The following is a 57406-nucleotide window of genomic DNA, read 5'->3' as shown; positions in this document are numbered from 1 at the left end:
GCGGCCTCGCTGCACAGGCTCACGCCGACTTCCTGGCAGACAGCACGGCCAGGCTGGAGATGCGCAACTTCTACTTCAACCGCGACTTCCGCCAGGCTAATGCCACCCAGTCCAAGCAAGAAGAATGGGCCCAGGGATTCCTGTTGCGCTACGAATCCGGTTATACCGATGGCACGGTCGGTTTCGGTATCGATGCCCTTGGCCAGCTCGGCGTCAAGCTCGACTCCAGTCCTGATCGCGCCGGCACCGGCCTGCTCAAGCGCGACAGCCAGCCGCCCAGGCGCGCCAAGGACGAGTATGGCGAACTGGGCCTGACGGCCAAGTTCAAAGCGTCCAACAGCGTGCTCAAGCTCGGCACCCTGGCCCCGAAGCTGCCGGTGCTGCTGGCCAATGACTCGCGCCTGTTGCCGCAAACATTCCGCGGTGGCCAGTTGAATGTTCAGGAGATCAAAGGCCTGAGCGTCGACGCGGGGCGCGTGGATCGGGTCAACCAGCGCGACTCCTCGGACTACGAGAAAATGACCATCACCACCACCGGCGCCAAGGGCATTGTCGGTGGCCAGGCCCGCAGCGACGCCTTCAATTTCGCCGGCCTGGCCTACCAGTGGAACGAGCGGCTGAACACGGGCTACAACTACGGCGGCCTGGACGACTTCTATCACCAGCACCAGTTCAGTCTGGTCCACGTCCTGCCGCTGGGCCCAGGCCAGACGCTCAAGAGCGACCTGCGCTACGCCCGCTCCACCGACGATGGCCACAGCAACATCGACAACAATGCCTTCGGCGCCATGTTCACCTATGCCCTCGGCGGCCATGCCTTCGGTCTCGGTTACCAACGCATGAGCGGCGACACCGGCTTTGCCTACGTCAATGGCACCGACGCCTACCTGGTCAACTTCGTGCAGATCAACGATTTCGCCAACAAGGACGAACGCTCCTGGCAGGCGCGCTACGACTACAACTTCGCGGCCCTCGGCGTTCCCGGCCTGACCTTCATGACCCGCTACTTATCCGGCGACAGCATCGACCTGGGCGTCGGCAAACCCGACGGCCACGAATGGGAGCGCGACACCGACATCGGCTACGTCCTCCAGAGCGGCCCGCTGAAAAACCTCGGTCTCAAGTGGCGCAACGCTACGGTGCGCACCGCCCACTTCGGTAACGACCTCAACGAAAACCGCCTGATCCTCAGCTATACCCTGGCGCTCTGGTAAATCCCCGCACAAGGCGGGCGCTGCCTGCATCGCTTGACGGTGCGGGCAGCGCCCGCCTTGTCGATTCAACGATGCAGCAGACCCATGCTTTTTTGCACAACATACGGGATTTTTTGAGCATTCTTATTTGATTTATGCCTGCCTATACTCGATTCAACCACCTGGCCATGAACCCGGTCAGTCCCAATAAAAATAAATAGGGCACCCACCGTGAAGCTATCTTTGCTTGCCGTCGTCTCCCCACTTTCAAGTACCCGCGCGCGTCTTGGGAGCCTCCAATGAACAACCACTGCCAACCCTTCCTGGCCGCTCGTGATTTCCTGCTCGCCCACCGTACCGACTACGCCACCGCCGTACGTGACTTCCGCTGGCCGCAACTGCACGAATTCAACTGGGCGCTGGATTACTTCGATGCCATGGCCGAAGGCAACCAGGCCAACGCCCTGTGGATCGTCGAAGAGGACGGCAGCGAACAACGCTACAGCTTCCAGCAACTGGCAGCGCGCTCCAACCAGGTGGCCAATCACCTGCGTGCCCTGGGCGTGCGCCGCGGCGAACGCATCCTGCTGATGCTCGGTAACGATGTCGCCCTGTGGGAAACCATGCTGGCCGCCTTCAAACTCGGTGCCGTGGTCATTCCCGCCACCGCCCTGCTGACCCCCGATGACCTCAGCGACCGCATCGAGCGCGGCCATGTTCGCCATCTGGTGGTCGGTAGCGCCCATGTCGACAAGTTCGACGGGCTGGGTGAAGACTGCAGCCGCATCTGCGTCGGCCCGTCCCCCGCCGGCTGGACCCCGCACAGCGCCGCCAGCGAGCATTCCGAGCAGTTCGAATCAGAGGGTCGCACGCTGGCCACCGACCCGATGCTGCTGTACTTCACCTCCGGCACCACCTCCAAGCCGAAGATGGTGTTGCACAGTCACCAGAGTTACCCGGTCGGCCACCTCTCGACCATGTACTGGATTGGCCTGCAGCCGGGCGACCTGCACCTGAACATTTCGTCCCCGGGCTGGGCCAAGCACGCCTGGAGCTGCCTCTTTGCACCGTGGAATGCCGGTGCCTGCATCTTCATCCACAACACTGCACGCTTCAGCGCGCCAGCCCTGCTCGGCGTGCTCGAGCGCTACGGCGTCACCAGCCTGTGCGCGCCGCCTACCGTGTGGCGCATGCTGATCCAGGAAGACCTGGCCAGTTACAAGTCTCGCCTGCGCCTGCGCGAACTGGTGGGCGCCGGTGAGCCGCTCAACCCGGAGATCATCGAGCAGATCCTGCATGCCTGGGGCCTGTTGCTGCGCGACGGCTTCGGCCAGTCGGAAACCACCGCACTGGTCGGCAACACGCCTGGCCAGCGGCTCAAGCCGGGCTCCATGGGCCGTCCGTTGCCGGGCTACCGGGTGACCATGCTCGATCCCGATGGCGTGCCGGGTAACGAAGGCGAAGTGGCCCTGCCGCTGGACGTACGCCCGCTTGGCCTGATGCTGTGCTACGAGGACAGCCCGGAAAAGACCGCCGAAGTGATGCGCGACGGCTACTACCGCACTGGTGACACCGCACAGATCGACGACGAGGGCTACATCACCTTCGTCGGCCGTGCCGATGATGTGTTCAAGGCCTCCGACTACCGCATCAGCCCCTTCGAGCTGGAAAGCGCGCTGATCGAGCACCCGGCGGTGATGGAAGTGGCCGTGGTGCCAAGCCCCGACCCGGTGCGCCTGGCAGTGCCCAAGGCCTATCTGATCCTGGCCCATGACGCACAGGGCAGTCACGAACTGGCCGGCAGCATCCTCGCGTTCGCCCGCGAGCACCTGGCGCCCTACAAGCGGGTACGGCGCATCGAATTTGTCAGCGAGCTGCCCAAGACCATCTCCGGAAAAATCCGCCGGGTGGAACTGCGGCAAATGGAAGTGCAGCGTCGCCAGGGCGACGCACGTGGCCCGCAGGAATACTTCGAAGAAGACTTCCCGCAACTCAAAGGCTGACCCCTGGGGCCGGCATGCCGGCCCCTCTCCCGAATCCAGACCCGACCACTCGGCCAACCACGCCGAGGGGACTCATTCGCCCTAACAAAAGCAGGCAGGACCCGTAAATGACCTCTTCCATCGTTCCCAGCGTCAAGCTTCTCATCAACGGCGAGTTCGTCGAATCGCGCAGCACCCAGTGGCGCGACGTGGTCAACCCGGCCACCCAGGAAATCCTGGCCCGAGTGCCCTTCGCCACCGCCGAGGAAATGAACGCCGCCGTGGCCAGCGCAAAGCAAGCCTTCAAGACCTGGCGCAAGACCCCGATCGGTGCCCGTGCCCGTGTCTTCCTCAAGTACCAGCAGTTGATCCGCGAGAACATCAAGGAACTGGCCGCCCTGCTCACCGCCGAGCAAGGCAAAACCCTGCCGGATGCCGAAGGTGACGTGTTCCGCGGCCTGGAAGTGGTCGAACACGCCGCCAGCATCGGCAATTTGCAGATGGGCGAACTGGCCAACAACGTGGCCAACGGCGTCGACACCTACACCCTGCTGCAGCCGCTGGGCGTGTGCGCCGGCATCACCCCGTTCAACTTCCCGGCGATGATCCCGCTGTGGATGTTCCCGATGGCCATCGCCACCGGCAACACCTTCGTCCTCAAGCCATCCGAGCAGGATCCGCTGGTGACCATGCGCCTGGTGGAACTGGCCCTGGAGGCCGGTGTGCCCAAGGGCGTGCTCAACGTCATCCACGGCGGCGTCGACGCGGTGAACCTGATCTGCGACCACCCGGACATCAAGGCCGTGTCCTTCGTCGGCTCGACCAAAGTCGGCACCCACGTCTACAACCGCGCCACCCAGAACGGCAAGCGCGCGCAGTGCATGATGGGTGCGAAAAACCATGCCATCGTCCTGCCCGATGCCAACAAACAACAGACCCTGAACAACCTGCTGGGTGCTTCCTTTGGCGCTGCCGGCCAGCGCTGCATGGCCCTGCCCGTGGTGATCCTGGTGGGTGAAGCGCAGACCTGGCTGCCGGATCTGATCGAACGAACCAAGACCCTCAAGATCAATGGCGGCACCGAGCCGGGCACCGACATCGGCCCGGTGATTTCCTGCGCCGCCCTGGAGCGTGTCAACGGTCTGATCGCCAGCGGCATCGAAGAAGGCGCCAGGCTCGAACTGGATGGACGCAACCCGAACGTGCCGGGCTACCGGGATGGCAATTTCGTCGGCCCGACCATTTTCTCCGGCGTCACTGCGCAAATGTCGGTGTACCGCGAAGAGATCTTCGGTCCGGTGTTGTGCGTCATGCACGCCGCCAACCTGGACGAGGCGATCGAGATCATCAACGCCAACCCGAACGGCAACGGCACTGCCCTGTTCACCCGTTCCGGCGCTGCCGCGCGGCACTTCCAGGAAGAGATCGACGTTGGCCAGGTCGGCATCAACGTGCCAATCCCGGTACCGGTCCCGCTGTTCTCCTTCTCCGGTTCGCGCGCCTCCAAGCTGGGTGACCTGGGTCCCTACGGCAAGCAAGTGGTGACCTTCTACACCCAGACCAAGACGATCACCCAGCGCTGGTTCGACGAGGACGACACCGGCGGCGCGGTGAACACCACCATCACCCTGAAATGACCTTTGCCGGCCGACGCCTTGCGTCGGCCGACGACAAGCGCGCGCAGGGTTTCCTGCGCCACTGCCCCCACTCGTAAAAGGTAGCCAACATGCATATCGGATTTCTCGGCCTGGGCAACATGGGCGGCCCAATGGCCCGCAACCTGCTCAAGGCCGGCCACAGCCTGACCGTCTTCGATCCCTTCCCCCAGGCGGTCGCCGCCCTGGTGGAGGCCGGCGCCAGCGCCGCCGACTCACCCGCCGCCGTGGCCAAGGCCAGGGTTGAGGTGATCATCACCATGCTGCCGACCGCCGAGCACGTGAAGCAGGTCTATCGCGGCAAAGATGGACTGCTGGCCAATATCGGCCCGGGCGTGCTGTTGATCGACAGTTCGACCATCGACCCGCTGAGCACCCGCGAGGTGGCCAAATACGCCCTTGCCCAAGGCAACCCGATGCTCGACGCGCCGGTATCCGGCGGCACCGGCGGTGCGGCGGCAGGCACCCTGACCTTTATGGTCGGTGGCCCGGACAGCGTGTTCGACCAGGCCTTGCCGATCCTCTCGGCGATGGGCAAGAACATCGTGCACTGCGGCGCAGCAGGCAACGGCCAGGTGGCCAAGATCGCCAACAACATGCTGCTCGGCATCTCCATGGTTGGCGTCGCCGAAGCCATGGCCCTGGGTGTAGCCCTGGGCATGGACGCCAAGGTCCTGGCCGGAGTGATCAATACCTCCACCGGTCGCTGCTGGAGCTCGGAAATCAACAACCCGTTCCCGGGCGTGCTGGAAAACGCTCCAGCCTCGCGTGGTTACAGCGGCGGCTTTGGCAGCGACCTGATGCTCAAGGACCTGGGCCTGGCCACTGAAGCGGCCAGGCACGCGCGCCAACCGGTCGCGCTCGGTGCCGTAGCCCAGCAGCTGTACCAGACCTTCAGCCTGCAAGGTAACGGCGGACTGGACTTCTCCGCCATCATCAACCTGTTCCGCCGGGAAGCCTGAGCATGAGCGAGCAGCAAGCCCCGGTGCTGGCCAGCGTACGCAACCGTGTCGGCCACCTGACACTGAATCGGCCAAGCGCGTTGAACACCCTGGACCTGCCCATGGTGCGTCTGCTCTGCCGGCACCTGTGGGCGTGGGAGCAGGACCCGGAGATCGTCGCCGTGACCCTTCGCGGCGCCGGTGAAAAGGCCTTCTGCGCCGGTGGCGATATCCGCATGCTGTACGACAGCTACAAGGCCGGCGACAACCTGCATGAGCTGTTCCTCGAGGAGGAGTACGCCCTGGACGAGTACCTGCATGGCTACACCAAGCCAGTGCTGGCACTGCTCGATGGTTTTGTCCTCGGTGGCGGCATGGGCCTGGCCCAGGCCGCCTCGTTGCGGGTGATCACCGAGCGCACGCGGATGGGCATGCCGGAAGTCGGCATCGGCTTTTTCCCCGATGTCGGTGGCAGCTATTTCCTGCCGCGCCTGCCAGGTGAACTGGGAACCTATCTGGGCATCACCGGCTGCCAGGTGCGTGCCGCCGATGCCCTCTATGCGAACCTTGCCGACTACTACCTGCCTAGCGAACGGCTGGCCGAGCTGGATGCCTGCCTCGACCACCTGAACTGGACCGCTGCGCCCGTCGAAGACTTGCAGGACCTGCTCGCCGACATGGCCACCGAGCGACTTGCCGGTTCCGAGCTCAAGGCCTGTCGCCAGGCGATCGACGAGTATTTCGCCTTGCCCGATGTCCCGGCCATTCACGCCGCGCTGCAACGCGAACAACGCCCCGAGCTGCAAGACTGGGCCGAGCAGACGGTGAAGCTGCTCGACAGCCGCTCGCCATTGGCGATGGCCACGACGCTCGAGTTGTTGCGCCGTGGTCGTGACCTGAGCCTGGCCGAGTGCTTCGCCCTTGAGTTGCACCTGGACTACCAGTGGTTCGACAAGGGCGACCTGATGGAGGGTGTGCGCGCCCTGATCATCGACAAGGACAAGTGCCCACGCTGGAACCCGCCAACCCTGACAGAACTGGCACCTGCCCGGGTGCAAGCCTTCTTCAACGACTTTGAATGCGCCTCCGGCAAGCCCGTACGCACCGCCTGATCGGCAGGAGACTTTGCAATGCACGATATCGAATTGACCGAAGAACAACGCATGATCCGCGACATGGCGCGCGACTTCGCCCGCAGCGAAGTCGCGCCGCATGCCCAGGCCTGGGAGAAGGCCGGCTGGATCGATGACGCCGTGGTGGCGCAGATGGGCGAGCTGGGCCTGCTGGGCATGGTCGTACCGGACACCTGGGGCGGCAGCTATACCGACTATGTGGCCTACGCCCTGGCCGTGGAAGAGATCTCGGCCGGCGACGGTGCCCTCGGCGCGCTGATGAGCATCCACAATTCGGTGGGCTGCGGCCCGCTGCTGAAATACGGCACCTCCGCGCAACAGGACAGCTGGCTGCCGCTGCTGGTCAGTGGTCAAGCGATCGGCTGCTTCTGCCTGACCGAACCACAGGCCGGCTCCGAAGCGCACAACCTGCGTACCCGTGCAGAACTGCGCGACGGTCAGTGGATTCTCAACGGTGCCAAGCAGTTCGTCAGCAACGGGGAGCGAGCCAGGCTGGCCATTGTCTTCGCCGTCACCGATGCGCAACTGGGCAAGAAAGGGCTGTCGGCCTTCCTGGTCCCCACTGACAACCCCGGATTCGTGGTCGACCGACGCGAACACAAGATGGGCATCAAGGCCTCCGATACCTGCGCGGTGACCTTGAACAACTGCACCATTCCCGAAGCCAACCTGCTGGGTGAGCGCGGCAAGGGCCTGGCCATTGCCCTGTCGAACCTGGAAGGCGGCCGCATCGGCATCGCCGCCCAGGCCCTGGGAATCGCCCGCGCCGCCTTCGAGGCCGCCCTGGGCTATGCCCGCGAACGCGTCCAGTTCGGCAAGCCGATCATCGAACACCAAAGCGTGTCCAACCTGCTCGCCGACATGCACACCCGGCTCAACGCCAGCCGCCTGATGGTCCTGCATGCCGCGCGCCTGAAAAGCGCCGGGCAACCCTGCCTGTCCGAAGCCTCCCAGGCCAAGCTGTTCGCCTCGGAAATGGCCGAACGCGTGTGCTCCAGCGCCATGCAGATCCATGGCGGCTACGGCTACCTGGAGGATTACCCGGTGGAGCGCTACTACCGAGACGCACGCATCACCCAGATCTACGAAGGCTCCAGCGAAGTCCAGCGCCTGCTGATCGCCCGCGAACTGAGCCACTACGCACTCTGACCCCCTCGAGCCGGACGCGACTGCCGCCTCCGGCTTTCACCTGCCTTCCCTCTCGCGGAGTTGCCCATGCCCGGCTTGCGCAATATTTCCATTAGCCGGCGTCTGTGGCTGATTTTGCTGACATCCATCCTGATGCTGCTGATTCTCGCCGGCCTGATGCTCAAGCAGAGCCATGACGACCTTTACACGGCCAAGGCGCTGAAAACCCGCCACGTGGTCGAGACCGCCAGCGGCATCCTGCGCCACTTCCAAAGCCTGGAAGGCCAGGGCCTCAGTCGTGAGCAGGCGCAGCAGCAGGCCATCGCAGTCATGCGCGACTTGCGCTACGACGGCGAGGACTACTTCTGGCTCGAAGACCTCGACACGCAAATGGTCATGCACCCCAATGCCAAGCTTGAGGGCAAGCGCATGGCCGGCACGCTCGATCCGGACGGCAAGGCGCTGTTCGACGAAATGGTCGCCACCGCCAAACGCGATGGCGCCGGCCTGGTGCACTACCGCTGGCCCAAGCCGGGTTCCGACGCACCGGTAGAGAAGGTTTCCTACGTCGAACTGTTCAAGCCCTGGGGCTGGATTGTCGGCTCGGGCATCTACATCGACGACGTGCAGGTCGAATTCCGCCGCCAGCTGCTCCAGGCTTTCGTCATATTGCTGACGATCACCCTGCTGCTCAGTACGCTGATCCTGCTGATTGCCCGCAGCATCGCCTCGCCACTGGCGCGGGTAGTTGATGCAATGGAGAACATCGCCAGCGGCGAAGCCGATCTGACCCGCCATCTGGATAACCGCTGGCGTGATGAACTGACAGACTTGAGCCGCCATTTCAACGTATTCACCAACAAGCTGCGTGGCGTAATTGGCCAGTCCATCCAGTCCGCCGACAGCCTGGACCAGGCTTCGAAGTCACTCGGTGAAATCGCCGCCGATAGCCAGAACCACAGCCAGCAGCAATCGCAGCAGATGGAGCTGGTCGCCGCCGCCATCCATGAGGTTTCCTACGCCGTGCAGGAAGTGGCGAAGAACGCCGAGCACGCGGCCAACGAAGTTCGCCAGGCCGAAGAGCAGGCACGCCGGGGCCAACACAACATCGACAACAGCCTGCTCCAGATCGACCAGTTGTCCGATACCATCGGCCAGGCCGTCGAGGTAATCCAGAGCCTGGCCCGGGAAAGCACCCAGATCGGCAGCGTGCTGGAAGTGATCCGCGCCATCGCCGAGCAGACCAACCTGCTCGCGCTGAACGCCGCCATCGAGGCGGCGCGCGCTGGCGAACAGGGTCGCGGCTTCGCGGTGGTGGCCGACGAAGTGCGCCTGCTGGCACAGCGCACCCAGCAGTCCACCGCGCAAATCCAGGACATGATCGAGCGCCTGCACGGCAACTCGCGAGCCGCGGTGGATGTCATCAATGCCAGCAGCCAGGCCGCCCGACAAACCGTGGAACAGGCCCACCAAACGGCTGAAAGCCTGCACCAGGTACTCGGCGCGCTGCGCAATGTCACTGAACTGAACGCCTCGATCGCCAGCGCCACCCTGGAGCAGTCACACGTGGTCGAAGACATCAACCAGAATGTGACCCGAGCAGCCTCTCTGGCCCACGAAAATGCCCAGGCAGCAGACCGTTCCAACGCGGCGAGCCAGGAACTGGGCCAACTGGCGGGTCAGCTCAATCGGCTGTTGGGGCAGTTTCGCGTATGAGGTGGATGAGCAACATGCAGACTTCCAGATCCCTTTTTGCCATACCTGTCGACGAAGAGCGCAACACGCGCTACCTGGAAACGCGGCACAAGGCGGTCGAGCTGTTCGCCAGGCACGGTTTCAGCCGGGTCAGCATGCGCGACCTGGCCACTTGCCTGGGGATCACGGCCGGCTCCCTCTACAACCACATCGATAACAAAGAGGCACTGCTGTTTGAACTGATTGAGGAGCTCTACGAAGCGTTGCTTGATGGCGCCCGCCTGGTGACCCGACGCAAATCCGCCCCCACTGCACGACTGCACGGCCTGCTTGAGGCGCACCTGCGGCTCCACGAGCGCATGGCCGCGCATTTCCGCCTGGCTGAGTACGACCTCCATTGTTTGAGCTGCGAACAGCAGGCCTCGATCCTGACCCTGCGCGGACGTTACGAGGAGCACCTGGTGGAGGCCATAGAGCAGCTCACCGGTCAACCGGCTGGCGCCACCCTGCGCGCAACCATGAACGGTATCGTTTCCCTGCTCAATCAGCTGCCGGCCTGGGTCGGGAAGCCCCAGGCCGGCATTGGAGCACGCCGCAAGCTGCTGCATGAGATGGTGATGAGTATGCTGCAGGGTGCATTGCGTGCAACTCAGGCCGCAGACCTTGCGCACCAGGAAAAACCGCCGCTCCAGCGCTTATGAAGCATGCAGTGGCCAAGCGAAGCCTTGGCCATCAGCCCTATGACTTTGCAGCGACGGCAGCCCTGTCGATCAGCCTGTGAACCGAACGAGAGCCGCCAAAAAGCGCTCTTTCGTCCCCCGGAAAAATCGTTGTGAAAACCCGCAGAAATGCTCACCAGTGCCTGGACCGAACGGCCACAGGTGCACTTTGTCATACCCGAGACTGATATGTTTATTTTCATATCTATTGCATATGGATTTTTATTGTGTCATTTATAACCTCGCCGATCACAGGACTGATCCACCGCGCCAACCCGGATGGCGGGCACCCGTCCCCCCAATGCCCTCCAGGGAGTCAACAATATGAACAAGACAGAACTTCTAGGTGCTCTGGCGCTATGCGCTTTCAGCTTTCTGGCACATGCCGACGAAGACAGCCTGCGTATCGGTATCGAAGCCGCCTACCCGCCCTTCTCCTTCAAGACACCGGAGGGCAACGTCAGCGGGTTCGATTACGACATCGGCAACGCCTTGTGCGAAGAAATGAAGGTCAAGTGCGAGTGGGTCATTCAGGAGTTCGACGGCATGATCCCGTCGCTCAAAGTGCGCAAGATCGATGCCGTGCTGTCGTCGATGTCCATCACCGAAGACCGCATGAAGTCCGTGGACTTCAGCAAAAAGTACTACCACACGCCGGGCAAGTTCGCGATGAAGGCCGGCAATGTGATCAACGATCCTCTGGTCGACCTCAAGGGCAAGAAACTCGGCGTGCAACGCTCCTCGACCTACGATCGTTTTGCCACCGAGCAACTGGAAAAAGCCGGCGTCGTCGTGGTGCGCTACTCCTCGCAGAATGAAGCCTTCCTCGATCTCGTCTCGGGTCGTCTGGACGCCACCCTAGCCGACATCGTCAACACCTATGAGAGTTTCATCAAGACACCGGCGGGCCAGGGTTTCGCATTGACAGGACCCGATATCAACGACCCGAAATATTTTGGTCGGGGCGCCGGGATCGCCGTGCGCAAAGGCGACAGTGCCAACGTTGCGCGCCTGAGTGCCGCGATTGACGCCATTCGAGCCAATGGCAAGTACCAGCAAGTGATGGCCAGGTACTTCGCGTTCGATATCTACGGCGAGTAAGCCAGCCCCCTGAAACCTGCCCCCGGCGCCGGCCCCTGCAGGCGTCTGCCGGGGCTTGTCCTGCGCGCCTCGCGGCGCTCGCTTGAGGAACTTCATCATGCTCCACGGCTACGGATCGAGCATTCTCGATGGCGCCTGGCTGACCATCAACCTGGCCTTGACCTCCATGTCCCTGGCGATTGCCCTGGGCCTGATCGGTGCAGCCTTTCGCCTCTCGCCGCTCAAATGGCTGGCCCTGCTCGGGGAAAGCTACACCACCCTGATTCGCGGCATTCCAGACCTGGTGCTGATCCTGCTGATCTTCTACGGCGGCCAGGACCTGGTGAACCGCCTCGCCCTGGCGCTCGGTTACACCCGCTATATCGACATCAACCCCTACATCGCCGGCGTCTGCACCATGGGCTTCATTTTTGGCGCCTACCTCTCGGAAACCTTTCGCGGCGCCTTCATGGCGATCCCCAAAGGCCAGGCCGAGGCCGGCGTGGCCTATGGCATGGGCGGTGCGCAGGTGTTCTGGCGAATCCTGGTACCGCAGATGATTCGTTTCGCCATTCCCGGATTCACCAACAACTGGTTGGTACTGACCAAATCCACCGCGCTGATCTCGGTGATCGGCTTGCAGGACATGATGTTCAAAGCCAAGAACGCAGCGGATGCCACACACGAGCCCTTCACGTTTTTCCTCGCGGTGGCGGCGCTGTACCTGATGCTCACCAGCCTGTCCTTGCTGGTGCTGCGCTATCTGGAAAAACAGTATTCGGTCGGCATCAAAGCCGCCGAACTGTGAGGGGAGCCACCCATGATCCTCGACTACAACCTGATCTGGGAAAACCTGCCGCTGTACTTCAATGGCGCTTTGTTGACCCTCAAAGTCCTGCTCATTTCCCTGGCCCTGGGCCTGGTATTGGCGATTCCGCTGGCGCTGATGCGGGTCTCGCGATCGCCGCTGATCAACTTCCCGGCCTGGCTCTATACCTACGTGATTCGCGGCACGCCGATGCTGGTGCAATTGTTCCTGATCTATTACGGCCTGGCGCAGTTCGAAGCGGTGCGCCAAAGCTTGCTCTGGCCGTACCTCTCCAGCGCCACCTTTTGCGCCTGCCTGGCCTTCGCGATCAACACCAGTGCCTATAGCGCAGAGCTGCTGGCCGGCAGTTTGAAATCCACCAACCACGGCGAGATCGAAGCCGCCAGGGCCATGGGCATGTCCCGCCTGACCCTGTACCGGCGCATTCTCATGCCGTCGGCCTTGCGCCGGGCATTGCCGCAGTACAGCAACGAAGTGCTGATGATGCTGCAAACCACCAGCCTGGCCTCCATCGTCACCCTCGTCGACATCACCGGGGCCGCGCGGACTGTCAGCTCACGGTTCTATCTGCCGTTCGAGGCATTTATCACCGCCGGCCTCATCTACCTCGCCCTGACCTTCATTCTGGTGCGTCTGTTCAAGCTGGCCGAGCGCCGCTGGCTGGCGTACCAGGCACCGCGCAAGCACTAAGGAGCTGACATGGAGCACATTCAACACCTGTTGCCGTGGAGTGCCTCGGGCACCGAACGCACGCTGTCGCTGTTCCGCTTTGGCAGTGGAGCACGCAAGGCCTACATCCAGGCGTCATTGCATGCCGACGAGTTGCCGGGGATGCGCGTCGCCGTCGAACTCAAGCGCCGTCTGCTGGAACTGGAAACTCAAGGCCGCCTGACCGGAGTGATCGAGTTGGTGCCCATGGCCAATCCGATCGGTATCGCCCAGATGTTCCAGGCCACCCATCAGGGGCGTTTCGAGTTTTCCAGCGGCAAGAACTTCAATCGCGACTTCCCGGAGTTGGTCGATGCCGTTGCACCGCTGCTGGAAGGCAAATTGACAGACGACGCCGACGCCAACATCGCCCTGATCCGCCGCGCCATGGGCGATGCCCTCGCAGCCCTGCCGGCACCGGCCTCGGAACTCGACGGCCTGCGCCGCCTGTTGCTGCAGCATGCCTGTGACGCCGATGTGGTGCTGGACCTGCACTGCGACTTCGAATCGATCATGTTGCTGTATGCGATGCCGCAACACTGGCCACGCTTGCAGTCACTGGCCGCACGCCTCGGCGCGCAAGTCACGTTGCTGGCCGAAGGTGCCGGCGGCAGCGCCTTCGACGAAGCCTGCGCCATTGCCTGGCTGCGCCTGGCCGAGCGGTTTCCCGAAGCCGATATTCCCCTGGCGTGCGCGGCCACCACCATCGAATTGCGCGGCATGGCAGACACCGGGCGCGAACAATGCGCCGACAGCGCCCAAGCCATTCTTGGCTATCTCGCCGAACAGGGCCTGATCAGCGGTGACTGGCCAGCGGCACCGCCGAGCCGTTGCCAGGCCATGCCATTCGCCGGCGCCCAGTACGCCTGTGCGCCCCATCCCGGTGTAGTGAGCTTTCTGCAACCGCTGGGTGCCCAGGTCAAGGTCGGCGATCCGCTGTTCGAAGTCATCGACCCGCTGACCGACCGCCATAGCGTGGTAAGCGCCAGCACCGACGGCATTCTCTATGCCCGCGAACGCCTGCGTTTTGCCCAGCCTGGATTGTGGCTGGCCAAAGTGGCAGGCATCACCCCCATTCGCCAGGGTCGCTTGCTCAGCGACTGATTCCAGAGAGTTCAAACCATGTACAAACTTGAAGTTCAGGACCTGCATAAAAGCTACGGCGCGCACCAGGTGCTCAAGGGCGTGTCCCTGCAAGCGCAGGCCGGCGACGTGATCAGCATCATCGGCTCCAGCGGCTCCGGCAAAAGTACCTTCCTGCGCTGCATCAACCTGCTGGAGCAACCCAATGCAGGCAACATCGTGCTCAATGGCGAACCGCTCAAGCTGGTGACCAACAAACTTGGCGGGCTGAAAGCGGCCGAACCCAAACAGTTACAGCGCATGCGTTCGCAGCTGTCGATGGTGTTTCAACATTTCAACCTCTGGTCGCACATGAGCGCTCTGGAAAACGTCATGGAAGCCCCGGTGCATGTGCTGGGCCAAAGCAAGAAAGAGGCACGGGAAAAGGCCGAGCACTACCTGAACAAAGTCGGTGTGGCGCACCGCAAGCACGCCTGGCCGGCGCACATGTCCGGTGGCGAGCAGCAGCGCGTGGCGATTGCCCGCGCCCTGGCGATGGAACCGCAAGTGATGCTGTTCGATGAGCCGACGTCGGCCCTCGACCCCGAACTGGTTGGCGAAGTGCTCAAAGTCATGCAGGACCTGGCACAGGAAGGCCGCACCATGGTGGTGGTGACTCACGAAATGGGCTTTGCCCGTGAGGTATCCAACCAACTGGTGTTCCTGCACAAGGGCGTTGTCGAAGAGCGCGGCGACCCGCGTGAGGTGCTGGTCAACCCGCAGTCCGAACGCCTGCGGCAGTTTCTGGCCGGGAGTCTGAAGTAAGACCGCCACCCGTCCACTGCTCGGCGCTGCCCTGACCAGGCAGGCTTGGGATACACTCCGGCCAACCTTGTCAGGGCATCAGGCACAGCCCTTCTCTCACCTTCAGGAAACGTTGAGCCGGATATGCCAACCCCATCGAAAGACACCACCGTCTATGCCGCGCCGGTCATGCGCAAACTGACGGAAATCGTTTCCGAACTGCCACCGTCACTGCGCAAGGTGGCGGACTTCATCCTGCGTCACCCGCTCAAGGCCGCGACGCTGACCATCGAGGAGATGGCTCACGAAACACTGACCTCACCCGCCGCCGTCAACCGCCTGGCCAAAGCGCTGGACCTCGGTGGCTACAGCGGCATGAAGGCCGAGCTGGTCGCAACCTTGCAGCAGATGGTCTCGCCGGTGGACAAACTGCGCAACGAACTGGCCCATCGCCCGGGCGGCGCGTTTGGCCTGCATGAGCAACTGCAGAGCGCCAGCAGCAACCTGGCCACGGCGGTGACCAACAACCACGCCGACACCTTTGAAGCCTTCGTCACTCGCCTGAGCACGGCACGCAAAATCTACATCCTGGGGTTCGGCAACAGTGTTTACTTCGCCGGCCTCGCCGCGTCGACCCTGATGCCCTTCTGTGCCGACGCCACGGCCATCAGCATGGAGGGTGGCAACGAAAATGCCGCCTACCGCCTGGCCGCGATCACCGATCAGGACGTGTTGCTGGCAATCTCCCTGCCCCGCTACTCCCTCGACACCCTGCAACTGGCACGCTTCGCCAATGAACGCGGCGCATCCGTGCTGGCAATCACCGACTCACCCGCCTCGCCGCTCACCGGCATTGCCGAACACACGCTGTTTGCCCCTTGCGACCACCCGGTGCTGACCAGCTCCAACATCGCCGTGCTGGCCCTGATCGAAGGCCTGGTCGCCGGCGTGATGGCGCGCAATAAGGAAGCGGTCAAACTGGCCACCGAACTGACTGAAAGCGTGATGTCGTACCTGCACATTCCCGCCAGTGGTAAACCCGCGAAGAAGTGATTGCGTTGTCGATTTGCCTTGCAGACCCGGGCCGTCACTGACAGCCATGGGTTGAATCCACAGTCGTTTTCTGCCTCTCGCGACGGGCAGAAAACGGCCAAGTGCGGACATACACTCACAACACGGATCCCGTCCATAAACGCGAATTTACGGGCTACTTCGTAACAACCACGTTGCCTAACGACTTTCGTAGATAGGTTGCCGATGCAGGACACAAATGCTTGAACTGGACGGTTTGACTGATAACGACCGGCGCATTACCCCTATCGAAAACTTCATACCCATTGGCTGTAAAAAATCCCGTAGCGCTTTGAGTTAACAAGTGCAACCGAAGCGCACCCTGGGAGGCAGCATATCGTTCCAGTTCAGACAGCACAGCTTTGCCCAGTCCTTTCCCACGATGTAAATCACAAACGACCAGTGAGCGAAGCAGCATGTCCTGATCAGAACCCTCCAGCCCGCCGTACGCGATCCATTTTCCGTCTATCTCAAAACGGAAAAACTGCCGCCCCGGGTCGCTTACATCATCAAAGGGCAATGCTGCTTGACTCAGAGCCTCACGGAGCTGACTCAATCCGTTCGCCTCGATTTTAAACATCTGCATTATCAGCCCTTCTATAGCTCCCAAAGCCCTCAAGGCTAGCAGACTTAGCCGCTGTAGCCTTGTCGCCTGTCCACGACGCGGTATTGACCGCTTGGGATCTGTTGTTGACGTCTGTTCGGCGAATTGACGTGTGCATAGATATGCATATATAGTCATCCGCATGACGAACCGAACCTCTATACGTTCCCGGGCAATTGATGCAGCAATCGACTCTCTCGATGGAGCCTTCTTCAAAGCTCTTTGCGAGCCGTCGCGGGTAGCTGTGCTCAAGCGAGTCATGCAACTGGGGCGTGCGGATATCGCCGAGATTGCCGAAGGGGTACCTCAAGAGCGATCTGTGGTATCTCGTCATCTGCAAGTGCTATCAGAGGCGGGCATCGTCCGTGCTACCAAGGTCAGCCGGCAGATGTTCTATGAGGTGGATGGGGCGGCGGTGGTGACACGGCTCGAAGCTATTCTCCAGCATATGAAGAGTCTGGCCCCGTTTTGCTGCCCTAGTGGCTCAGAGTAGTTTTTTTATTATCATAATATATGCATGAGTGCGCATACATGAATGTAATTAATGAGCCCATGGATGCCATCGTTATTGGTGCGGGCCAAGCCGGGCTCGCGTGCGGTTGGCATCTGCGGCAGCAGAGCCTCAGGTTTCTCATCCTGGATGCCGAGAGCCAGCCAGGTGGAAACTGGCGTAATTACTACGACAGTCTGAGACTTTTTTCCCCTGCTGCTTACTCATCGTTACCTGGGATGCCTTTTCCAGCTGAAGCCAAGCATTATCCGCTACGCGATGAAGTCGTACGTTACTTGGAGCAGTACGCGGACGCTTTCCAGCTACCCATTCGGCAGAACATACGAGTCCAGAAAGTGCGTAGGGAGGATGGACTATTTTTGCTTCAGGCATCTGATGGTCAGTGTTTCTGCTCAAAAGCATTGATCGTTTGCACTGGCGGATTCAATCAGCCGTTCATCCCTGATATTCAGGGGCTGGAGAGCTTTCGCGGGCAACGTTTACACAGTGCTGATTACCGAAATGTCGACGGCTTCAGTGATCAACGAGTAGTGGTCATAGGTGCGGCCAACTCAGCTGTACAAATTGCCCATGAGTTGGCTCAAGTCAGCAGCGTCGTATTGGCGACAAAGGAATCGATTCGATTTTTTCCGCAAAAAATCCTCGGCGTGGATTTTCATGCTTGGCTCAAGTGGACAGGGATGGAGAAGACTCGTTGGCTGAATGATCAAAGTACCCCCGTACTGGATGATGGCACCTATCGTCGAGCCATGAAGCAGGGACTTTTTGAGCGTAAGCTGATGTTCACGGAGGTAACGTCAACGGGTGTGATCTGGGCCGATGGGCAGCACACCGAAGTGGACAGTTTGGTTTTCGCGACCGGATATCGTCCGAACCTTGGTTTTTTGTCAGGCTTACACACGGGGGCCAATGGGAGCCTGGCTCAGCACAATGGGCAGGCGGAGCACGTACCGGGTTTGTATTTTTTGGGATTGCCGAAACAGCGTAACTTTGCTTCGGCCACCCTCAGGGGCGTTGGGCCAGATGCTTCTCACATCATCTCCAGCTTGATGCGCTTCGTTCACAATACATCGCACCCAGTGTTCGCTTAATACCGGGTATCGACGTTTTTCAAATTGACGCTGCGTCTACGGGAACATCGTCATTGTTTGCCTTTTGCGTAATCGGCAGACGCCAAGTGGCGATGAAGCACAGCAACAGAAGCCCACACATCACGCCAAGTAGTACCGATGCTCCGAAACTTTCCAAAACGAAAGCTGCGGGCCTAAACAGCGCCAATGGAAGAGTACCGCAAGCGATGGTGAGGATGCCGTTACCTGCCGGAATTGCCAATCATGAAATGTCCGCTCCTGGCCGTTTTCTGCCTCTCGCGACGGGCAACTACCGGCCAAAAGCAGCCGGTCGATTGCTGTGCTGACGTTAGTACTCGAAATTATCCTTCACGCCTGGAAAGTCGAAATACTCTCTCGGCACTGCTGTCAGAAATCCCCCTTGTGAAGTCTGTCTCCCCTGGGCACCCGCAATTGAACGCCGGTGCCTTTCTTTCGCAGATTAACGGGCAGCTACTTGAGACTCCCGGCCAGGAACTGCTGCAACCGCTCGCTTTGCGGCTGTTCCAGCAGCGTGCCTGGCGCTCCCGACTCCTCCACCCGCCCCTGATGCAGAAACATGACGTGGTTCGACACCTGCCGGGCAAACGCCATTTCGTGGGTGACGACCACCATCGTCCTGCCCTCTTCGGCCAGTTGCTGCATGACCTTGAGCACCTCACCCACCAGTTCAGGGTCAAGGGCCGAGGTCGGTTCGTCGAACAGCATCACCTCGGGTTCCATGGCCAATGCACGGGCAATGGCCACCCGTTGTTGCTGGCCGCCGGACAAATGCACCGGGTACTGGACCTCGACTTTTTGTGGCAGCCCCACCTTGGCAAGGTAATGACGCGCCCGCTCCAGCGCCTGCGTCCGGCTGATACCGAGCACGCTCATCGGGCACTCGATGATGTTTTCCAGCACGGTCATGTGGCTCCACAAATTGAAGTGCTGGAACACCATCGACAACCGGCTGCGCAGGCTCCGCAGCTGCCCGGGATCAACCACACTCAACTCGCCCCTTGAGTTTTTGCGGGTGAGCAACTCTTCGTCGTTGACGACAATGCGCCCGGACGACGGTTGTTCAAGATGGTTGATACAACGCAGGAAGGTACTTTTCCCGGACCCGGAGGAGCCGATGATGCTGATCACATCACCCGCCTTGGCCTTGAGCGAAACCCCTTTCAACACTTCATGGTTGCCGTAGTTTTTATGGATATCTTCAACGATCAATTTATACATTCGAGCAAGTCCGATAGGGGTCAGTGCGTGCGCGGTTTGAGGTAGGCCAGCCAATGCAGTTCGCCGCGTCGAAACAGCCAGATCAGGAAAAAAGCACAGGCGGCGTACAACACGCCGGCAATGCCAAAAGCAGTGAAGGATGCATAGGTTGCCGAGTTGACATCCCGGGCGATCTTCAGCAAATCGGGCACCGTCGCGGTAAAGGCCACCGAAGTGGAATGCAGCATGAGGATCACTTCATTGCTGAAAAACGGCAGCGCGCGGCGCAACGCCGACGGCAGGATAATCCGCCGATAAAGCGTGAACCGACTCATTCCGTAGGCACTGGCGGCCTCGACTTCACCGTGGGCGGTCGCCCTGATAGCGCCAGCAAAAATCTCGGTCATGTAGGCGCAGGTATTGAGCCCGAACGCAAGCACCGTGCAATTGAAGCCGTCACGGAAAAACGCGTTGAGAAAGTCCTGGGACCGCACCACATGCAAGCTGTACACCCCGGTGTAGAAGAACAACAGCTGGATGTACAACGGCGTGCCACGAAACACGTAGGTGTAGCACCAGACCGGCAGGCGCAGCAGCGGGTTGCGGCTGACGCGGGCCATCGACAACGGCACAGCCAGCAAAAAACCCATCGCCACCGCCAGAATCAGCAGCCACAAGGTCACCACCAGCCCGGAAAAGTGTGGCCCGTCACTCCACAGGTAAGCCTGCCAGTAATTTTCGAGAATGGCGGTCATAGCGCAGCCTTCCTGACGCCGACCGAGTAGCGGCGCTCAAGCCACAGCAACACGCCATTGGAGACCGTGGTAATGGCGAGGTAAATCAGGCCGCCGACCAGGGTGAAGTAAAAGAACTGCATCGAGCCCTTGCCCGCATCCTGCGTGGCCTTGACCACGTCGGTCAGGCCGATGATCGACACCAGGGCCGTCGACTTGATCAGCACCTGCCAGTTGTTGCCGATGCCCGGCAAGGCGTGGCGCAGCATTTGTGGAAAGAGGACCTTGCGAAAGGTTTGCCCACGGGTCATGCCGTAAGCCCTCGCCGCTTCGATCTGCCCCACCGGGACTGCCTGGAAGGCACCGCGAAACGTCTCGGTAAAGTAGGCCCCGTAAATGAACGCCAGCGTCACGACACCGGCCAGAAAGGGGTCGATGTCAATCTGAGTGATGCCCAGCCAATCGGTCATCCGGTTGAGCAACATCTGCAGGCTGAAGAACAGCAGCAACATGATCACCAGGTCCGGCATGCTGCGGATCGCCGTCGTATACCCAGCGGCCAGTGCGCGCAACAATCGATTGGACGACAACTTGGAACTGGCGCCAATCAGCCCGGCCAGGACGGCGATCAGCAATGAACATAGCGCCAGTTTGACGGTAGCCAGGGTGCCCAGCAGAATCTGCGGGCCAAAACCTTCCAGAAGCATCTCACTCTCCTTGTTCTTGTTAGGGTGAGGTGAAGGGGGCAATAGAGCGCTCGAGCGAGCGCCCTGCTCAAGGTCACGACGACGGTTTACCTAGCGCCGTAGACGTCGAAATCGAAGTACTTGTCGTTGATCCGCGCGTAAGTACCGTTGGCGAGAATGGTGGCCAGGGCCTTGTTCAGGTCTTCGCGCAACGCGACATCACCCTTGCGCAGACCAAGGCCATCGCCGACGCCGAAGAAGCCCGGGTCCTCCAGAGTGGCACCGGCAAATTCATAGTCCAGACCCGCCGCTGTTTTCAGGAAGCCGTAACTGGCTTGAATGGCCCCCTGCAACGAGGCATCCAGTCGCCCCACTACCAGGTCGGCGTACACCTGGTCCTGATTCTGATAGGACAGAACGTCCACGCCCTTGGAACCCCAAACCGCTTTGGCATAGGACTCCTGGGTCGAGCCCTGCTCCACACCAATGCGCTTGCCCTTGAGTGATTCGAGGGTCGGCTGTAATCCCGATCCACGTTTGGCCACCAGGCGTGCCGGCGCATTGGACACCTTGTCGGTAAACGCAATCTGCTCAAGGCGTTTGGGTGTGATGGTCATCGAGGACGCCACCGCATCGAACTTGCGCGCCAGCAGCGCCGGGATCATCCCGTCCCAACTGCTTTCCACCCAGACGCAGCGGGCTTTCAGTTCGGCGCACAACGCTTCGGCGATGTCGACCCCGAAGCCGGTCAGCGTGCCATCCTGGTTCTTGTACTCCAGCGGTGGGTACGTCGGGTCCACTCCCAGCTTCAACACTTTGCCGGACCAGTCGGCCGCCCCCGCCAGGCTCGAGGCCGTCAGGAACACCAGGGAAACGGCTGCAATCATCTTGTTCATTTTTATTCCTCTCAGACCGTAGGTTTTTTACCGGCACAACGGATGAAAATGCGCCGTCTCAACTCAGAAAACGTTCGACCAACTTGACCCAATAGCTCGCGCCTACCGGCAGGCAGCCGTCATTGAAGTCATAGCCGGGGTTGTGCAGCAGGCACCCGCCTTCGCCCTCGCCGTTGCCGATCACCAGATAGCTGCCGGGGCACTTTTCCAGGACAAAAGCAAAATCCTCGCTGGCCGTGAATGGCCGCAAGTCATCGATCAGGTGTTCATCTCCCAGCCAGTCGCGGGCGACTTCATGGGCAAATGCCGTCTGTTCGGGATCGTTGATCAGCACTGGATGGCAATGCTGGTAATCGATGTGGGCCCGGGCGCCGAAACTCTCGGCCTGGCCCTTGACCAGTTCGGTGATCCTGACCTCCAGCAAACGGCGAACCTCGGGAGTCAGGGCTCGTACGCTCAGGCTCAAGTCGGCGCTGGACGGGATGACATTCGAGGCGCTCCCGGCTTGCAGGGAACCCACGGTGATAATCGCCATCTCCTGCGGGTTGACGTTGCGCGAGACGATGCTTTGCAGGGCCATCACGATCGAGGCACCGACCACCACCGGGTCGACGGCTTTGTGCGGCACCGCGCCATGGCCGCCGTTGCCGATGATCTTGATGTTCACCGTGTCGGCAGACGCCATGAACGGTCCGCTGTAAAAACCCAAATGCCCGACGGGATAACCCGGCACGTTATGCATGGCGAAGATCGCGTCACACGGAAACCGTTCGAGCAGTCCGTCCTCCAGCATTTTCCTGGCACCGCCCAGCCCCTCTTCCGCCGGTTGGAAAATCAGGTGCACGGTGCCGTTGAATGCCCGTGTCCGGGCCAGATACTGACCCGTCGCCAGCAGGATGGCGGTATGACCGTCATGACCGCAGGCATGCATGACACCGTCTATCCGGCTGGCATAAGGCAAACCGGAGGTTTCCTGGATCGGCAACGCATCCATGTCGGCGCGCAAACCAATGGACCGACCCTCGCCATTTTTCAGGGTGGCAACGACCCCGGTCTTGCCCACCCCGGTGCTGACCTCAAAGCCCCACTGAGCCAGACACGCGGCAACCCGCTCACTGGTGGCGAATTCTTCAAAACCCAGTTCAGGGTGCGCGTGAATGCTGCGACGTATCGCGATCATTTCATCTTGCATCGCGGCAATACCAGGCAGGACCAAACCGGCATTCATCAGTGTTCTCCTTCGACAGGGGCTGTGCGGCAGCAAAAGCGCTGTTGGGCTCGATCTTAGGGAACTGGCGCTGGGCTGGGGAGCCGCAGTTTGGTTATGATGACAACCATGAGTTGTCACCAGGGTGAGCAGATGAAACTGCATCAATTACAGGCGCTGATTGCCAGCGCCGAAACCGGCAGCATCCGCGCGGCCGCTCGGTCGCTGGAGATTTCCCAGGCCGCGGTGACCAAAGCGCTGCGCGAACTGGAAACCAGCCAGCAGCTACCGCTGTTTACCCGAACCGCCAGCGGTCTGAAATTCACCGAATACGGCAAAGTGCTGCTGACTCACGCCAGGCTGGTGATCAAGCAACTGGAGCACGCACAGACCGAGCTTGATCACATGCGTGGGAAGGCCCAGGGCCGGCTCTGCGTCGGGATCACCCCATGGGTCGCCCTGACCTTCCTGCCCGAAGTCGTGTCGGTTTTTCGCGAGCGTATGCCACAAATCAGGCTGGAGCTGTACGAAAGCCTGATGGCCGTTGCCCAACCGCTGTTGCGCGACGGCAGCATGGACTTTGCGATTGGCCAACTCAATCCCACCCAATCGACCCAGGAATTCGCCAGCGAAACCTTGCTCGATTACCAGACCTCGGTGCTGGTCCGCGAGGGTCACGCCCGACAGCATGCGCGATCGATCCATGAGCTACTGGAAGAAAACTGGACCCTGAACTACGCGCCGGACGGGCACGATGGGCTGATGCAGGAACTGTTCTGGAAACACGGCGCGCAGATTGACGAGAATCGAATCCTGCGCGCTCATTCACTGGCCATTTTGCAGATGATGGTCGAGCGGGCCGATATGTGCACTTGGGGGCCTTCCATCGTGAGCACCGCCCCGCCATTTCTGGGGCGTGTGGTATCCCTGGGGCTGACCGAGCAGTTCGAGCCCCGGCAGCTGAGCATCGTGACACGCCGCAATGGCGCACTGAGCAACCCGGCAGTCTGCTTCACCGAGTGCCTGTTGCAGGTCATTCGGCGCCATGCCCGCTCGGCCAAAAAAGAAGACCGCGCGCTGTTTGAAACCTTGCGGCTGCGGTGAGGTCACCCTGGCCGCGCTCAAGGCGTCATCGCAGACTATTCTTGATCAGGGTAACCCACCGGTCGCACCGAAGGAGGTCACTCGTTTATGCACTGTGTCCTTTTCAAAATCCGATGATCCAACGGTCTGGGGCGCGGCCCCAGGCACCTGTGTCTGCCCCCTGAAACGGAGACGCCAGCATGAGCACCTTGCAACTTCACCCTGCACTGGACAAGGGTATCCAACCCGCCGCCGCGAATTTCACAGGCGGCACCCTGCAATGCCTGTGTGCGACCGACAAGGTCGAGGTCAGGATCGACGCACAAACCCTGCATAACCACGCATGCGGCTGCAGCAAATGCTGGAAACCACAAAACGCGATATTCGCTGTCATCGCCGTGGTGCCTAGAGATAAGGTCAGCGTGATTGCCCACGGCGAAAAACTGGCGATTGTCGACGCAGCCGCCACCATCCAGCGCCACGCCTGCAAGCAGTGTCACGCCCATCTCTTCGGGCGCATCGAAAACAAGGACCATGCGTTTTATGGCCTGGATTTCGTCCACACCGAACTTTCGCCACAGAGCGGATGGGCAGCGCCGGGATTCGCGGCGTTCGTATCCTCCATCATCGAAACCGGCACACCGCCAGGGCAAATGAAGGCGATCCGCGAGCGCTTGCGCTCGATCGGCCTGGAACCCTATGACTGCCTGTCCCCGGACTTGATGGACGCACTGGCGACCCATGTCGCCAAACAGAAAGGCCTGCTGCCCACCGCCTGATCGATCGGTCGCCGCGGTTTCTTTTCCGGACCGCGGCGCCGATTCACCTTGAGATTGAATCCAGCCCCACACCACCCCCGGTGGGCTCATCTGACCCGCCGCCCGATGTAACGAACCATTTCGCGGATATTTACCTATAGAGTGGATCCTTATACGATGAGGCCCAAAGCCACTGCTCTCCATCAGGCGCGAGTAAGCCATCTAAATTTAGTGCATGACAAAGCGACTTGAAAATTGAGCTTTACAGACGAAAAACATTGCGCGGGCAAATACGCGAAACCGGATACGGACTCAATCGCCCCCACCTATAAATACAATATCATTGAGCACCCGAACAATGAACAGCACTAGCCCTCCGGCTGATTTCCCCAATAACTTCAGCATCGTCATCGTGAATTACAAAACACCGGAAATCACCAAGATATGCTTAGAGTTATTGCACCAGCACGTGGGTGACAAGAACGTCCCGGTCTGGGTGGTTGACAACTACTCGGCCGATGAAAGCACTCAATACTTGCGAACACTTGACTGGATCAATTTAATCGAACGATCTGTTTCCGAACCAGAAGCAGGCCATATCGCGCACGGCAAGGCACTCGACATGGTTTTGGAGCGAGTCGACACCGATTATTTACTTCTGATGCATACCGATACTTTTGTTTTCGATAAAAACATTTTCCCGATGATACTGAACAAGTGCGCCAACAATAAAAAAGTCGTCGCCGTCGGGTGTGTAGAGCAATTAAATCGCGGCACCGCGAGAACGGTTTGGCGCTACAGCTCACGACTATTCAAACACCACTACAGACGCCTTAAAATCTCCATGGGCTTACGTTCAAGAGAACCAAAGCCATACAAAGAAGTTTACTTGAAGAGCTTCTTTACATTGTGGAACTGCAAGCTCGTCAAACAGCACGGCATGCACTTTTCGATGGATGATCGCGTTCCTGGATATACCCTTCAAGACCAGATGACCCAGCTTGGTTACGTCGTTGAGACTTTATCGCCACGTAAAATCTTCAGCTATCTTGATCATATCCAGGCGGGTACTGTTGCAGCGACTGGCGGCTATGGAAAGACTCATAGACGAACCAAAATGTACAATAATATACTTAAGCGCCTGAACAAGGGTGACGGCAAGGCTTAAGCTACGCCGACACGTATGAGCCCGTCACCCACAGGTCGTTATATCAAGTTATCGGAGCAATAATGGCAGTCATCACTCAGGCACTACCCATCACCCTCTCACCGGAGCTTGATTTCGACCAGAACGACGCCAGCGCCTTTGGTGAGTCATTGACCAGCCAATATGTTCAGGCTACGCCATTTCCGCACATCGTCATCGACAACTTCCTGGACGAAGATCTGATTGCAAGTATTTGCTCGAACTTCCCGGTCGAGCCAACCAACAACGAAATGCTCTACGAGCGCGGCTATAAAGGGCAAAGAAAACGTCAAATCAGTCCCAACGAATGCTCGCCGTTTTTAAAGACCGTTTTCAATGCTTTCAATTCGGCACCCATGTTGCAGTTTCTTGAAAAGTTAACAGGCATCGAAGGTTTGATACCTGACCCCTACTTCACCGGTGGCGGCTTGCATGAAACGAAAAGCGGGGGGTTCCTGGGGGTGCACTCGGACTTCAGGCTCAACAAGAAGCTTAACGTCGAGCGCAGACTGAATATCATTATTTATCTGAACGAAGACTGGAAAGACGAGTATGGAGGCAACCTGGAGCTTTGGGATGTCAAGATGAAAACCTGTCTTAAAAAGGTTTTGCCCATTTACAATCGCTGCGTCATTTTCAATACAGACAAAGACAGCAATCATGGGCACCCGGAGCCTTTAACGACCCCAGAGCACATCACTCGCAGGTCTATAGCGCTTTATTACTACACCGCAGGCACCTTGGCGATCGATCCTGCGCAAAGAAACAAAACCCACTACAAACCAAGACCCAAAGATCGTTTCAGTCTCAAGTACTACATGAACAAATTAATCAAGAAGAAAAACTAAGCCATACCGCCAGACGATTGAGCTCGTGCTTTTCAGGCTTTAGCTCGGCGCCCGGTCGCGACCAGATCCGTCGAGCATCAGCACCTTTTGCACGGTCGCGCGCCGGCAAGCCGATAACCTCTGGATCGCTCCTGCTGCAAGGGTAACGGAACGGAAACGCGAACGAGGGTGTCAGCTGTTTAGGCACCCCTGTTTCTTCCCTCAACCCAAATGAAGCGGTGAAGTCATGAACAATATCGTCTACCTCGTTGGCGCCGTCGTGATCATCCTGTTTATCCTGTCGTTTGTCGGCTTGGTCTGAATCAGACTGCCAGATGCCAAAGGTAAAAAAGCCCGCTCAAAAGCGTAACGCTGTTCACTTAAGCGCGGTACTTCAGGCACACCTACTTTTGTGGCGAGGGAGCTTGCTCCCGCTGGGCTGCGTAGCGGCCCCAAAAATGTGACAACAATGCCATTTTTTGTGAGTGCTACGCACTCAAGCGGGAGCAAGCTCCCTCGCCACGGGTTCAGTGTCGGCCGTAAGTGAACAGCATTACGCTCAATAGCGGGCTTCGTAATCGGCTTTTTTATGGCGTGTGGCTCAAACTCTCGCGGAAATCGTCCTCCAGCTTTCGACAAACCTCTGCGATTATGCTTTTTCCGACTGCCGGGCCGGAGTAGCTGTCTACTTCCTCGCGGCACCGTTCGGCGGCATCATGGGCCTGCATGCTTTCCTTGTCTTGCGATGTGTTGCTGACATAAAAGCCGACTGCCAGGTACAAGGTGATTGCGATTGTGATGCCGACGACGATCTTGCCGACCCGGCCAACTTTCTTTTCTGAAGGTATTGGCCACCCGGGCGGGATTCGTATTTTCTGCCTGAGGTCAGATTGGCAGTGTTTACATAAAATGGCTTCAGCCATGATGACTTCCGCGCAATAGGGACAGCTCTTTTTTCCAGCCTCCACAGATGAAACTCCTTTTTCAAAACGAGATTCTATCATTGGGTTCGGGGATGCTCAGCCTCTTCTGCCCCAAGCCAGCTAAAGTCAGCAGTTTGGGTCAAAACCGCAATAGCACCCGTTGGCCACGGAGCAGCACTAATGCAATGGCCGGTAGTTGAGCATCTGGATCAAATACTTCGTAAAAAACGAACATTTCAAAACGAATAAACGATTTTTATTGATGCAACATGCCCGTTAGCATGACCTCTTGCAGGCCATTGCTGCGCCATGCGGAGACAGTCATGCAGATGGCCATTCAACGCCGCGGTTTCGAGCTAACCGAGGTTTTGCACGGTTATCTCAGCAAGCGCCTGGCCTACATCTTAAGTCACGGCGCTGCCCGCATTGGAGCGGGTGACCGTGCGGCGCCACATGGGTATCGACCAACCCTGGATACTTAAATGACCGCCATTAGCGTCGGCCAATCCTGGATGTGGGCCGCCTTCATCGGGTTCGTCCTCGCCATGCTGGCGCTGGATCTTTTCGTCTTCGGCGGTCGCAAGGCGCATCGTGTTTCGGTACGCGAGGCGCTGGCCTGGGTCATCGCCTGGACCAGTTTGGCGTTGGTCTTCTCCGTCCTGCTCTGGTGGTATCTGCGCAGCATGTTCGGCGCCGAAGTGGCCCAGCGTACAACGCTCGAATTCCTGACGGGTTACCTGATCGAGCAGTCGCTGTCGATCGACAACATGTTCGTTTTCGTGATGATCTTCGGCTATTTCGCCGTGCCGCCAGAGTTGCAGCGCCGTGTCCTGCTCTATGGTGTGCTCGGCGCCATCTTCATGCGTGCCGTTATGATTTTCGCCGGTGTCTGGCTGGTGCAGGAGTTTGCCTGGCTGCTCTATGTCTTTGGCGCTTTCCTCGTCATCACCGGCATCAAGATGCTGATCTTCGCCAACCAGCAGCCAGACCTCGAAAAAAACCCTTTGCTGTGCTGGCTGCGTAGCCATCTTCGCATCACCGACGGTTTTCACGGCGAGCACTTCTTCGTGCGCCAGAAAGGCCTGCGCTGGGCGACGCCTATGTTCCTGGTGCTGGTACTGATCGAGGCCAGCGACCTGGTATTCGCAGTCGACAGCATCCCGGCTATCTTCGCCGTCACCACCGACCCCTTCATCGTGTTCACTTCCAACATTTTCGCCATCATGGGCATGCGCGCACTGTATTTTCTACTGGCCGACATGGCTGACCGCTTTCACTTGCTCAAATATGGTCTGGCCATCGTACTGGTGTTCATCGGCGGCAAGATGCTGGTCACGCCGTGGTGGCACATGCCGATCCAATGGTCGCTGAGCACAATCGGCGGCATCATCTTGATTACGGTACTGTTGAGCCTGACTTTGACGAAGAGCAAGGCACGGGTTACGAAAGAACAATAGCCGCCTTGGTCATCAGTCGCCCATCGACCCCAGAAGCCACTGGCGAAATATCTCGGCAGAGGCAGAACGCTTGCGATGCTTGAGCGATACCAGGAACTCGCCATTGCCCGTCACGCATTCAAAAGGCGTCACCCGCTGCAATTCTCCCTTGGCCAGCGCCTCATCCGCCATGAACGACCAGGCCAGGCCGATGCCCATGCCTTGTTGAACGGCCCGATACGCCAACGTCAGCTGGTTGAAGACCGGGGCCTTGTCCCGCGCGACGAAGTCGATACCAAAGTGGCCGAACCATTGATGCCAGTCCAGACACTGCCAGGCGCAGGTGTCGATTTGCACCAGGTTGGCTTGCGCCAATTGTTCCAGTGTCTCAACCCCCGAGACATCCAGTGAAGGATGAGCCACGGCATAGACGATTTCCGGCAGCAGGAAATCGCTGTCCAGCGAGGGCCATTGGCCGCAACCATAGAGTACGCCCACGTCGAAATCATTGAGGCTGGCCTCATCGAATTCATTGATCGCGTGAACGTGCACGGCGATGTCCGGGTACGCCTTGTTGAATTCGATCAGCTTCGGGAACAGCCAGAATTGGGCCAGGGCATGGGTCGCCAGCACCGAGACGGCGTTGGACTGATGAACGTTGCGAATTCGCGTGACGCTTTGGTACATCGTGGTGAGGAGCACGTTGACCGTCATCAGCAGTTCATCCCCTGCGCTGGTCAACTTGACTCCTCGTGGCTTGCGCTCGAAGAGCGGGACGCCCATGCAGTCCTCAAGCTGGCGCATCTGTTTGCTTACGGCGCTCTGGGTCAGAAACAGTTCGCCGGCGGCGCCCGTGAAGCTGGCGTGTCTTCCCACGGCCTCGAACGTGATCAGGGTCTCCAATGGGGGCAAGGTACGCAGATAACGGTTAATGACGGTTCTCCGGGACTGGCGATTGCTGCAAGACATTCCCCTGCGGAATGGGTGACCAACTTTATATCGCAGGTGGCGCTTATCTGCCATGGCTAGAATGCGGCTAAACAGCCTGCCAGAGCCGAGATGATGAACAGTGGAGTTGTATTTGCGATATTGGCGGGTGCCATCTGGGGTGGCGTGATTATCGGCCCTTCGTTGCTGCCGGAATTCAATGCCGTGCTGATCAGCAGTGTACGGTTTGCCCTGTATGGGATGATCTCGCTCCTCGTGGCCTTGCCCTTCGCGTCTCGCCTGCTGTCGCGTTTGACGCGAGGCGATGTCTGGATGCTACTGCGTCTGTCACTGACCGGAAATATCCTGAACTACGCGCTCCTGGGCGCTTCCGTACAGCTGAGCGGGGTGACCGCGGCCGCCCTTATCAACGGCATGATGCCGCTCGCCATCACCTTTCTGGGGCGTAGCGATGCAGGGTCCCTGCCCCTGACCAGGCTCAAGCTCCCCCTGCTGCTGGTATTCCTGGGCATCGTATCGGTCAGCCTGGAACATACGGGCGCGCCGGCGCAGAGCACCTCGCTGCCTTCCCGGTTGCTGGGCCTGGCCTGCGGGTTCAGTGCCGTGGCCTGCTGGTCGTGGTACGCCACCCACAACGCCCGGTATCTCAAGCAAAGCCATTTCAACAGCAGCGAATGGTCGACGCTGACAGGCATCGTGACGGGCATCGTGGCGATCGTGTTCGGCATCGCGGCCTTGATGCTGTTCCCGAACCTGGTGCCCTCTGAGGTTGAAAGCAGCCGCTGGACGACTTTCCTGTGGGTTTGCCTGTTCCTGGCGCTCTGTGGTTCATGGCTGGCCAATGGGCTTTGGAATGCTTGCTCGCGCCGCATGCCCGCGTCGTTGAGTGGCCAGATGATCGTGTTCGAAACGCTGTTTGCCTGCGTATACGGTTTTCTGTTCAGCCAGCGAATGCCTGGCTTGATGGAAGTGGTCTCGATCGTGCTGCTGGTGGGCGGGGTCGTATGGGCGGCGAAACGTCATCGGATAATGCCGGTGAAACAGGTTCAACCCTGCGAATGACAGTCAATACTGTGGCGCAAACGCTTTCGGCGACTTCAAGACGACGGTCAGGGCAGAGGTTGGAGGCTGGTTTTGAAGGCAGTGACCACACGGTTACGGCCTTGGTGTTTAGCGTGATACAGGCGTTGATCGGCTGTACGCAGAATGGCCTCGATGGTGTCGCCATCGCGACCGGATTGCGATACGCCGATGCTCACTGTGACCACGGTTGACCGCTGCAGGCCATGAAAAGAACTATTGGCCACGGTGCTTCGCAGACGCTCGGCGATTTCGTGCGCGCCTTCAAGTGAAGTCTGAGGTAGCAGTATCATGAATTCCTCTCCGCCTACTCGGGCTACGCCGTCATACGGCCGGATCGAATCGAGGCATTTCTCCACGAAACTCTTCAGGATGTCATCGCCAACCTGATGCCCGAAGCGATCGTTGATGGACTTGAAATTATCCAGATCCAGTGCCAACACGGAGAACGGCGCATCGCCGCGTTTGGTCCGGCCAATTTCGCCTTCGACCCGCTCCATGAACCGGCGCCGGTTATCAGCGCCTGTCAGTGGATCGGTCGCCGCAAGGTGCCCGAGTTCCTGATTGGTGCGCTGGAGTTCCTGCAGTGCGTTCTCGGCATACGCCATCGCTTCGGCAAGACGCACCATCAACTCCTCCTGGCTGTAGATCCTGGAAAACGACCGCGTGGTGAGGAACGCTTGCACCACCCCATAGCTCAACATGAAGAATCCACCGGCGAAGATCGCGTGCGCGAGCCACCACATATGGTTCCACGGACGCGCAAGGATGAAGGCAAGGGAGGACAGCGCGAACGCGGTGACCGAGATGATGAAAATGGTCATCAACGGCGAACGGATACGGCGCAGCAGGAGAATTGTCACGGTCAATGTGGAAAGAACGAGGGCGCCCCCCTCCATCGAGAGGCGCACTGCGAGATTGCCGGCGATCGGCGAATTCGCGACGTACGCCACTGCCACGTCAACCAACAGGAACAGTCCTATCCAGATCAACCACGGGCGGGCAGTCATTCGTTGGTCCGCGGCATCTGGTGGGCGGTGGTACGACAGCATTGCGACTAACAGCAGAACCGACATGACCAGTCGAGAGGCCGGTCCATAAAGCAGGAAGAGCCAGATATTGTGGTGCGCAAGCCCGGTGAACGCACCATGCAACGCGTAGATCACTACAAAGCCGAGAAATCCAAGCGTCATCCATCGCAGCAGCGGCTCTCCCGATGACTGATAGCAGCGCCACGTGACGTAAGTAACAAACAGGCCTGCCAGGGTGGCTGCCGTGATCGCAATGATATGGAACAGGTGATTCTCGAATAAAAGCGTGGAGTCCTGAAAAAAGTACAAGTAACCAATCAGACAGGCCGGAACAAGCGCAAACCCTGCGAGCAGCAAGCAAGCGTAAACCTTGACCATGAGGCGAACGGCTTCAGGTGGCTCGTCGGTGGCAATGAAGTTGCTCATGGGTCCCTCCAGTTTCGATCCATTCAGAGTTTTTTCAGGAAGCCCAGTAGCAGCTCATTGACCTCTGTCGCGCGCTCTTGCTGTATCCAGTGGCCGGCACCTTCGAGGATATGACAGCCGCGCAGTTGCGGCAGAGTCTGCGCGAAAGCTTCGATCTGCCGCGGGGAGCTCGGAAACTTCAGCACGGCGTCGCGGCTGCCGGCTATGAACATCGACGGCTGCTGGATTTTGCAACCGCGCCAGGGTGCCAGCAGTGCCCATGAGCGCGTCATGTTGCGGTACCAGTTCAAGCCGCCGTGAAATCCGCTGCGGGTGAATTCGCGGGTGTAATAGGCAATATCCTCCAGGCTTAGCCAGGCTGGCAGGGTTTCAGGCTCGATCATCGCGCCCAGGAAGCCCTGATCCGGCTGCAGCCGGCCGAACACCGGCCAATCGGGTCCGTCCCCCGAACCACTGAAGTAGATGCGCCGGATCGACGATTCGACGTCCCTTTCCAGCTCGGCCTCGGCCACACCCGGCGTCTGGAAATACTGGATGTAGAAGTCGTTGATACCCCGTGAGACAAGCGCGCTGAGGAGTTCCACGCGCGCCGGTGGCGAGAAGGGAACGCTCATGCCGACCACGGCGCGGAACAGATCGGGTCGCATCATTGCTGCGCTCCAGGCCACCTGCGCGCCCCAGTCATGACCGACGATCACGGCTTGCTGTTCGCCGAGTGCATTGACCAACTCGACCATGTCGCCTACCAGGTGGAGCGTGGTATAGGCGTCGGGTTCGGCCGGCGCATCTGTGCCGCCATAGCCGCGCATGTCGGGTGCTACCGCCCTGTAGCCGGCGGCCGCCAGCGCAGCGAGCTGGTTGCGCCACGAGTACCACAGCTCCGGAAAACCATGGCAGAGCAAGACCAGCGGGCCGCTTCCTTGCGTGGCTATCTGCATGCGGATGCCATTGATGTCGAGCAGTTCCAGGTGTGGCTCGTTCATGTGCGCTTCCTGCGATTCAATCGATGGCCCCCAGCAACCGTGGCAAGCTCGCCAGAGCCTGTTGCCTGCTGACAGAGAGCCGATGCAGCTGTGCGAGTTTCTCGGTGTCGGTTTCCGTAAGGCCCCTGACCACCGCTGTCATGAAGAACAAACGCGACTGCCTGATCCAGCGGGCCAAACCTTCATGCTCTCCCCAGCGTAGCTGGTTACCCAGGTAGACCGCCCAGATTCTGATCCAGTCCGTGGGGACGTGAGGCGGCGGGACCATCATGCACAGCCCGTTCATTTGCGCTTGATCGACCAGGTGGCTTTCCACATAGGCGATCAAGGCCGCGCTGAACACGGGTTGGCAGCTGCTGACCATCAACAGGTTGATCTTGCCGCCGTCGAACACCTTCATTTCAGGCAGTCTCGGGATGGCACTGGCGCTGCAATCAATGTGCAGAGCATGTGGGCTTGTGGCGATGCTGCCCTGCTCGAGCACGATGCGCGTTGGCTCGATAACGCGCACCCTCCCCTGGCGCACGACGTTGTCGATGCGTCGAAGCTCACGCAGCTCCGCCTGTGTGACGGTGGCGCAGCGGTAAGCAGTGGGTTCGACGGACTTGTCCAGGCGCAGGAGCTGGCCTGTCGCCTCAAGCCTTAAGAACAGGTCCGGGATCGAGTCCGCGTCGGCGATTGCCTCGAACTGTGCCGTGAGACCGCCGATTGTTCGTTCGAAGCCGTCGAGGCCAGGTTGCAAGTTGGCCCGGTCGATCAACCACGGATCGTTCGGCATGATCCAGCAGATTTTTTCGGGCGCAACACCGTTTTGCAGCAACCACAGGCAAGCGTCGATCCCGGTCTTGCCCGCCCCCACCACTACGTAGCTGGAGTATGGGTGGCGGATTTTCGGCAAGTCGTTCAGTGGCACGCATTGCACGCCGGGTTCCACCCTGTACCTGGGCGGGTGGGTCGAGGGCACAGCTGTCTGGGCATGGGTGGCGTCCACCACCTTTTTGTGCACCCGCACCAGATGGTCTGCGCCGCTGACGAGCGAGGTAAACCGGTGGTCGTCAATGCGGTCGCCGGTGTAGTTGCACATGGGGAAGTAACGGACCCGACCTGATGGCAGGAACTGCTGATTCATCACCTGATCGAAGTAGCTCACCACCTCCGCGCCGGAGGCTAGCTCATACAAGCCCTCGTTCAGTGCCGTCGTATCTTTCGTTCCGCTACCCAGTTCCCGTGAGTTGACGCCATAGAAGGCCGAGGGCTGGTGCAACCGTACAAAGGGGTAGGCATCATTCCAGTGCCCGCCAGCTCGTTCGTGTCGGTCCACCATCACGATGCGTGCATTCGTTTCCTTGAGTAGCGTATCGACGAAGGCCATGGCCGTCGCGCCAGCACCGATGACCAGGTAATCGGTTTCGATCGGATTTTCGTCCATATGGCTGCACCGCCCTGAAGGTTGTCCCCTCAACTTCCGTAGATTAGCCACCAATGCCGCGCTCAATAGAACGAATGCTGCTCACCTCCATAACCAATGGAATTAATGGCTGCAGCCCGCGCGTCAGACGGACGCCCCGTCAACCGCCGGGCTCAATCCACAGCCCATTGCTGCCTGTCACGAAGGACTCGGTCGACTGGCTTGAAGGCACTGATTCACCTTGCGCGATAATCCGTCATGACATGTTATGACCTCCCTGAAAAACGGACTTTAACCAACAAATTCAGGGGTTTTAGGACGAATGGTCGAGAGGCGTCAAGCGCGGGGAATTGCAGGGAGTTTGCAGCCACTACAGGCTTTTCAGACGGGCACGTTCGTCGTGGTGAAGTGAACTTCACTTTCATGACGTGTCACATTAAGTCCTTGTCAAGTGAACTTCAGTGGAGGTACAGCCTTATGAGCATGGCCACGATAGTCAGTGCCGTGATTTCCAGTCTCGCACCCAGTGTCTTTGACCAGAACAACCTGCAAGACCCCGGCGCGCATGTCTCAGCCGTCGAATACCACTACGGTATGGACATCGATGTGAAACGGGTACTGCAGCGCACCGATACATCCGACAAGACCGGCGTAGTACCGGTGACCCTGGTCTACGAAGACAGCGAGGGCGAGATTCACAAGATCCGTTTCCTCGAATGGGGTGGAAGCCCTGCCGACCCCACCAGCATTGCCTGATCCGCACGTCGATCGGGTTCCCCAGAAGCGGAAGTTAAACCTCCTGTGCACTCAGTGCGATTGAGGTTTTGTGTTACCTGAAAATGGACATATTCGAATGAATGAAAGTTCATTCGCGAAACTCACTATTATCTTGGAGGTGTATTGCCCCAGGATTAATTGATAACAATGGCTGAATCTGAATGGCAGTCAGCAACGGTAAATTCCAATCAAACCGTGCCGAGAGCCAAGTTGATTCACTATTTAATAAAAGAGGTCACCATGGAACTTAGTATGTTTTCTTCGTCCACCGTGGAATATGTGCGTTTGGGCGTTGTCTATTTTCATCTCATCGCCTGTTGCGTGGCAATCGGGCTGGTCTTGACCAGTGACATTGCAATGGTCAAGCAACTCCTGAAGGGGGATGCGTCAGGTCACCACGATGACGCGCACATGGAAAGCCTTCAAAAAACCGTATCGCTTGCACTTGTAGCGCTTTGGATTACGGGCATTGGTATCGTCGGGATCGATTATGCCGGTAAGGGGATGGAGTATTTCCTCAATCCAAAACTGCAAGCCAAAATCGGCATCGTTGTGCTGTTGACCTTTAACGGCTTGCTGTTGCATAGCGCTGTATTGCCGGCGCTGAAAAAAGCCGGTTCGTTACTCAAACTCTCCTTCAGCCTGCGCATGCTGGCGCTGTTCTCCGGCGCTCTCTCCGCCGTGTCCTGGTTCTATGCCGCCATGCTCGGTGTCGGTCGTCCGCTGGCCTGGAAGTACTCGCTGGTGGAGTTGCTGGCAGCCTATCCGGTTCTCATCGTCGTCGGTTTCGGGATGATGGTCCTGCTCACTGCCTGGGCAAAAGACAGAGACACCGAAACGCGTAGGGAGCAAGGCTTCAGGATCCCGGGAAACGCCGCCCTCGCTGGATGGTGAAACCAGACTGAACAAGGAAGTTCAGCTTCAGCCAATAAAGCCTGCTGTCAGCCGTTCGAAAACGGTGCTGCTAACGCCTCTATCGCTTCCCCTTCATGCAGACTACGGAAAGATAAGCCCCCCAAAGGACACCACACAGGGCAAGTATCAACTCCGGATTGAAAAAGCTCTGATCGACCGGCGCCACCAGTATTTCGCTATAAAGGCACATGGCGCCCGCGACCAGTGCAATAAAGTAGCCAGTCCGTGTTCTGGTTCGACGCAGTAATAGAACCTTTTTCAGACCCTCTTCTTTCCATTCCTGACGGGGCATGAGTTGGATTTCCTCCAGCAGCACCACACCCCACAGTAATGCGCATAACCCATAACCTATCATCTTGATGCCTCCAGAATTCAACCTGAATGCAGCCTGCACTCAGTGCTCAACTTGTGAATATCCATTCCGGAGTCTTTTCTGACTCATTGACGATTGAGCGGACGATAATTTCCGAGGGGTCAATATGCTTGATTGGGACGCCCCCCGCTATCGACGTTAGCAGGAGTTCTTTGTGGAGATATCAGCCAAAAGCTTGTAGTGATTCCACTACAAGCAGCCACTCTAGGTTAACAAGCCGTTTTCGAGTGCATAGCGGGCCAGTTGCGCGTTGCTGTCCATCCCGGTTTTTTCCAGGATACGTGCCCGGTACGTCGTGACGGTGCTCGGGCTCAAGTGCAGAATCTGGGCGATACGGACAATTCTTTCGCCTGCAGCCAGGAGCTTCAGTACTTCAAGCTCCCGGTCGGAGAGCGCTTCGTGGGGTGCCTCGTCGCCTTTGCCGATCGCGTTTACCAGTTTTTCCGCCAGCTCAGGACTGACGTGCTTGCCGCCTGAGGCCACCTTGCGAACGGCCGCCACCAGGGTAGCTGCGCAAATATCCTTGGTGAGGTATCCCGCTGCGCCGTGCTTGATGGCGCGTAACGCATAGGCCTCGACCGAATGCATACTCAACATCAGAACGGCGAGCTTGGGTTTGTGCGCACGCATGAGCTTGAGGAGTTCGAGGCCGTTCTTGTCGGGAAGCTGAATATCGACCAGCGCCACGTCGAAATCCTGTTCGCGGACCAGGAGCATGGCGTCTTGTGCGGTCTCGGCTTCACCCGTTACGTCGATCTCGCTGGCAGTCTCCAGCATGCGTCGCACGCCGCTACGCACGATGCTGTGATCATCCACCAGCAAGACTCTGATTTTGTGGTCAGTCATCTGTCTTTTCCATTCGCACCCGCAAGGCCCTGGCCGTTTCGTGTCTCGATGTACAGATGATGTTGAACCCGCCGGCCCCGCCGCTACAGAAGTGCGCGCTCATGCATTCCCACACCCATCCTGCGGCCAGTGGCCAGCAAGCCATTGAATCTGCTGCCGGGTTCTACGTTAGCAGGTCGGGATTGCACTGCAAGATGACAATTGCCCCCAGAATCCGGGGCATTGCGTCAACCTTGCTAGTATTTCGTAAGTCAACGCACCGTTTTCAACAGGCTGAATGCTGCAATGCCGGCTCCTGCGGCAAGGGGTAATGCCTTGCCCGCGGCATCAATTTTGACTGGACACAGACATGGCCACAGTGACGACACCGATCGAAGTATTGGACATGAAGACATTGCTGGCAGCGCTGAAGTCGTTGCGCAAAGGTGACTTCACTACGCGTATGCCGGAAGACTGGACCGGCATGCCGGGCAAGATCGCCGACACGCTCAACGAGATCATCGACATGGCCGCCGAGACCACCACCGAATTCGAACGCGTGGCGCAACTGATCGGCAAGCAGGGCAAGGTCGATGAGCGAATCCAATTGCCGATGATGAAAGGCTCGTGGCAAAAGATCGTCAACTCCAGCAATGCGCTCACCAGTGACCTCATCAGCCCGATGAACGAGATCATTCGCGTGGTCGGTTCGGTGGCCGAGGGTAATCTGAGCCAGCAGGTACCGCCGGTACTCGACGGTCTGAAACTGCGGGGCCAGTTCCTCAAGTCCGCCGAGATCGTCAACACCATGGTGACGCGACTGGGCTCCTTCGCTTCCGAGGTCACCCGCGTGGCGCGCGAAGTCGGCACTGAAGGGATTCTCGGTGGGCAGGCCAATGTCAAAGGGGTGTCCGGCACCTGGAAAGACCTGACCGACTCCGTCAACGACATGGCCGCCAACCTGACCACCCAGATGCGCAACATCGCTTACGTGACCACTGCAGTGGCCAAAGGCGATCTGGGCAAGACGATTACCGTCGAAGCCCGTGGTGAGATTCTCGAACTGAAAAACACCATCAACACCATGGTCGGCCAGCTCTCGAGTTTCGCTGCGGAGGTGACCCGCGTGGCGCTGGAAGTCGGTACTGAAGGCAAGTTGGGCGGTCAGGCAAAAGTGCGCGGCGTCTCAGGCACCTGGCGCGACCTGACCGAGTCGGTCAACGGCATGGCGGCCAACCTGACCACCCAGGTGCGCAACCTTGCACAGGTGACGACGGCGGTGGCGCGCGGCGACCTTGGCAAGAAAATTACCGTTGAAGCCAAGGGCGAGATTCTCGAACTGAAAAACACCATCAACACGATGGTCGACCAGCTTTCCAGCTTCGCCTCGGAGGTGACCCGCGTCGCGCTGGAAGTCGGTACCGAAGGCAAACTGGGCGGACAGGCCGAAGTGACCGGCGTGTCCGGTACCTGGAAGGACTTGACCAATTCGGTCAACGGCATGGCGGCCAACCTGACCACCCAGGTGCGCAACATTGCCGACGTGACGACGGCGGTGGCCAACGGCGACCTGTCGCGCAAGATCACAGCCGAAGCCAAAGGTGAAATTCTCCAGCTCAAGGAAACCATCAACACCATGGTGGACCAGCTCTCGACCTTTGCCGACGAAGTGACGCGCATGGCTCGCGAGGTGGGGACGGACGGCAAACTCGGCGGCCAGGCCAAGGTGACGGGCGTCGGTGGGACCTGGAAAGACTTGACCGACTCGGTCAACAGCATGGCGGCCAACCTGACCAATCAGGTGCGCAACATCGCCGACGTGACGACGGCCGTGGCCAAAGGCAACCTGGGGCGCAAGATCACCGTGGAAGCCAAGGGCGAAATCATGGAGCTGAAGAACACCATCAACACCATGGTGGACCAGCTCAACAGCTTCGCCGCCGAAGTGACGCGGGTCGCGCGCGAAGTCGGCACCGAAGGCAAGCTCGGGGGGCAGGCACAGGTGCAAGGCGTGTCCGGCACCTGGAGGGATCTGACCGAAAACGTGAACTTCATGGCAGCCAACCTGACCAGCCAGGTGCGAGGCATCGCGAAAGTGGTGACCGCCGTCGCCAACGGCGACATGAAGAAGAAGCTGACACTGGAAGCCAAGGGCGAGATTGCCGAACTGGCCGACACCATCAACGGTATGACCGATACGCTGGCGCTGTTCTCCGACCAGGTGACCTCGGTGGCGCGTGAAGTGGGCGTCGAGGGCAAGCTGGGGGGCCAGGCCAACGTGCCGGGTGCTGCCGGCACCTGGCGCGACCTGACGGACAACGTGAACGGTCTGGCGGCCAACCTGACCAACCAGGTGCGCGCCATTGCCGATGTGGCGACTGCCGTGACCAAGGGCGATCTGACCCGTTACGTGGAGGTAGAAGCAAAGGGTGAAGTGGCGGAACTGAAGGACAACGTCAACGAGATGATCCGCAACCTGCGCGAAACCACGCGGCAAAACGCGGAACAGGACTGGCTCAAGAGCAATCTGGCGAAGTTCAACCGTCTGCTGCAGGGCCAGCGCGATCTGGCGGCAGTCTCCAAGATGGTGCTGTCTGAACTGGCTCCACTGATCAACGCCCAGCACGGTGTGTTCTACATGATGGACGAGAACCCGCCGGATCCGGCGAAACTCAAGCTGCTGTCCGCTTATGCGTACAAGGGCAACATCAATGTGAACGATGAGTGGCGGCTCGGCGAGGGCCTGGTCGGGCAATGCGCCTACGAGAAACGGCGCATCCTGTTGACCGATGTACCGGCCAATTACGTCGCGATTTCATCCGGTCTGGGTGCTGCCGCCCCGCTGAATATCATCGTGTTGCCGATCCTGTTCGAGAACAAGGTCAAGGCCGTCGTCGAAATGGCTTCGTTCACGCGCTACAGCATCATTCATCAAACCTTCCTCGATCAGCTTGCCGAATCGATCGGTATCGTGCTCAACACGATCGAAGCCAATATGCGTACCGAAGAACTGCTCAAGCAGTCGCAATCGCTGGCGCACGAACTGCAAAGGCAACAGGAGGAATTGAGACAGACCAACGAGGAGCTGGAGGACAAGGCCGGCCTGCTGGCGGAGCAGAAAGCCGAAGTCGAGCGCAAGAACCGCGAAGTCGAAATCACCAAACTGTCGCTGGAGGAGAAGGCGGAGCAGCTGACGCTGACCTCGAAGTACAAGTCCGAATTCCTCTCCAGTATGTCCCATGAACTCAGAACGCCCTTGAACAGCTTGCTGATCCTGGCCCGCCAGCTCAGCGACAACGCGGAACACAATCTCACCCCCAGGCAGGTCGAATATGCCAAGACCATCCGCAGCGCAGGCAAAGACCTGCTGGAGCTGATCGACGAGATTCTCTACCTGTCCAAGATCGAGTCGGGTACGGTCACGCTGGATCTGAATGAAGCGCTGTTCGCCGATCTGCACGACCAGATCGAACGCACCTTCCGGCCGGTCGCCGAAAGCCGCGGCCTGACCTTCACGATCGAACTGGCGCCTAACCTGCCCCCCGCCTTGTGGACCGACGAAAAGCGCCTGCTGCAGGTGGTCAAGAACCTGCTGTCCAACGCCTTCAAGTTCACTGAACAAGGCAGCGTCAAGATCAGCATCGAGCCCGTTGTGTCCGGGTGGAGTATGGATCACAGCGAACTGAATCGCGCCGATGCGGTGGTCGCCTTCGTGGTCACCGACACCGGCATCGGCGTATCGGCCGGCAAGCAGAAGCTGATCTTCGAGGCGTTCCAGCAAGCCGATACCGGAACCTCACGAAAATACGGCGGCACCGGCCTCGGCCTGTCGATCAGCCGCGAGCTCGCACACCGGCTGGGCGGTGAGCTGCGGCTGATCCCCGGTGAGATCGGCAAGGGCAGTACTTTCGCGCTGTACGTGCCCTTGCGTACACAGGATGCCCAGCGTCAGACGCTGGACGAATCAGTGACAGAGACAGTACCTGGCCAGGTCAGGCGCGACCTTGTGTCAGGCCCTTCTGCACAGATACTCGACGACCGCGAGTCGGTCCAACCCGGCGACCAGGTGCTGCTGATGCTCGAGGCCGACGCCCGATTCGCCGGCATCCTGCTCGAGGCCGCGCATCAGAAGGGGTTCCGGGCTGTCGTCACGACCCGTGGCGCGGATGCGCTGGAGCTGGTCGAGCGCTTCAAACCCGCCGCGATCACGCTGGACCCGGGCCTGACGGACATCGATGGCTGGTTGCTGCTCGAGCAGTTGAAGGGAAGTTTCGCCACGCGTCACATCCCGGTCCAGATCATCTCGAACGCTGACGACCGCACACGCGGGCTGCGCTATGGCGCTTTCGACTATCTGCTCAAGCCGGTCACAGCCGACGAGATTCAGCATGCGCTGGTCGGCATCGTGGCTTTCGCAGGGCGCAAGACCAGGAACCTGCTGCTGATCGACGGCGACGAAGCGAACCGCGCCCGCATCCTCGATCTGCTCGGCAACACCGACGTGAAGATCGAAACGACCGCCAGCGGCGCTGAAGCCTTGAAGAAACTGGCAAAGAAACGCTACGACTGCATGGCAATCCATCTCGAACTGCCCGATGCATCCGGCATCGAGCTGCTCGAGGCGTTGCAGGAAGACCAGGCCAGGCGTGAACTGCCGATCGTCGTCTACGGTGCAGAGACACTGACCAAGCCGCAACACGAGCGTTTCCGGACACTGCTGGGCAAGGGCGTGATCAAGGCCGTTCAATCCCCCGAGCGCATCCTCGACGAAACCGCACTGTTTCTACACCGTGTCGTCGACAGGCTGTCGCAGACCCAGCGCAGGATGCTGGAAAAACTCTATGAGGGCTCAGACAGCCTCGAGGGCAAAAAGGCCCTGGTGGTCGACGACGACGTGCGCAATATATTTGCCCTGACCAGCGTGCTCGAGAGCAACAACATGCGGGTGGCCACGGCCGAAAACGGCCGGACCGCCATAGAACTGCTGCAGCAGCAGCCCGATACCGACATCGTGCTGATGGACATCATGATGCCCGAGATGGATGGCTTTGAAACCATGCGCCAGATCCGTACCTTCAAACGATTTGAAGCCCTGCCCATGATTGCGCTGACGGCCAAGGCGATGATGGGTGACCGTGAAAAGTGCATTGAGGCAGGCGCCTCGGACTACGTCAGCAAGCCGGTGGATACCGACCAGCTGCTGTCACTGATGCGCAGATGGCTCTATCGATGAAGCAACCTCCGGTATTCAAAGAGAACGCCCAGGTGCGGCACCCTGCCCCGCCTGATGGCGTGCCAGCCTCCGTGTTGCTGGTGGATGACAATCCCGCCAAGCTCACCGCGCTCGCCGCGGTAATTACCGACATGGGCCTCGATGTCGCCACGGCGACGTCCGGACGCGAGGCGCTGCGCCTGCTATTGCAACGCGATTTCGCCGTCATTCTGCTCGACGTGAAAATGCCGGTGATGGACGGCTTTGAAACCGCTGCACTCATTCACGGCCGCCCGAAGTCGGCCCATACACCCATTATCTTCGTCACCGCGGAGGCCGACACCGATTCCGAGCGTTTCCGCGGTTATACGTCCGGCGCCGTGGATTACATCTTCTCGCCGATTGTGGCCGAAGTGCTTCGCGCCAAGGTCCAGGTGTTTGTCGACCTGTTCTACTTGCAGCGCAAACTGACGATGCAGGCCGAAGAATTGCTGCAATCGAAACGGCAGCTGCGTGAACTGGCCTCCTATCAGGAGCACATCAAGGAAGAAGAGCGAAAGCGCATCGCACGCGACATCCACGACGAGCTGGGACAGAGTCTGCTGGCGTTGCGCATCGATGTCTCCATGCTGCAGGCGCGCACCCGTACCATGCACCCCAGGCTCAACGAAAAGGCCAGCGATGCGCTGAATCACCTCGATACAGCCATCCGCAGTGTGCGCAGTATCATCAATGATCTTCGGCCACCCGTACTCGACCTGGGATTGCAGGCCGCGATCGAGTGGCAACTTGAAGAGTTCCGGCAGCGCAGCGCGATCGATTGCACGATGTTGGCCAAAGACGAAAATTTCCGTTGCGACCTGAATGAAAAATCCGCCACGACGCTGTTCCGCATCGTGCAGGAATCACTGTCGAATATTGCCCGGCACGCGCAAGCGACACAGGTGCACATCGAACTCTCCAGGGAGGGTCACAGGCTTTACCTGCAGATCAAAGACAACGGCGTAGGCATGACGGATCGCAAAAAACTGAACTCGTTCGGGCTGGTGGGCATGAAGGAACGCATCAGCATGCTGGGCGGGGAGTTCACGATCGACAGCGCACCGGACAAAGGCACGAGATTGACCATATCGCTGCCCATTGACTGACGCGATAACAATTTCAAGCAGTACATCCAGCATCGAAGCTCCATGGCATCATCCATTTCAACATGATGACGATCGTAGTTTGGGACCAGCCGCAGAAATTGTCCGGACCGGACTCGCTCATCCTGCAGCCCTGCCATACTGTTCAGCATGACCAGTGCAACCTTTCGCTTCTACGAGGAGCTCAACGATTTCCTGCCGGCCGAACGGCGGCGGCAGTCCTTCACTTGCAAATGCGCGCGAGGGGCGACGGTCAAGCACATGATCGAGGCGCTCGGGGTACCGCACACCGAGGTCGAGCTGGTGCTGCTCAACGGCGAGTCGGTGGGCTTCGAGCGGGTGATCCTCGACAGTGACCGGCTGGCGGTGTATCCGAAGTTCGAAGCGCTGGACATCAGCCCGCTGCTCAAGGTTCGTGCGCAACCTTTACGGGTGCTGCGCTTCGTCGCTGATGCGCACCTTGGCGGGCTGGCCAGCCTGCTGCGCATGAGCGGCTTCGACACCCTCTATGACAATGGCTTCGAGGATGGCCAGATCGCCGAGATCGCTGCGCAGCAAGGACGCATCGTGCTAACCCGCGACCGCGAACTGCTCAAGCGACGGATCATCAGCCATGGCTGTTATGTGCATGCCCTGAAACCGTCGCTGCAGCTGCGCGAACTGTACGAGCGCCTCGACCTGGCGCGTAGCGCACGGCCATTCAGCTTGTGCCTTCATTGCAACCTGCCGCTGCACGAGATCAGCCCGGAACTGGCTCGGCCGCAGGTGCCGCCACGCGTTGGCGCCCTCTATTCGCACTTCCTGCGCTGCGACGCCTGCAAACGGGTTTACTGGGAGGGTTCGCACTGGCGCGGTATGTGTGCATTGCTGGCACCTCTGCTGGACCGATAGCCGCGCGGACCGGCTGCGTTGCCAGGGATAACTGGCTTTTGCATCAAGCAGATAACGGCCAGAAGCCCATCCCGACTGGCACAACGGCTCCGAACACGATCCCGAGGAATCGGTTCGCGTTCGAGTCCGCCTGCTACAGGAAGCGGCGGCGAGCGGCGAGCTGTTCGCCACTTCTACGATATGGCCTAGGCCCCCGCTGCAACCCCATGTAGTCAGGGCCCGGCGTCCGGGCCCTGAGGCTCAGGCCTGCTTCAAGGCGCCATCGAACGCTGGCGTCAACCCCGACAATTGCAGCTTGCGGACAAAATCGCCAAGACGCTGCTGCTTGTAGGCTTCCACGTCCATGTCACGGTAGTCGTAGAAACCCTGGCCATCTCGCAAGCCATTGCGGCCGCTTTGCATGTTGTCGGCGATCACCTGTGGCGATTCGAAGCGCGGTGACAGCGCTCCACTCAGGTAGCGCGAGGCGTAGTACAAAATGTCGCCGCCGCCCCAGTCGATGAATTCAAGCAGGCCCAGCACCGAGAAGCGCAGCCCGAAACCGACGCGCACGGCGGTGTCGATATCTTCTGCGCTGGCCACGCCCTCCTCCACCATCCGTGCGGCTTCGTTCATTACCAATGCCTGAATGCGCGGCACGATGTAGCCAGCCACCGGATTGCACACCACGGGCACCTTGCCGATCCGCTTGAGCAGTTGCAGCAGCCGTTCGACTACTTGCGGGCAGGTCGCTTCGCTGCGGCTGACTTCCACCAGCGGCATCAGGTACGCGGGATTGAGCCAGTGCGCGTTCACGAAGCGCGCAGGGGTGCTGACCATTTCGCTCAACTCGGTGACGAGAAACGTCGACGTCGTCGAGGCGATGATGGTCGACGCCGGAACATGCTCGCTGACCCAGGCGAAGGTCTCCTGCTTGACCGCGATGACCTCCGGCACCGCTTCGAACACCAGGTCGCACAGGCGCAATGCCTCTGCGGCCTGGGACCGGGATTGCAGCGTCAACCGGGCTATCGCAATGTCCGCCTGTTCCCGCTCAAGCACGCCAAGGCGTACCAGCATCTGCAGTTCGCTGTGGATGTTGTTGCGCACACGCTCGAAGTAGCCCTGTCGCTCATCCTCCGCGCGATCCTTTATATCGATGAGGGTGACCGGCAGGCCCGCATGGATGAACGCCAGGGCAATGCCCTCACCCATCCGGCCGGCGCCGACCACGCTGACCTGGGGCAGCGCGGCGTTCATCAGTTGTAGCCCTTGGTCAGCAGTTCGGTCATCTGCGCCCGACTCAGCGTGGCCAGACCGAGGTTTTCCAGGGTGCGGCCTTCGGCGTAGAGATCCCGTGCAGCGACGACCGAGGCAATGCTCAGCAGACCCAGTGCGACCGGAGTCGGCACACCGGCCCAGCGGCCGACGGACACCAGGAACGACAGGCCCAGGCGTGTGTCTTCAAGCATGTAGCGGTGCTTCTGCAGGTCGATGTCTTCGCGCCAGTCGCCGCTGTCGGTCAGCTTGCCGTGGGCACCGCGACCGTACATCCACTCATCGCCTTCGGTGGTGTTGTAGTGGTCGGCCAGGGGGAAGTGCGGAGCGCCGTAGGTCAGTGCTTCGCGCACGGCCATACGCTCGGCATCGAGCTGGTTGGTCACGCGGCGGATCGACGGTTGGGTACCTTCGTTATGAATGTCCCAGGCCTCGAAATGCTCCAGGGGACCTGCGTTCATCATGATCAGCGGCGGATGGATGATGGGGCCTGCGTTCATCAGCGCACCACTCAGGGCGTCTTCAATCGGCTCGACGCTCGGGTAGGCCTCGCGCAGTACCGCGAAAGCATGCTCGGACAGGTTGCTGGGGAATACGCCGGTTGGCAGGCGGGTGGCGTAACCGCTGATCACCAGGTCGCTGGCGCCATGCTTGCGTACCAGGTACGGCAACGTACCGGTTTCAGCGAAGGCGACCTTGCTCCGGTTGCCCGCATCGGCCATGGCCTTGGCGAACACGAAGCTGCCGAAAGTGCCTGGCGGCAAGAACACCACCTGACCGTCGTGCAGGTGCGGCGCAACATGTCTGGCCAGGTCTTCGTGGGAGGTCGACGGCAGCGGGATGATCACCAGTTGCGCATCGCCCAGGGCTTCGGCCAGGTCGTCGGTGAACGACAGCTTGTCGCCCTGCTGGCCGACGGACAACTGGCGAGTGCCCTTGAAGTCCTTGATGGTCAGGTTGCCGATGGTCAGCAGCTCCTTGAGCGCGGTGGAGTCTCGACGCCACAGGCGGGTCGGGTGCCCCTTTTCAGCCATTTCGACAGCAGCGGCGTAACAGCCGTGACCACCACCCAGCACAGTAATATTCATGCAGATACTCCTTTTTGTTAGTGACTCGATCCTATCGAGCCGCACCGTCGCGCACTTATCCGATTGCGCAGCCGACTGACGGATTGCGCAGGAGTCTCAATGCTTCTGCCGCCGCAGGGTGTCCGACGGCAGACAGCCATAGCGTTGCCGATAGGCGCTGGAGAAATGCCCGAAGCTGTTGATGCCGTGACGCAACAGGATATCGGTGACGGTTTCACCGGCCCTGCCCTGCTTGAGCGACTCGTGGATCACCGCCAGGCGCCGGTCGCGGATGTACTCGACCGGCGCCTGCTGGAGGAACTGGTTGAAACCGTTTTGCAGAGTGCGCACCGAGACGCCACACAGTTCGCTCAAGGTCGTCAGGCTGATCGGTTCGTCGAGGTGTTCTTCGATGTAGTCACGGGCCTTTTTCACGTGGTGCGGCAGCGGCGCGCGCGAGTCGATCAACAGATCCGCCGAGTAGTTATGCGGCAGCTGTGTGAGCAGCAGTTGCATCAGGTATTCGGACAAGCCGCTGGCGAGACGCGAACCGTCGACGCCGCTGCCGTACAGCCGGCAGATGTAATCCAGGGTGTGATAGAGGCTGACGACGCCCGCGCCCAGGTGGTCGACGCTGACATCAAAGATCACCGACTGCCGCAGACTGCGGCCGAGCAGGCGTTGCAGTTGCGTCTCCAGGGCATCACGGTCGACCCGCAGGATCAGGTTGCGGCACTCGCCATCGGTGACGATACGGCTTTGCGCGAACGGCGAGGAAACACTCAGGTAGCCCGACTGCATCGCCGCGCTGCGCCGCCCGTGGGCCACTTCGCAGTGCCCCTGCAAGGTAATGCGGAACAGGTACTGATCGGCAATGTCGCCGATGGTGATTTCCACCGGCGCGCCATAGCGCAGGTCGAGCAGCGCCGAATCGCCGAAAAACACCCCGTTGAGCCGAGTGTGGATGGGCTCGTCACGCAGCACGTTGAAGCTGTGCGGGCACAGGTATTGGCTGACCTTGTCCTTGATCTCGCGGTAATCGGCCGAGCTGAGCAGGCTGTGCCGTTCCAGCAGGTGTACATCATTCAACATCACGGGTTCTCCTGTCCTGGAGCACCTCGGCCCCGCGCCCTTCAAAGGGAGCGAGGCCGAGACGCCGATCGTGGACTATGACCAATCAGGCCCGGGTCGGATACTCCCGGGCATAGCTTTCCCGAAAACGACGGCAGCCACGCCAGAGCAGTAGCACCGTCAACGCCGATGCACCGGCGATCACCAGCGACATCGACGAACCCACCGCCGCAGGCGATCCGAAGTAGCGGTCGGTCAACAGCGCCACCAGCGTGGTGCCCAGGCCCAGGCCCAGCAGATTGCTGATCAGCAGGAACACCGCCGAGACCTGTGCGCGCACCTGGTTCGGCGCGAGGATCTGCATCGCCGCCGTGGACGCCGGCATCGGGAACGAAGCGAAGAACATCGCCGGCACCAGCAGCGTCACCGACAGCCACAGTTGATCGACTTGCGGGAACAGCACGGCCGGCACCGCCATGCCGAGGGCACCGATGACGCCGGTGCGCATGGCGGCGTCCTGATGACCTTTCTTGGCCAGGTAGTCGGTGAGCCATCCGCCGAACAGCACGCCTGCGGTATTGGCCACCAACAGCACGGTGCCGAGCATGTAGCCGGCCTCCATTGGCGACAGGCCGAACTTGCGGATGTACAGAGCCGGGCTCCAGCTCATCATGCAGAACAGGGCCATGGCGTAGAACGAAAAGCCCAGGTAATGGCAGGTGAAGGTGGCACGGTGGCGACCGAGGAAACGCAAGCCATCGCTCATCGCAACCTTCTTGGCCTGACCCTGTGCATCGACCTGCAGCCCCTTGCGCGCCGGGTCGCGCACGGTAAGCCAGATCAACAGGCCGACCACGATACCGGGCAGGCCGACAATGAAGAACGCCAGTTGCCAGGCCTTCATCGCACCGAGAACGGCGACTTCGATGGTGTTCATGTCCTTGAGCATCGCGATCACATAGCCACCCACCAGGAAGGCCAGGCCACCCCCGACGAACGAGCCGATCGAGTAGATGCCCACGGCGCGGCCGAGTTTTTCCTTGGGGAACATGTCGCTGAACATCGAGTAGGCCGAGGGCGACAGGGCCGCTTCGCCGACACCGACGCCAATGCGGGCGAGGAACATGTGCAGGAAGTTCTTGCTCATGCCGCAGGCAGCCGTCGCCAGGCTCCAGAACACCACGCCGACGGCGATGATCTTCGGCCGGGAGAAGCGATCCGCCAGGTAGGCGATGGGCATGCCCATGAAGGCGTAGAACAACGAAAAGGCCAGCCCGTGCAGCAAGCTGAACTGAGTGTCGCTGATCTGCAGGTCGGCTTTGATCGGTTCGATCATCAGCGCCAGGATCTGCCGATCCACAAATGAAAAGATGTAGGCGATCATGCACAGGCCGACCACGTACCACTCGTAAATGTAGGTTTTCTTCTTCTGCTGTTGCAGGACCGCGTTATCGACCTGGATATTCACTAGTGTTTGCTCCTCTTGGAATCCGCTCATGGGCGCAGCGCGCCGGGTGACGGTGCACAGGACACCGACTGGGAAGTTGCGGGGCAGATGTAAAGGACAAAGGGTTCGAACATGGTCAGGCCTCTTATTGTTATGGGGTCAAACCCCGGATGGACCGGGCTTACCAGAACTTCCAGGTATAGGTCGTGGCGAAACGGAATTCGTTGTAGTCGTAGCCGTACTTCTGTTTCACGTCGATGTTGCGCAGGTCCAGCCCCAGGCCTTGCAGCGCCCCGCTCTGCACCACGTAGCTGAGCCCCAGGAAGCGTTCGCTTTCCTGGTTGTCGCTCAGGTTGGCGCCACGGTCCCAGTGGGTTCCCTTGATGTAGCGGGTGTAGAGCTTCAGCCCCGGCATGCCCATCCCGGCAAAGTCATAGCTGTAGCGCGCACCCCAGGACTTTTCATCCGGGCGGACAAACCCCAGGGACGACCAGTGCACCAGATAGGGTTGCGGGATAAACCCGTTCATCGTCGGGAACACGCTGTCACCGAGCATGCGCTGGTAACTGAGGCCAAACATGTGGGCGCCTTTGAGCAAGGTGAACAAGCCACCGTAGGAACGGTTGTCGATCTCACCGTTCAAGGCATTGCCATCTTCATTGTTATTGAAGTAGCGCAAGTCGGTCTTGAGTTTGTAGCCATTACCCAAGTCAGCCATATGCATCAGGCCGAAATAGTGCTGCTGATAAATATCGTGCAACACGCCATAGAAATAGCTGGCTTGCAGGTTCTTTGTAATGTCGTAAGTGGCGCCGCCGAAATCCAGGCCGTCACTGTCGAGATTATCGGTGGAGCCAAACTTGTACAGTTTCTCGTGGTTGGAAGATTCCCGTGTCACGGCAGACCAGAACCGGCCACCAGTCATCGTCAATCCATCGACTTCCCTGGACTCGACCACCGCCCCTTGATAGATCGTATCCAGTTGCCGACTGGTGTCATCGTACGCCACAGGCAATTGAGGGCGAAGATCACCGACCTTCAACTCGGTCTTGCTGTAGCGCATCTTGAAGGTTGCACCGGCGCGACTGTAGTCATCCGCCGTCTGCTGGTCACGGACGCTGAAAGGCAGCGAACCGTCGTTGCCCGATGAATCCAGGCGCACGGCGTATTGCGCATCCACATCAAGGCCGATCGCCAGGGCCGTGTCGGTGTAACCGGACGTAAACTGTGCATCGAAACCCTGAGACCAACTATGCACTTCAGAAACCGGCGCATTGTTATTGGTGTAATTACGGTGCAAGTAGAAGTTACGCGTATCCACTTTCAAGTGACTATCATCAACAACATCGGCATAGGCTGCCAATGGCGAACAGATCATTCCCAACACGCCGGCAATACCAAGCCCACGGCAAGATTGTTTTACCTGAAGCATCTAACTTCTCCACATCTGTATGTGCTGGGCACTGTATTTATAGGAGCAGATTCGAACTAAAAGTTAAAAATGCCGGCAGCCGAACACCGAGCCTTCTTGCGCAGGAAGGCGAATTGCATCAGGGATATAAAGAACGATGGGTTCGAGCATGGTCAGGCCTATTGTTGTTATGGGGTAAAACGCCAGGCGGACTCAATGCAACAGCCAGCCAAGACGACACGCCTCTTGTCTACCCAAGGTAAGTCAGTAGGCGCCGCGCCGATATCGAGATGAACAGCATCCGTTGGGGGGAAAACTTCAATCCGGCTAAAGGTTTCCCTTAGTCGACTCAAAAGCGCAGGGCACACAGTGCGAGATGGCAAGCCTGTATTGCATAAGCCTTCCTATAACGAGGTCTTGTTGTTGGATAGGCCCTAAACTAGCGATTGCGCCGCCTGCCAACCTCCCCGATTGCGCAGGCGATTCTCCAATTACGCAGCCTGATGCAGACCCTTGGATGACAGGCAGAAAACGGCCTCACCAGCCAGTCGCAAATGTCCACGAAACCATGGGCGTTTCACTCTGGGGCACACAGGTATTCAGCTTCCCTGCGCTCCCGGTTCCCGACTGGGAGCGCGGCGCCTACAAAGTTGCCATTGTCATTTGTCGTCCATCTTTGTTGACGATGGTGGCCGGCGCTCAGTGCTCTCTTCGGCGTTGGGCGCTTCTGGAAAACTCCCTGGCGTGAACACATGGGTCTGCAGGTCGCTGGCATCGACTTCGGCGACACCATGAACCGAGCGGGCCAGATCAATGGCCTGTTCACACTGTCTATGAGTGTTGACGCGGCCACTTAACCCCACTATGCCCGCATGGGTTTTGACATTGATATGCAGGCTAAGGGTCGGATCGGAAAATGCCAGGGCCGACTTCACCTTGGCAGTAATCCATGCATCGTGAACGGCCATTTCCAGACCATGAGAGTAATGCTGGAAGGAGTGAATTTTCATGGCTGAACCCTCTCTCGCGTAATCAGACGTATTGCCCATCCCTTTTGCTGTGCTGCCCTTTGCCTGTCAGGTGAACGCTATGGATACCTGATTCGTTTTGGCGCGCTCGCCACACAAACATTGACAGACATTAATTATAGTACGGCCGTTGCCTGCGGTCAGAGCGCTGTCCCCGTGAACGTCCGCCCTGGTCGCTTTGTGCCAGGCGCAATACCTGCAGAGCCTCCAGACAGTCCTTATTGCGATCGGCCCTGATCAACCCATGGCTGCCGATGTCGACCGACAGAAAAAGGCCAACAGTTGACGCTGGCTGGAGCGATGGCAAATGTGCACCTATGCTTGGGTCGGCTGGAAGAACTGATCGAGCATTCCGTGCTGCTCCGTCACCTGCGCGCAATATCCGTCAAAGGTCATCCGGGCGAATCAGTTTCAGCACACCTTCGATGATCTGGAACCAGGCTGTGGTTTGCCTGGCTTTCGAAAATCCTTGCGCCATGCCCTTCCTCAGTTTGAGTCATCAATACTTCAAACGTCCCCCCGGGAGACACCCATGGCGCACCTTCTCAAACCAATCGCCGTACTCACGTCCTTTTTTACCCTGATGTTGCCGGTGCTGACCTCGGCGCAGGCGGCCACCGACATTCCACCCGCCGTCAAGACGCCGGACCGGGTCGAGACCCGAATCGGCGTGCTGGAATTCAAGGATGGCGCGCCAAGCGCCGAAACCGCCCGGAATGTCTATGACACACTGGCGTTCACTCGGGGTGTCGATGCCTTCGTGAACAGTTTTTCGGGTGCCTCGGCCTATGCGATTCGCGAGGGCTTCCACAGCATTGGCGCTGAAGACAACTCGGTGGTCATCTTCTCCGAGCTGATGGACTCCAACTCGCTCTTTCTCACGGCCAACGCCGATACGATCTACTCGGTGGCAACGCTCGACCTGACGAAAGGACCGTTAGTGATTGAAGTGCCACCCAAGGCCCTCGGCACGCTCAATGACATGTGGTTTGGCTGGATCATCGACATCGGCGCGCCCGGACCCGATCGGGGTGAAGGGGGTAAATACCTGGTTCTGCCACCCGACTACGAGGGTCCTGTTCCTGATGGCGGCTACTTTGTCGGTCGCTCCAAAACCAACCATGTGCTCTACGCCGTTCGTGCCTTTATGGAGAACAACGACCCGAAACCTGCCGTTGATCTCATCAAGGACAAACTGAAGATCTACCCCTACACACCGGGTGGCCATGGCACCAGCATTGCCACGGCACTCGAAGGCAAAATCCGCTTGGAGCCCATCCCCCCGATACCGCCCACGAAGTTCATCGAGGGCAGTGGCAAATCCTTCAACACCATCCCGCCTAACGATTTTTCCTACTTCGAGATGCTCGACAAGCTTGTACAGCTGGAACCCGCCACCTCGTTCAGCCCGGAACTCATGGGGCAATTGGCGGCCATTGGTATCGTGAAGGGCAAACCCTTTGCTCCGGACGAGCGGATGAAGAAGATCCTCAGCGACGCGGCAGCCGTGGGCAACGCCGCTGGACGAGCGCTGAACTGGCGTGCCGCCGAGTATCCCGGCTGGGCCTATTACCCGAACTCGATGTGGGCCAACATGCTGTGGCAAGGCGGCTTCAATTTTGAAACACCGCCGCCGTTGATCACCAAGGAAGGCCTGTTCAAGCCATTGCCACCGACAGGCGCGCGCACGCTTGATTCGCGCACGGCCTTCTACTATGGCTACACCATGGATTCGCCGGGCATGATCATGCGTGTGCCCAACGTAGGCTCGCAGTACCTCATGGGTTTCACTGACGCCGACAAGAACCCCTTCGATGGCGCAAAGACCTATAAGGTGACCCTGCCACCCAAGATCCCTGCGGCGAAATTCTGGTCCTTCACCGTCTACGACAACCAGACGCGCTCCATGCTCCAGACACCACAGCGCTACCCCCGTGCTGGCAGTCAAACCTACCCGTCACCGGCGGCCGTTGAAAACGCGGATGGTTCCATGACCATCTACTTCGGCCCTTCCAGACCTGCGGACGCCAAAGCCGGCAACTGGATACAAACCATGCCGGACAAGGGCTGGTTCATGCTCCTGCGCCTCTACAGCCCCCTTGAGTCGTTCTTCACGAAAGAGTGGCGCCCGAGCGAGGTCGAACTGGTTCGGTGAGACTGCCCTGTTAATGCCGACGCAATCAACTGTCCGGAATGTGCTTTTTCGAGGAAAAAATGGCAGTGCATTGCCCTGGTTTTTTACCCCGACCAGGGCTTTTTTGATGGCTGATTGGCTTATAACCCCCGATTTTTACCCTGGAATATGCAAAAAAAGACGAAAAAATCGACGGGACTTTTATCCGCCCCCCGACCCGCCGAAAGCCAGTCATGGTGCTGGCTGCGCCCTCCAATGATGGCAATATGCGACCAGTTTCGGCACTGCCGTTGGTCAGCAAAATTGATCAAAAAATGAACGCACACGGCTTTTTTCGTTCAGAATACGCAACAGGTCACACGGGCTCCGATGCTCAGCTGACTCAAGAAGCGGAAGTTAAACCTCATATAGACGCCCAGTGCGAATGAGGTTTTTTGTTACCTGAAAATGGAACTAACCGAATGATCAAAAAGTTCATTCGCTAAACTCGCTTTTTTCTTCGCAGCACAATGCCGCAAGATTAAACAATAGAAATTGCTGGATCCTGACTGCAGTCAGCAACGGATAAATGCAACTAAGCCGTGCTGAAGTCATGTTGATCCACTAAGAGTACAAAGAGGTAATCATGGATCTTGGTATACTGACTTCGCCAGCCGCGGAATATGTTCGCTTGGGCGTTGTATATTTCCATCTTATCGCCTGCTGCGTTGCAATCGGGCTTGTGTTGACCAGTGACATTGCCATGGTCAAGCAACTCCTGAAGGGGGATGTGTCGGGTCACCATGATGACGCGCATCTGGAAAGCCTTCAAAAAACCGTATCACTTGCACTTGTTGCTCTTTGGATTACGGGCATTGGTATTATCGGAATAGATTATGCCGGCAAGGGGATGGAATATTTCCTCAATCCAAAGTTGCAAGCCAAAATCGGCATCGTTGTCTTGTTGACCTTTAACGGCTTCCTGTTGCATAGCGCTGTATTGCCGGCGCTGAAAAAAGCCGGTTCGATACTCAAACTCTCCTTCAACTTGCGCATGCTGGCGCTGTTCTCCGGCGCGCTCTCTGGTGTGTCCTGGTTCTATGCCGCCATGCTCGGTGTCGGTCGTCCGCTGGCCTGGAAATACTCGCTGGTCGAGTTGCTGGCGGCCTATCCGGTTCTCATCGTCGGTGGCTTTGCAATGATGGTGCTGCTCACCGTCTGGGCGAAAAACAAAAACGCTGAAGGCCGTATGGAGCAACGCACCTGGGCAACCGGAAACGCCGCCCTGGCTGGCTGGTGAAGCCAGGTTGAACAAACCCGTTCAGCCTTGGCCAATAAATTGCGCTTTTCACTGTTTACCCATTTCACTTTCTCACTTGAGGATATCCAAATGAAATCCATGAAAGCTCTCTTCGTAATCGCCGCTCTGACCGTTTCTTCTCTGGCGATGGCCACCGGTGGTGGTGACAAGACATTCAATCGCATGGAGTCGGCCCGCAAGGTCTCGATGGAAGCCTTCCAGGTTGCGCAGAAGCAGAAGGCTGAAGCCGCTGTAGCTCAAAGCAAGGCCAAGGCAACCAATCGCAGCAACGGCTGATCCGTGTAGCGCGTGCGCAGGCTGACAAGCCGGGATTGATTGCTCTGGCATTTCGGACTGCGCAACACGATGGTAAAAAAGGACTTCACGGAATCCCGGGGCACACAAATAACGAAATATCTGTAGGAGCGAGCTCGCTCGCGAAAAACCTGAGAGCACCGCGGGGTGTCAGGCTCCCCGCATCATCGTTGGCCTCCATCGCGAGCAAGCTCGCTCCTACAGGTATCGGTGTTCCCCGCAATGACGTGAACAACCAAAAAAAGTCGCAAACCCTGCAGGGTTTGCGACTTTTTTTCGATACGTCCTTCAAATTCACGGGACGTTTTCTACGGGTATGCCTGCCGTTGCGTAGCGTGCAGGCCTAGTTCTGTGCCTCCACCACGTCGACATCCGGCGCGTCTGGGGCATCTGGAGCATCCGGAGCGTCCGGGGCATCCGCCACATCCTCTCTGGCGGCTCTCTTCTCGGCCTTGGCCGCCTCTCTGGCCGCGTTCGCATCAGCTTTGGCGTCGTTCCTGGCAGCATCCGCAGCAGCCCGGGCTGCATCTCTGGCTGCATCTGCGTCTGCCTTGGCAGCGTCCCTGGCGGCATCCGCAGCGGCCCTCGCAGCATCTCTGGTTGCATCTGCACCCGCTACACCTGCAGCTTTTGCAGCGTCACGGGCAGCATCCGCCGCAGCTCTGGCGGCATCTCGGGTTGCATCTGCATCAGCTTTCGCAGCATCCCGGGCTGCGTCTGCATCAGCTTTGGCAGCGTCTCTGGCTGCATCTGCGTCATTTTTGGCAGCGTTCCTGGCTGCATCTGCGGGATTGTTGTCGGCCCTATTGGCCCTATTGGCCTTATCGGCTCTATCAGCTCTATCAGCCTTATCGGCCTTATCGGCTCTATCAGCCTTATCAGCCCTATCAGCCCTATCAGCCTTATCGGCTTTATCGGCTTTATCGGCCTTATCGCCACGGGCATTGCCTGGTCCTGCGTTTCCGGCAACACCACCATGGTCAGCATCGCCGCGCCCCTTGCCGCCATGTCCTGCGGCACCATCACCGCCACCATCGCCATGGCCGCTGCCAGCGTTACCGCCTCCGCCACTACCACCGTGACCACCGCCTCCGGAACCTCCACTGCCGGAGCCACTGCCACCACCGTGACCACCACCGCTACCACCGTGGCCGCCTCCGCCGTCACCACCATGACCGCCGCCTCCGGAGCCAGAGCCTCCACCGCCGCCACCACCGTGACCG

The 57406-nt window shown here is 59.3% G+C and carries 51 protein-coding genes and 2 pseudogenes (1 of these 53 cut by a window edge); 33 read left to right on the top strand and 20 right to left on the bottom strand.

Annotated elements, in window-relative coordinates:
- From Q8X48_RS28795 to Q8X48_RS28725, 15 genes and pseudogenes are all read left to right on the top strand, one after another.
- Positions 1-1214: the 3' portion of an OprD family porin gene (locus tag Q8X48_RS28795; protein ID WP_407802045.1), read on the top strand. Its footprint begins 37 nt before the window's first position; 1214 of the gene's 1251 nt are visible here — the last part of the coding sequence; its start codon lies beyond the left edge, outside the window; the stop codon is at positions 1212-1214.
- Positions 1215-1492: 278 nt separating this feature from the next.
- Positions 1493-3196 carry an AMP-binding protein gene (locus Q8X48_RS28790; RefSeq protein WP_407802044.1) on the top strand — a complete coding sequence of 568 codons (1704 nt, stop codon included), beginning with the start codon at positions 1493-1495 and terminating at the stop codon, positions 3194-3196.
- A gap of 107 nt (positions 3197-3303) precedes the next feature.
- The gene (locus Q8X48_RS28785; RefSeq protein WP_407802043.1) at positions 3304-4812 is read left to right on the top strand and encodes a CoA-acylating methylmalonate-semialdehyde dehydrogenase; all 1509 of its coding nucleotides are present in this window, start codon (positions 3304-3306) and stop codon (positions 4810-4812) included.
- Between the two features lie 89 nt (positions 4813-4901).
- Positions 4902-5792, top strand: coding sequence for a 3-hydroxyisobutyrate dehydrogenase (gene mmsB, locus Q8X48_RS28780; RefSeq protein ID WP_015094772.1), 891 nt, complete (start codon positions 4902-4904; stop codon positions 5790-5792).
- A 2-nt stretch (positions 5793-5794) separates the two neighbouring features.
- Positions 5795-6883 carry an enoyl-CoA hydratase/isomerase family protein gene (locus tag Q8X48_RS28775; protein WP_015094771.1) on the top strand — a complete coding sequence of 363 codons (1089 nt, stop codon included), beginning with the start codon at positions 5795-5797 and terminating at the stop codon, positions 6881-6883.
- Positions 6884-6901: 18 nt separating this feature from the next.
- Positions 6902-8053, top strand: a complete 1152-nt coding sequence (locus Q8X48_RS28770) for an acyl-CoA dehydrogenase family protein (RefSeq protein ID WP_407802041.1) — start codon at positions 6902-6904, stop codon at positions 8051-8053.
- Positions 8054-8119: 66 nt separating this feature from the next.
- Positions 8120-8890, top strand: a pseudogene (locus Q8X48_RS28765) (cache domain-containing protein); the annotation flags it as partial.
- Positions 8891-9013: 123 nt separating this feature from the next.
- Complete coding sequence (locus tag Q8X48_RS28760; RefSeq protein WP_442085990.1) at positions 9014-9748, top strand: methyl-accepting chemotaxis protein; 735 nt, start codon at positions 9014-9016, stop codon at positions 9746-9748.
- Positions 9745-10428 carry a TetR/AcrR family transcriptional regulator gene (locus tag Q8X48_RS28755; RefSeq protein ID WP_407802039.1) on the top strand — a complete coding sequence of 228 codons (684 nt, stop codon included), beginning with the start codon at positions 9745-9747 and terminating at the stop codon, positions 10426-10428. The genes Q8X48_RS28760 and Q8X48_RS28755 overlap by 4 nt, the downstream gene beginning before the upstream one ends.
- Positions 10429-10770: 342 nt before the next feature.
- A complete protein-coding gene (locus tag Q8X48_RS28750) occupies positions 10771-11547 on the top strand; it encodes an ABC transporter substrate-binding protein (RefSeq protein ID WP_407802038.1) in 777 nt (258 codons plus the stop codon).
- Between the two features lie 97 nt (positions 11548-11644).
- The gene (locus Q8X48_RS28745; RefSeq protein WP_407802037.1) at positions 11645-12334 is read left to right on the top strand and encodes an ABC transporter permease; all 690 of its coding nucleotides are present in this window, start codon (positions 11645-11647) and stop codon (positions 12332-12334) included.
- Positions 12335-12346: 12 nt separating this feature from the next.
- Complete coding sequence (locus tag Q8X48_RS28740; RefSeq protein WP_126045508.1) at positions 12347-13045, top strand: ABC transporter permease; 699 nt, start codon at positions 12347-12349, stop codon at positions 13043-13045.
- A 9-nt stretch (positions 13046-13054) separates the two neighbouring features.
- Positions 13055-14167, top strand: coding sequence for a succinylglutamate desuccinylase/aspartoacylase family protein (locus Q8X48_RS28735; RefSeq protein ID WP_407802036.1), 1113 nt, complete (start codon positions 13055-13057; stop codon positions 14165-14167).
- A gap of 18 nt (positions 14168-14185) precedes the next feature.
- Positions 14186-14950, top strand: a complete 765-nt coding sequence (locus Q8X48_RS28730; protein WP_407802035.1) for an ABC transporter ATP-binding protein — start codon at positions 14186-14188, stop codon at positions 14948-14950.
- A gap of 123 nt (positions 14951-15073) precedes the next feature.
- Positions 15074-15982: a MurR/RpiR family transcriptional regulator gene (locus Q8X48_RS28725; protein WP_095966926.1), complete on the top strand. Its 909-nt coding sequence runs from the start codon at positions 15074-15076 to the stop codon at positions 15980-15982.
- Between the two features lie 154 nt (positions 15983-16136).
- Here Q8X48_RS28725 and arsN2 read toward each other — a convergent pair whose 3' ends face one another.
- Positions 16137-16586: an arsenic resistance N-acetyltransferase ArsN2 gene (gene arsN2 / locus Q8X48_RS28720; protein WP_407802034.1), complete on the bottom strand. Its 450-nt coding sequence runs from the start codon at positions 16584-16586 to the stop codon at positions 16137-16139.
- A gap of 160 nt (positions 16587-16746) precedes the next feature.
- Between arsN2 and Q8X48_RS28715 the strand changes: the two genes are divergently transcribed.
- Positions 16747-17097: an ArsR/SmtB family transcription factor gene (locus tag Q8X48_RS28715; RefSeq protein ID WP_126045418.1), complete on the top strand. Its 351-nt coding sequence runs from the start codon at positions 16747-16749 to the stop codon at positions 17095-17097.
- 38 nt (positions 17098-17135) lie between these two features.
- Positions 17136-18206, top strand: a complete 1071-nt coding sequence (locus Q8X48_RS28710) for a flavin-containing monooxygenase (protein ID WP_407802032.1) — start codon at positions 17136-17138, stop codon at positions 18204-18206.
- Positions 18207-18677: 471 nt separating this feature from the next.
- Here Q8X48_RS28710 and Q8X48_RS28705 read toward each other — a convergent pair whose 3' ends face one another.
- The 5 genes from Q8X48_RS28705 to Q8X48_RS28685 form a co-directional block, all read right to left on the bottom strand.
- The gene (locus Q8X48_RS28705; RefSeq protein ID WP_407802031.1) at positions 18678-19445 is read right to left on the bottom strand and encodes an ABC transporter ATP-binding protein; all 768 of its coding nucleotides are present in this window, start codon (positions 19443-19445) and stop codon (positions 18678-18680) included.
- A 20-nt stretch (positions 19446-19465) separates the two neighbouring features.
- Positions 19466-20179, bottom strand: a complete 714-nt coding sequence (locus Q8X48_RS28700; RefSeq protein ID WP_007978207.1) for an ABC transporter permease — start codon at positions 20177-20179, stop codon at positions 19466-19468.
- A complete protein-coding gene (locus tag Q8X48_RS28695) occupies positions 20176-20865 on the bottom strand; it encodes an ABC transporter permease (RefSeq protein WP_407802030.1) in 690 nt (229 codons plus the stop codon). Before Q8X48_RS28695 ends, Q8X48_RS28700 begins: the two co-directional genes overlap by 4 nt.
- A gap of 86 nt (positions 20866-20951) precedes the next feature.
- Entirely contained in the window at positions 20952-21740 is a 789-nt protein-coding gene (locus tag Q8X48_RS28690) for an ABC transporter substrate-binding protein (RefSeq protein ID WP_407802029.1), read from the bottom strand.
- 58 nt (positions 21741-21798) lie between these two features.
- On the bottom strand, positions 21799-22968 hold the full coding sequence (locus tag Q8X48_RS28685) for a M20 aminoacylase family protein (protein WP_407802028.1): 1170 nt from the start codon (positions 22966-22968) through the stop codon (positions 21799-21801).
- 132 nt (positions 22969-23100) lie between these two features.
- Between Q8X48_RS28685 and Q8X48_RS28680 the strand changes: the two genes are divergently transcribed.
- From Q8X48_RS28680 to Q8X48_RS28665, 4 genes are all read left to right on the top strand, one after another.
- Positions 23101-24051: a LysR family transcriptional regulator gene (locus tag Q8X48_RS28680; protein WP_407802027.1), complete on the top strand. Its 951-nt coding sequence runs from the start codon at positions 23101-23103 to the stop codon at positions 24049-24051.
- A 179-nt stretch (positions 24052-24230) separates the two neighbouring features.
- Positions 24231-24809: an S-(hydroxymethyl)glutathione synthase gene (gene gfa, locus Q8X48_RS28675; protein ID WP_015094751.1), complete on the top strand. Its 579-nt coding sequence runs from the start codon at positions 24231-24233 to the stop codon at positions 24807-24809.
- A 337-nt stretch (positions 24810-25146) separates the two neighbouring features.
- Positions 25147-25956, top strand: a complete 810-nt coding sequence (locus tag Q8X48_RS28670; RefSeq protein ID WP_407802026.1) for a glycosyltransferase family 2 protein — start codon at positions 25147-25149, stop codon at positions 25954-25956.
- A 62-nt stretch (positions 25957-26018) separates the two neighbouring features.
- A complete protein-coding gene (locus Q8X48_RS28665) occupies positions 26019-26822 on the top strand; it encodes a 2OG-Fe(II) oxygenase (protein WP_407802025.1) in 804 nt (267 codons plus the stop codon).
- A 566-nt stretch (positions 26823-27388) separates the two neighbouring features.
- On the opposite strand, the gene Q8X48_RS28660 is transcribed toward Q8X48_RS28665, so the two are convergent.
- Positions 27389-27724, bottom strand: a complete 336-nt coding sequence (locus Q8X48_RS28660; RefSeq protein ID WP_407802024.1) for a hypothetical protein — start codon at positions 27722-27724, stop codon at positions 27389-27391.
- 482 nt (positions 27725-28206) lie between these two features.
- Between Q8X48_RS28660 and Q8X48_RS28655 the strand changes: the two genes are divergently transcribed.
- Positions 28207-29181 (top strand): TerC family protein, encoded by a 975-nt coding sequence (locus Q8X48_RS28655; RefSeq protein WP_407802023.1) that lies wholly within the window; start codon positions 28207-28209, stop codon positions 29179-29181.
- A 12-nt stretch (positions 29182-29193) separates the two neighbouring features.
- On the opposite strand, the gene Q8X48_RS28650 is transcribed toward Q8X48_RS28655, so the two are convergent.
- Positions 29194-30129: a LysR substrate-binding domain-containing protein gene (locus Q8X48_RS28650; protein ID WP_407802022.1), complete on the bottom strand. Its 936-nt coding sequence runs from the start codon at positions 30127-30129 to the stop codon at positions 29194-29196.
- Positions 30130-30219: 90 nt separating this feature from the next.
- On the opposite strand from Q8X48_RS28650, the gene Q8X48_RS28645 reads away from it, so the two are divergent.
- The gene (locus Q8X48_RS28645) at positions 30220-31170 is read left to right on the top strand and encodes a DMT family transporter (RefSeq protein ID WP_407802021.1); all 951 of its coding nucleotides are present in this window, start codon (positions 30220-30222) and stop codon (positions 31168-31170) included.
- 47 nt (positions 31171-31217) lie between these two features.
- Here Q8X48_RS28645 and Q8X48_RS28640 read toward each other — a convergent pair whose 3' ends face one another.
- From Q8X48_RS28640 to Q8X48_RS28630, 3 genes are read right to left on the bottom strand one after another with little or no spacing between them, the layout of a single operon-like run.
- Positions 31218-32645, bottom strand: coding sequence for a GGDEF domain-containing protein (locus Q8X48_RS28640; RefSeq protein WP_407802020.1), 1428 nt, complete (start codon positions 32643-32645; stop codon positions 31218-31220).
- Between the two features lie 23 nt (positions 32646-32668).
- The gene (locus Q8X48_RS28635; RefSeq protein ID WP_407802019.1) at positions 32669-33628 is read right to left on the bottom strand and encodes an alpha/beta fold hydrolase; all 960 of its coding nucleotides are present in this window, start codon (positions 33626-33628) and stop codon (positions 32669-32671) included.
- 16 nt (positions 33629-33644) lie between these two features.
- Positions 33645-35057, bottom strand: coding sequence for an NAD(P)/FAD-dependent oxidoreductase (locus Q8X48_RS28630; protein WP_407802018.1), 1413 nt, complete (start codon positions 35055-35057; stop codon positions 33645-33647).
- Between the two features lie 456 nt (positions 35058-35513).
- On the opposite strand from Q8X48_RS28630, the gene Q8X48_RS28625 reads away from it, so the two are divergent.
- Both Q8X48_RS28625 and Q8X48_RS28620 read left to right on the top strand, forming a co-directional pair.
- Positions 35514-35792, top strand: coding sequence for a DUF2790 domain-containing protein (locus Q8X48_RS28625; RefSeq protein WP_095967106.1), 279 nt, complete (start codon positions 35514-35516; stop codon positions 35790-35792).
- Between the two features lie 261 nt (positions 35793-36053).
- A complete protein-coding gene (locus Q8X48_RS28620; RefSeq protein ID WP_407802054.1) occupies positions 36054-36707 on the top strand; it encodes a hypothetical protein in 654 nt (217 codons plus the stop codon).
- A 79-nt stretch (positions 36708-36786) separates the two neighbouring features.
- On the opposite strand, the gene Q8X48_RS28615 is transcribed toward Q8X48_RS28620, so the two are convergent.
- Both Q8X48_RS28615 and Q8X48_RS28610 read right to left on the bottom strand, forming a co-directional pair.
- Positions 36787-37122, bottom strand: a complete 336-nt coding sequence (locus tag Q8X48_RS28615; RefSeq protein WP_407802017.1) for a hypothetical protein — start codon at positions 37120-37122, stop codon at positions 36787-36789.
- A 183-nt stretch (positions 37123-37305) separates the two neighbouring features.
- Positions 37306-37947, bottom strand: coding sequence for a response regulator (locus Q8X48_RS28610; protein ID WP_407802016.1), 642 nt, complete (start codon positions 37945-37947; stop codon positions 37306-37308).
- A gap of 349 nt (positions 37948-38296) precedes the next feature.
- Between Q8X48_RS28610 and Q8X48_RS28605 the strand changes: the two genes are divergently transcribed.
- The 4 genes and pseudogenes from Q8X48_RS28605 to Q8X48_RS28590 all read left to right on the top strand — a co-directional run.
- On the top strand, positions 38297-43159 hold the full coding sequence (locus Q8X48_RS28605) for a response regulator (RefSeq protein WP_407802015.1): 4863 nt from the start codon (positions 38297-38299) through the stop codon (positions 43157-43159).
- Positions 43156-44286 carry an ATP-binding response regulator gene (locus Q8X48_RS28600; RefSeq protein ID WP_407802014.1) on the top strand — a complete coding sequence of 377 codons (1131 nt, stop codon included), beginning with the start codon at positions 43156-43158 and terminating at the stop codon, positions 44284-44286. The genes Q8X48_RS28605 and Q8X48_RS28600 overlap by 4 nt, the downstream gene beginning before the upstream one ends.
- A gap of 147 nt (positions 44287-44433) precedes the next feature.
- On the top strand, positions 44434-45174 hold the full coding sequence (locus tag Q8X48_RS28595; RefSeq protein ID WP_407802013.1) for a Mut7-C RNAse domain-containing protein: 741 nt from the start codon (positions 44434-44436) through the stop codon (positions 45172-45174).
- Positions 45175-45241: 67 nt separating this feature from the next.
- A pseudogene (locus Q8X48_RS28590) lies at positions 45242-45349 on the top strand (MBL fold metallo-hydrolase); the annotation flags it as partial.
- A 65-nt stretch (positions 45350-45414) separates the two neighbouring features.
- Here Q8X48_RS28590 and Q8X48_RS28585 read toward each other — a convergent pair.
- From Q8X48_RS28585 to Q8X48_RS28560, 6 genes are all read right to left on the bottom strand, one after another.
- Positions 45415-46413: a 3-hydroxybutyryl-CoA dehydrogenase gene (locus Q8X48_RS28585; protein WP_407802012.1), complete on the bottom strand. Its 999-nt coding sequence runs from the start codon at positions 46411-46413 to the stop codon at positions 45415-45417.
- Positions 46413-47519: an NAD/NADP-dependent octopine/nopaline dehydrogenase family protein gene (locus tag Q8X48_RS28580; protein ID WP_407802011.1), complete on the bottom strand. Its 1107-nt coding sequence runs from the start codon at positions 47517-47519 to the stop codon at positions 46413-46415. Before Q8X48_RS28580 ends, Q8X48_RS28585 begins: the two co-directional genes overlap by 1 nt.
- 96 nt (positions 47520-47615) lie before the next feature.
- Positions 47616-48590, bottom strand: coding sequence for an AraC family transcriptional regulator (locus Q8X48_RS28575; RefSeq protein ID WP_095967115.1), 975 nt, complete (start codon positions 48588-48590; stop codon positions 47616-47618).
- 85 nt (positions 48591-48675) lie between these two features.
- Positions 48676-50037 carry a spinster family MFS transporter gene (locus Q8X48_RS28570; RefSeq protein ID WP_102701151.1) on the bottom strand — a complete coding sequence of 454 codons (1362 nt, stop codon included), beginning with the start codon at positions 50035-50037 and terminating at the stop codon, positions 48676-48678.
- A gap of 160 nt (positions 50038-50197) precedes the next feature.
- On the bottom strand, positions 50198-51448 hold the full coding sequence (locus tag Q8X48_RS28565) for an OprD family outer membrane porin (protein WP_407802010.1): 1251 nt from the start codon (positions 51446-51448) through the stop codon (positions 50198-50200).
- A 638-nt stretch (positions 51449-52086) separates the two neighbouring features.
- Complete coding sequence (locus Q8X48_RS28560) at positions 52087-52437, bottom strand: BON domain-containing protein (protein ID WP_407802009.1); 351 nt, start codon at positions 52435-52437, stop codon at positions 52087-52089.
- 550 nt (positions 52438-52987) lie between these two features.
- On the opposite strand from Q8X48_RS28560, the gene Q8X48_RS28555 reads away from it, so the two are divergent.
- From Q8X48_RS28555 to Q8X48_RS28540, 4 genes are all read left to right on the top strand, one after another.
- Positions 52988-54610, top strand: coding sequence for a DUF1254 domain-containing protein (locus Q8X48_RS28555; RefSeq protein WP_407802008.1), 1623 nt, complete (start codon positions 52988-52990; stop codon positions 54608-54610).
- Between the two features lie 212 nt (positions 54611-54822).
- Positions 54823-55017, top strand: a complete 195-nt coding sequence (locus tag Q8X48_RS28550) for a hypothetical protein (RefSeq protein WP_407802006.1) — start codon at positions 54823-54825, stop codon at positions 55015-55017.
- 197 nt (positions 55018-55214) lie between these two features.
- A complete protein-coding gene (locus Q8X48_RS28545) occupies positions 55215-55868 on the top strand; it encodes a hypothetical protein (RefSeq protein WP_407802005.1) in 654 nt (217 codons plus the stop codon).
- Between the two features lie 90 nt (positions 55869-55958).
- On the top strand, positions 55959-56165 hold the full coding sequence (locus Q8X48_RS28540; protein ID WP_407802004.1) for a co-regulatory protein PtrA N-terminal domain-containing protein: 207 nt from the start codon (positions 55959-55961) through the stop codon (positions 56163-56165).
- A 633-nt stretch (positions 56166-56798) separates the two neighbouring features.
- Here Q8X48_RS28540 and Q8X48_RS28535 read toward each other — a convergent pair.
- A partial coding sequence (locus Q8X48_RS28535; protein ID WP_407802800.1) for a hypothetical protein occupies positions 56799-57406 on the bottom strand: 608 nt, incomplete at its 5' end.

Source organism: Pseudomonas sp. QLc11A (genome assembly GCF_052112305.1).
GTDB lineage: Bacteria > Pseudomonadota > Gammaproteobacteria > Pseudomonadales > Pseudomonadaceae > Aquipseudomonas > Aquipseudomonas laurylsulfatiphila.
Note: the sequence above shows the minus strand (reverse complement) of the source record. Positions and strands in the feature narration are given on the sequence as shown.

Coding starts and splice junctions, on each gene's coding strand:
- Q8X48_RS28540 (WP_407802004.1), top strand. CDS start 55,959: ATGAAATCCATGAAAGCTCTCTTCGTAATCGCCGCTCTGACCGTTTCT.
- Q8X48_RS28735 (WP_407802036.1), top strand. CDS start 13,055: ATGGAGCACATTCAACACCTGTTGCCGTGGAGTGCCTCGGGCACCGAA.
- Q8X48_RS28760 (WP_442085990.1), top strand. CDS start 9,014: ATGGAGCTGGTCGCCGCCGCCATCCATGAGGTTTCCTACGCCGTGCAG.
- Q8X48_RS28665 (WP_407802025.1), top strand. CDS start 26,019: ATGGCAGTCATCACTCAGGCACTACCCATCACCCTCTCACCGGAGCTT.
- Q8X48_RS28545 (WP_407802005.1), top strand. CDS start 55,215: ATGGATCTTGGTATACTGACTTCGCCAGCCGCGGAATATGTTCGCTTG.
- Q8X48_RS28725 (WP_095966926.1), top strand. CDS start 15,074: ATGCCAACCCCATCGAAAGACACCACCGTCTATGCCGCGCCGGTCATG.
- Q8X48_RS28620 (WP_407802054.1), top strand. CDS start 36,054: ATGGAACTTAGTATGTTTTCTTCGTCCACCGTGGAATATGTGCGTTTG.
- Q8X48_RS28695 (WP_407802030.1), bottom strand. CDS start 20,865: ATGCTTCTGGAAGGTTTTGGCCCGCAGATTCTGCTGGGCACCCTGGCT.
- Q8X48_RS28690 (WP_407802029.1), bottom strand. CDS start 21,740: ATGAACAAGATGATTGCAGCCGTTTCCCTGGTGTTCCTGACGGCCTCG.
- Q8X48_RS28650 (WP_407802022.1), bottom strand. CDS start 30,129: ATGTCTTGCAGCAATCGCCAGTCCCGGAGAACCGTCATTAACCGTTAT.
- Q8X48_RS28755 (WP_407802039.1), top strand. CDS start 9,745: ATGAGGTGGATGAGCAACATGCAGACTTCCAGATCCCTTTTTGCCATA.
- Q8X48_RS28635 (WP_407802019.1), bottom strand. CDS start 33,628: ATGAACGAGCCACACCTGGAACTGCTCGACATCAATGGCATCCGCATG.
- Q8X48_RS28700 (WP_007978207.1), bottom strand. CDS start 20,179: ATGACCGCCATTCTCGAAAATTACTGGCAGGCTTACCTGTGGAGTGAC.
- Q8X48_RS28750 (WP_407802038.1), top strand. CDS start 10,771: ATGAACAAGACAGAACTTCTAGGTGCTCTGGCGCTATGCGCTTTCAGC.
- Q8X48_RS28550 (WP_407802006.1), top strand. CDS start 54,823: ATGGTGCTGGCTGCGCCCTCCAATGATGGCAATATGCGACCAGTTTCG.
- Q8X48_RS28775 (WP_015094771.1), top strand. CDS start 5,795: ATGAGCGAGCAGCAAGCCCCGGTGCTGGCCAGCGTACGCAACCGTGTC.
- Q8X48_RS28580 (WP_407802011.1), bottom strand. CDS start 47,519: ATGAATATTACTGTGCTGGGTGGTGGTCACGGCTGTTACGCCGCTGCT.
- Q8X48_RS28730 (WP_407802035.1), top strand. CDS start 14,186: ATGTACAAACTTGAAGTTCAGGACCTGCATAAAAGCTACGGCGCGCAC.
- Q8X48_RS28790 (WP_407802044.1), top strand. CDS start 1,493: ATGAACAACCACTGCCAACCCTTCCTGGCCGCTCGTGATTTCCTGCTC.
- Q8X48_RS28685 (WP_407802028.1), bottom strand. CDS start 22,968: ATGAATGCCGGTTTGGTCCTGCCTGGTATTGCCGCGATGCAAGATGAA.
- Q8X48_RS28560 (WP_407802009.1), bottom strand. CDS start 52,437: ATGAAAATTCACTCCTTCCAGCATTACTCTCATGGTCTGGAAATGGCC.
- mmsB (WP_015094772.1), top strand. CDS start 4,902: ATGCATATCGGATTTCTCGGCCTGGGCAACATGGGCGGCCCAATGGCC.
- Q8X48_RS28705 (WP_407802031.1), bottom strand. CDS start 19,445: ATGTATAAATTGATCGTTGAAGATATCCATAAAAACTACGGCAACCAT.
- Q8X48_RS28555 (WP_407802008.1), top strand. CDS start 52,988: ATGGCGCACCTTCTCAAACCAATCGCCGTACTCACGTCCTTTTTTACC.
- Q8X48_RS28740 (WP_126045508.1), top strand. CDS start 12,347: ATGATCCTCGACTACAACCTGATCTGGGAAAACCTGCCGCTGTACTTC.
- Q8X48_RS28565 (WP_407802010.1), bottom strand. CDS start 51,448: ATGCTTCAGGTAAAACAATCTTGCCGTGGGCTTGGTATTGCCGGCGTG.
- Q8X48_RS28670 (WP_407802026.1), top strand. CDS start 25,147: ATGAACAGCACTAGCCCTCCGGCTGATTTCCCCAATAACTTCAGCATC.
- Q8X48_RS28710 (WP_407802032.1), top strand. CDS start 17,136: ATGAATGTAATTAATGAGCCCATGGATGCCATCGTTATTGGTGCGGGC.
- Q8X48_RS28660 (WP_407802024.1), bottom strand. CDS start 27,724: ATGGCTGAAGCCATTTTATGTAAACACTGCCAATCTGACCTCAGGCAG.
- Q8X48_RS28645 (WP_407802021.1), top strand. CDS start 30,220: ATGATGAACAGTGGAGTTGTATTTGCGATATTGGCGGGTGCCATCTGG.
- Q8X48_RS28640 (WP_407802020.1), bottom strand. CDS start 32,645: ATGAGCAACTTCATTGCCACCGACGAGCCACCTGAAGCCGTTCGCCTC.
- Q8X48_RS28625 (WP_095967106.1), top strand. CDS start 35,514: ATGAGCATGGCCACGATAGTCAGTGCCGTGATTTCCAGTCTCGCACCC.
- Q8X48_RS28595 (WP_407802013.1), top strand. CDS start 44,434: ATGACCAGTGCAACCTTTCGCTTCTACGAGGAGCTCAACGATTTCCTG.
- Q8X48_RS28785 (WP_407802043.1), top strand. CDS start 3,304: ATGACCTCTTCCATCGTTCCCAGCGTCAAGCTTCTCATCAACGGCGAG.
- Q8X48_RS28715 (WP_126045418.1), top strand. CDS start 16,747: ATGACGAACCGAACCTCTATACGTTCCCGGGCAATTGATGCAGCAATC.
- Q8X48_RS28600 (WP_407802014.1), top strand. CDS start 43,156: ATGAAGCAACCTCCGGTATTCAAAGAGAACGCCCAGGTGCGGCACCCT.
- Q8X48_RS28605 (WP_407802015.1), top strand. CDS start 38,297: ATGGCCACAGTGACGACACCGATCGAAGTATTGGACATGAAGACATTG.
- Q8X48_RS28770 (WP_407802041.1), top strand. CDS start 6,902: ATGCACGATATCGAATTGACCGAAGAACAACGCATGATCCGCGACATG.
- Q8X48_RS28655 (WP_407802023.1), top strand. CDS start 28,207: ATGACCGCCATTAGCGTCGGCCAATCCTGGATGTGGGCCGCCTTCATC.
- Q8X48_RS28745 (WP_407802037.1), top strand. CDS start 11,645: ATGCTCCACGGCTACGGATCGAGCATTCTCGATGGCGCCTGGCTGACC.
- gfa (WP_015094751.1), top strand. CDS start 24,231: ATGAGCACCTTGCAACTTCACCCTGCACTGGACAAGGGTATCCAACCC.
- Q8X48_RS28610 (WP_407802016.1), bottom strand. CDS start 37,947: ATGACTGACCACAAAATCAGAGTCTTGCTGGTGGATGATCACAGCATC.
- arsN2 (WP_407802034.1), bottom strand. CDS start 16,586: ATGCAGATGTTTAAAATCGAGGCGAACGGATTGAGTCAGCTCCGTGAG.
- Q8X48_RS28630 (WP_407802018.1), bottom strand. CDS start 35,057: ATGGACGAAAATCCGATCGAAACCGATTACCTGGTCATCGGTGCTGGC.
- Q8X48_RS28585 (WP_407802012.1), bottom strand. CDS start 46,413: ATGAACGCCGCGCTGCCCCAGGTCAGCGTGGTCGGCGCCGGCCGGATG.
- Q8X48_RS28680 (WP_407802027.1), top strand. CDS start 23,101: ATGAAACTGCATCAATTACAGGCGCTGATTGCCAGCGCCGAAACCGGC.
- Q8X48_RS28575 (WP_095967115.1), bottom strand. CDS start 48,590: ATGTTGAATGATGTACACCTGCTGGAACGGCACAGCCTGCTCAGCTCG.